Here is a 42,607-nt window from a genome sequence, read left to right as displayed (position 1 = left end):
ATTCTACAGCGTTACACGCTGCTGTCAACACCTCTTTTTAACCGCTTTCGACCGAGAGGATCGAATCGTTAATAAGGCGAAAACACACTGCCTTACCAACTGCTTCTGGCTTCGATGAACTGAAGCGTAACCGCTGCCGAAAACCGCGTAACTCATTGAATCTCAAGGAGTTTTCCGTTTCGACTGCGCCGGAAGTGGGGCGAATTATAGACCTGTAGAATCTGCCGTCAACACTTATTTTCATAAATCTGTCATATCGATCAGAAAAGCCCATAAACGCAAAAGCCGGCCCACCAGGGCCGGCCTTTGTTGTCTCGCTCCTTACACTTACAAGCTAGGGAAGGCGAACTGCGACGCTTCATGGCTGGCACGTTGCGGCCAACGCTGGGTAATAGCCTTGCGGCGGGTATAGAAACGCACGCCATCAGGACCATAAGCATGCAGGTCGCCGAACAGCGAACGCTTCCAGCCACCAAAGCTGTGATAAGCCACTGGCACTGGCAGCGGTACGTTGACGCCCACCATGCCCACTTCAATCTCGTCACAGAACAGACGCGCCGCTTCACCGTCACGGGTAAAGATGCAGGTACCGTTGCCATACTCATGATCGTTGATCAGTTGCATAGCCTCTTCCAGGCTATTGACCCGAACGATGCACAGCACCGGACCAAAGATCTCTTCTTTATAGATGCGCATCTCAGGTGTGACGCGATCGAACAGGCAGCCCCCCAGGAAGAAGCCCTCTTCATGACCGGCAACGCTCAGGCCACGGCCGTCCACCACCAGTTGCGCACCGGCAGCGACGCCCTCCTCTACATAACCACTGACCTTATCGCGAGCCTGGGCAGTCACCAGCGGCCCCATGTCCAGGCCACAGGAAGTGCCGGCACCAATCTTCAGCGCCTTGATCTGCGGAACCAACTTGGTCACAAGAGCATCCGCCACTTGATCACCCACACACACAGCTACCGAAATCGCCATGCAACGCTCACCACAGGAACCATAAGCTGCGCCCATCAAAGCACTGACGGCATTATCCAGATCGGCATCAGGCATCAGCACCGCATGGTTCTTCGCCCCGCCCAATGCCTGAACCCGCTTGCCGCGCTTGGTGCCTTCGGCATAGATGTACTCGGCAATGGGGGTCGACCCTACAAAACTCAGCGCCTTGACTTCCGGCGCCTCGATCAGCGCATCCACCGCAGCCTTGTCACCATGCACCACGTTCAGCACGCCCTTGGGCAGACCGGCCTCATGCAGCAGCTCGGCAATCAACAGGGTGGAGCTTGGATCGCGCTCGGACGGCTTGAGGATAAAGCAGTTACCGCAAACGATCGCCAGCGGGTACATCCACAGCGGAACCATGGCCGGGAAGTTGAACGGGGTGATACCGGCCACCACGCCCAACGGCTGGAAGTCGGACCAGGCATCGATGTTCGGGCCGACATTACGACTGTATTCGCCCTTGAGGATTTCCGGCGCGGCACAGGCATATTCGACGTTCTCGATACCGCGCTTCAATTCACCAGCCGCGTCCTCCAGCGTCTTGCCGTGTTCTTCACTGATCAGCTGGGCAATGCGTGCCTCGTTCTGCTCCAGCAGTTGTTTGAAGCGAAACATCACCTGGGCGCGCTTGGCCGGTGGCGTATTACGCCAGGCCGGGAACGCGGATTTGGCAGAGTCAATGGCTTGCTGGATGGTTTCACGGCTGGCCAACGGCACTTTATGAATCGCCTTGCCAGTGGAAGGGTTGAATACGTCGCTGCTACGACCGTTGTCGCTGACCAGTTCGCCGTGGATCAGGTGTTGAATCAAACTCATGCGGGGACTCCTGAAAAGGGGGAAGGCGCAGGCACGAAACGCTTCATGCCTGCCTCTATATAAGAAGGATCGAATCAGTCGAGCTTGTTCAGCACTTCGCCAACCGCATCGAACAGACGATCGAGGTCTTGCGGCTTGCTATTGAAGGTTGGGCCGAACTGCAGGGTGTCGCCGCCGAAGCGCACGTAGAAACCGGCTTTCCACAAGGCCATGCCGGCCTCGAACGGACGCACAATCGCATCACCATCACGGGCCGCGATCTGGATCGCACCGGCCAGGCCGAAGTTACGGATGTCGATCACGTTCTTCGCGCCCTTGATGCCGTGCAGCGCATTCTCAAAATGCGGAGCAACTTCAGCCACGCTCTGCACCAGGTTTTCCTTCTGCAGCAGATCCAGTGCCGCCAGGCCCGCAGCGCACGCCACCGGGTGCGCCGAATAGGTGTAGCCGTGGGGGAATTCCACGGCGTACTCGGGCGTCGCCTGGTTCATGAAGGTCTGATAGATCTCGGAGCTGGCAATCACCGCGCCCATGGGAATGGCGCCGTTGGTGACCTGCTTGGCCACACACATCAGATCCGGGGTTACGCCGAAGCTGTCGGCGCCGAACATCGCCCCCGTACGACCGAAGCCTGTGATCACTTCGTCGAACACCAGCAGGATGTTGTGCTGATCACAGATTTCCCGCAGACGCTTGAGATAACCCTGTGGCGGCACCAGTACGCCAGCCGAGCCAGCCATCGGCTCGACGAAGACCGCAGCGATATTGGAAGCATCGTGCAGTTCGATCAGCTTCAGCAGCTCATCGGCCAGGGCAATACCGCCCTGCTCCGGCATGCCACGGGAAAACGCGTTACTGGCCAGCAGAGTGTGCGGCAGGTGGTCCACATCCATCATTGCCTGGCCGAACAGTTTACGGTTGCCGTTGACCCCGCCCAGACTGGTGCCGGCGATGTTCACACCGTGATAGCCACGGGCACGGCCAATCATCTTGGTCTTGGTCGACTGGCCTTTCAGGCGCCAGTAGGCACGCACCATCTTCACTGCGGTATCAGCGCACTCGGAACCGGAGTCGGTGAAGAACACATGGTTCAGGTTGCCCGGAGTCAGGTCGGTGATTTTTTCCGCCAGTTGAAACGACAGCGGGTGACCGTATTGGAAGCCTGGGGAGTAATCCAGGGTGCCCAGTTGCTTGGATACCGCTTCCTGGATCTCTTTGCGCGAGTGACCGGCGCCGCAGGTCCACAGACCGGACAGCGAGTCATAGACCTTGCGGCCCTTGTCATCCACCAGCCAGCTGCCTTCGGCGCCGACGATCAGGCGCGGGTCGCGTTGGAAGTTGCGATTGGCGGTGTAGGGCATCCAGTGAGCGTCAAGCTTGAGCTGACTGGCCAAAGATGGAGTCGCGGTTTCCGGCATGTTCATGAGCAAAACCTCGCAAGGCAATGAAGCGGCGTAGGAATAAAAGCGTTGTTGCGACTAAGTTGCCACGGCTATAAAGTCGGTGAAATCCAACTTTAATAACCTTCAGTCTGGCATCCACTAAACTATGAGCAGCCGTCGCGCCGACCCGCTGGCGCAAGTCAGCGACTTTGATATCCGCCTGCTGCGGATCTTTCGCAGTGTTGTGGAATGCGGTGGTTTCTCCGCCGCAGAGACCGTGCTCGGCATTGGCCGCTCGGCCATCAGCCAACAGATGAGTGATCTGGAGCAACGGGTCGGCCTGCGCCTGTGCCAACGCGGACGCGCCGGCTTTTCCCTCACCGAAGAAGGCCGCGAGGTCTATCAGTCGAGCCTGCAACTGCTCAGCGCCCTGGAGAGTTTCCGCACCGAGGTCAACGGCCTGCACCGCCACCTGCGGGGCGAGTTGATCATCGGCCTCACCGACAACCTGGTGACCCTGCCCCACATGCGCATCACCCACGCCCTGGCGCAATTGAAGGAGCGCGGCCCGGACGTGCAGATCCAGATCCGCATGATCGCCCCCAACGAAGTCGAGCAAGGGGTACTCGACGGTCGCCTGCACGTCGGCGTGGTGCCCCAGGCCAGCGCCCTGTCTGGATTGGAGTATCAGCCGCTGTATGACGAACGTTCGTTGCTGTACTGCGCAGTGGGCCATCCCCTGTTCTACGTGGACGACAAGCAACTGGACGATCAGCGTCTCAATGACCAGGACGCCATTGCCCCGACCTTCCGCCTGCCCGCGGAAATCCAGGCCCACTATCAAGCATTGAACTGCACCGCCAGCGCATCCGACCGCGAAGGCATGGCCTTCCTGATCCTCACCGGACGCTATATCGGCTACCTCCCTGACCACTACGCCACCCTCTGGGTGCAGCAAGGCCGGTTGCGCGCGCTCAAGCCCAAGTCGCGCTTCTATGACCTGAGCCTGGCATCGGTCACACGCAAGGGCCGGCGCCCCCACCTGGTGCTGGAAAGCTTCCTGGAGAGCCTGGCGGCGACCCGCTGAAAACCGGCAAAGCCCCGTACTCGCAAGGCCGCATCGACAACCAGAGAAAATGGCCTGAGCACCTGGACAGCTTTTTTGCAAAGACCTCGGCACCTAGCACCTTCAGCCCGAGCTCCACGCCCTTCAGCCAGATGCTTCCCGCTGCAGTGAACTGATCCACGGACTCAACGACCGCCGCAACCCTTGGCAGCCCTGCTGATGCGCCTGCTGCCGGACGGTAAAAGCCTGCCAAACGACATAAATCCGGCGCCGGAAAATCACTGCCTGAAGGCTCGCTGAAGCTTTTGTCGCGCCAAGGCTTGTCTGATCAACCTGGGTGCGCTATCAACGCACAGGTTGCACCCACAGACTTGCTCGGAAACCTCCATGACCTTTGAAGTCCCCGCCCACAGCACTCCTCACCCAGGCAAACCCGCCAGCCGCATTCGGCAGAAGAATGAAGAGGCCATCATCCAGGCCGCCGAGGACGAGTTCGCCCGTCACGGCTTCAAAGGCACCAGCATGAACACCATCGCGCAGAAGGCCGGCCTGCCCAAAGCCAACCTGCACTACTACTTCACCAACAAACTGGGGCTGTACATCGCGGTGCTGAGCAACATCCTCGAACTCTGGGACAGCACCTTCAACACCCTCACCGCCGAGGATGACCCGGCCGAGGCCCTGACCCGCTACATCCGCGCCAAGATGGAATTTTCCCGTCGCCAGCCACAGGCCTCGCGGATCTTCGCCATGGAAATCATCAGTGGCGGCGAGTGCCTGAGCGAATACTTCAGCCAGGACTACCGCGCCTGGTTCCAAGGCCGGGCCAATGTGTTCCAGGCCTGGATCGACGCCGGCAAGATGGACCCGGTTGACCCAGTGCACCTGATCTTCCTGCTTTGGGGCAGCACCCAGCACTACGCCGACTTCGCCACCCAGATCTGCCGCGTCACCGGCCGCAGCCGCCTGACCAAGCAGGATTTCGAAGAGGCCGGCACCAACCTGATCCGTATCATCCTCAAAGGCTGTGGCCTGACTCCCGCCCAGAAAGACTGACGCTCATGCCCTTTACCCTGGCCGGCCTTTGCGAGTACCGCGAAGAGATTCGCAAAAGCCGCTTCATCACCTTTGCCGCGCCCATCACCAGCGCGGTCGAGGCCCAAGCCTTCATCCAGCAATACAGTGACCTCAACGCCTCCCACAATTGCTGGGCGTGGAAGCTGGCTGATCAGTACCGCAGCAACGACGACGGCGAACCCGGCGGCACCGCCGGACGGCCAATCCTCGCGGCCATCGAGGCCCAGGATTGCGATCAGGTAGCCGTGCTGGTGATCCGCTGGTACGGCGGCATCCAGCTGGGCACTGGTGGCCTGGCCCGGGCCTACGGCGGCGGTGCCAACAAATGCCTGCAAGGCGCCGAGCGCATCGCCCTGGTCAACCGCGTACCGCTGCGCTGCGCCTGCAGTTTCAGCGAGCTGGCCCTGGTCAAGTTGCGGATCGCCGAACTGGGCGGGTTGCTGGTAGAGGAAGACTTCACCGCCAATGGCGTGGAGTTGCAACTGGCCCTGGGCGAAGAGCAGATCGATACCCTGCAACAGCAGTTGGCCGACCTCAGCCGCGGACGCATCCTCTTGCAGCGCTGAGCGCACCAACCCGGCCCGAGTACCTTGTGCATAACCCGGCAGAGCCTCCCGCAGTTGCCCACATCTGCTGTGCACCCGACTGTGGATAACCTGAGCACATAACGCTGTAACCCTTCTGTAACGTGGCTTTGCGGGCTTTGTTCATTTTTTGCCCAAAGTTCCTCCAATGGACTTTTTTGCAACGTAAAACAGTAAGTTAGAGTGGTTTATCGCGGTTGGAAGGCAAGGCTGCCGGGCTTATGCCCAAGTTCCAGGCTTGCACACAAATACTGTGGAGCAAGCTGTGGATAACCCGTGCAAGGCTGCTCCAGCCGCTGACTGCACAGGGCCTGCAGGCCACTGGTCATTTTTTGCTCAGTTTGCCGCGGACAAAAACAGAGCCCTTTCAAACACTTTGCCCCGAAGTGGTGCCCGGTTTCCGCCTCCTCCAACAGTTCAAGGGGCACTCCAGGGCGGCGCCTGAGCTTTCCTGACCTACTGGCCAGGAAATTGCTTTATCCACAGCAACAACTCCAATCCCCCGAGCCCGTCATGCCAAATTCCGCTGTGCCCATCGCACAAACTCCGCGCCTGCAACTGCGCCAGATCAGCAAGCGCTATCCCGGTTGCCTGGCCAACGACGCCATCGACCTGAGCATCGCTCCAGGTGAAATCCAGGCCCTGCTCGGCGAGAACGGCGCCGGCAAAAGCACCTTGATGAAGATCATCTACGGGGTGATCCAGGCCGACTCGGGGGAGTTGATCTGGCAAGGCCGGCGTCAGCTCATCAGCAGCCCGGCCCAGGCTCGCGGCCTGGGAATCGGCATGGTGTTCCAGCATTTCTCATTGTTCGAAACCCTCAGCGTCGCGCAAAACATTGCCCTGGCCATGGGCGCGGCGGCCGGCACGCCGGGCCAGCTGGAAGGCAAGATCCGCGAAGTGTCCCAGCGTTATGGCATGCCCCTGGAACCCCAGCGCCTGGTGCACAGCCTGTCCATCGGCGAGCGTCAACGAGTGGAGATCGTGCGCTGCCTGATGCAGGACATCCGCCTGTTGATCCTCGACGAACCCACCTCAGTGCTGACCCCGCAAGAGGCCGAAGAACTGTTCGTCACCCTGCGCCGGCTGGCGGCCGAGGGCTGCAGCATCCTGTTCATCAGCCACAAGCTCGCCGAAGTCCGCGCGCTGTGCCACAGCGCCACAGTACTGCGGGGCGGCCGGGTGGCCGGTCACTGTCGGCCGGCCGAATGCTCGAACCAGGAACTGGCGCGACTGATGGTGGGTGACACGGCGGCCCTGCTCGCCGACTACCCCAAGGTCAGCGGCGCTACCGAATTCCTGCACATCCGCGAGTTGAGCTGGCACAACCCCGATCCCTTCGGCTGCTCCCTCAAGGCCATCGACCTGAGCCTGCGCAGTGGCGAAATCGTCGGTATCGCCGGGGTCGCCGGCAATGGCCAGGACGAACTGCTGGCCCTGCTCAGCGGCGAGCAACGCCTGGCTCCCGGTGAGGCCCAACGCATCTGCCTGGCCGGCCAGGCCGTCGGCCATCTCTACCCCGATGCAAGACGCCGAAAGGGGCTGGCCTTCGTCCCCGCCGAACGCCTGGGGCAAGGTGCAGTGCCGGAACTGAGCCTGGAAGACAACGCGCTGCTCAGCGCCTTTCAACAAGGACTGGTCCGCAATGGCCTGATTCAAAGAGCCAAGGTCCGCGCCCTGGCCGAGACAATCATCCAGCGCTTCGGGGTCAAGACCGGTGATGCCCAGAGCCCGGCCCGCAGCCTGTCCGGCGGCAATCTGCAGAAATTCATCCTCGGCCGCGAGATCCTCCAGCAACCGCGCTTGCTGATCGCCGCGCACCCGACCTGGGGCGTCGACGTGGGTGCCGCTGCCACCATTCACCGGGCACTGATCGCCCTGCGCGATGCCGGCGCGGCGATCCTGGTGATCTCCGAAGACCTGGATGAACTGCTGCAGATCAGCGATCGCATTGCCGCCCTGTGCGGTGGTCGTCTCTCGACGCCCAAAGCCTGCGTCGACACCTCATTGGTCGAAGTCGGCGCCTGGATGGCCGGCCACTTCGAAGCCGTCCCCTACACCCCCGCCCCGGCGGTTTAACGGAGTCGTCCATGCTGCTTTCACTCGAACCTCGCGGCCGCCAGTCGCGCCTGATGCTCTGGTGTTCCCCTCTTCTGGCCGCGCTGCTGACCCTGAGCTGTGGTGCCCTGCTGTTCATGGCCCTGGGGCATGACCCGCTGCTGACCCTGCACACCCTGCTGATCGCCCCGGTCAGCGACCTGTACGGCGTCTCGGAACTGCTGGTCAAGGCGCTGCCGATCCTGCTCTGCGCCCTGGGCCTGGCAGTGGCCTACCGGGCCCGCATCTGGAACATCGGCGCTGAAGGCCAATTGCTGCTCGGGGCCCTGGCCGGCAGCGCCCTGGCGGTCAACCTCATCGAATTGCAAAGTCGCTGGGCGCTGGTACTGATCCTGCTCACCGGCACCCTGGCCGGCGCCGCCTGGGCCGGGCTCACGGCCTGGTTGCGCACGCGCTTCAACGCCAACGAAATCCTCACCAGCATCATGCTCAACTACATCGCCCTGAACCTGTTGCTGTATTGCGTACACGGCCCATTGAAGGACCCCGCCGGGTTCAACTTCCCCGAGTCGGCGATGTTCGGCGACGCCAGCCGCCTGCCACAGTTGATGGAAGACGGTCGGGTCCACGCCGGGGTGTATTTCGCCCTGCTGGCCCTGGTGGCAGTCTGGGTACTGCTGCAGAAAAGCTTCGTCGGTTTCCAGATCAAGGTCCTCGGGCTGGACCGGCGCGCCGCGGGTTTCGTCGGCTTTCGCCAGCAGCGCCTGATCTGGCTGGCGCTATTGATCAGCGGCGCCCTGGCTGGGTTGGCCGGGGTCTGTGAAGTCACCGGGCCCATCGGCCAACTGGTGCCGCAGGTCTCCCCCGGCTACGGCTATGCGGCGATCACCGTGGCCTTTCTCGGGCGCCTGAACCCCATTGGCATCCTGTTCTCCAGCCTGCTCATGGCCCTGCTGTACATCGGTGGCGAAAGCGCGCAGATGAGCCTCAACCTGCCCCAGGCCATTACCCAGTTGTTCCAGGGCATGATGCTGTTCTTCCTCCTGGCCTGTGACGTACTGATTCTCTATCGGCCGCGCCTGAACCTGCGCTGGGCACGCCGCGACACGCCCCTCAGCGCAACCGCCGGAGCCCTGTAATGGATATCGATCTGCTGAGCAATATTCTCTACGCCATGGTGCGCTGCGGCACGCCCTTGCTGCTGGTGGCCCTGGGGGAACTGATCTGTGAAAAGAGCGGCGTCCTCAACCTCGGCCAGGAAGGCATGATGCTGTTCGGCGCGGTGATAGGTTTTATCGTCGCCCTCAACAGCGGCCATTTGTGGCTTGGCGTGCTGCTGGCAATGGCGGCGGGAATGCTGCTCTCGGCGCTGTTTGCCCTGGTGGCCCTGGCGTTCAATGCCAATCAGGTGGCTACCGGGCTGGCGTTGACTATCTTCGGGGTCGGCTTGTCGAGCTTTGTCGGCGCGGCCTGGGTCGGCAAGCCACTGGCCGGGTTCGAACCGCTGGCACTGCCATTGCTCAGCGACATCCCGCTGATCGGCCGCATGCTGTTTGCCCAGGATCTGCTGGTGTACTTGTCCTTCGCGCTGTTCGCCCTGGTGGCCTGGGTGCTCCTCAAGAGCCGGGTTGGCCTGATCATCCAGGCCGTCGGCGAAAACCCCGACGCCGCCAGCGCCATGGGCCTGCCGGTGCTGCGGGTGCGCACGCTCGCGGTGCTGTTCGGCGGTGCCATGGCCGGGTTGGCCGGGGCCTACCTGTCCCTGGCCTACACCCCGATGTGGGCCGAGAACATGAGCGCCGGCCGCGGCTGGATTGCCCTAGCCCTGGTGGTGTTCGCCAGTTGGCGCGTGTGGCGACTGTTGCTCGGCGCCTACCTGTTCGGCCTGGCGAGCATCCTGCATCTGGTGGCCCAGGGCCTGGGGCTGGCGATACCCTCCAACCTGCTGGCGATGCTGCCCTATGCCGCCACCATCCTGGTGCTGGTGCTGCTATCGCGCGACGCCTTGCGCACCCGTTTGTACGCACCGGTATCCCTGGGGCAGCCTTGGCAGGCGGGGCATTAAATGACCGGCGCACGCCCGGCTGGAGCCAGCTTGCCTACGTCGCCTTTGACCGGCAGCAACTGCGCCACGCACCAGGCCAGTTCGAAAACCAGGAACACCGCGATCAATGCGGTGGCGCCGTGCATCAGGGCGTACCCCTGCCAAGTGGCAAACAGGAGGCGCCCCACCGCGTCATAACGGCCAAACGCCTGCTGCGGATCACGAATCCGCAGCACCGACCATACGCAGACAATCGACCCCATGAGGTTGGCCATCAGCAGGTGCATCGGCTCGAACGGAGGCAGGCTACCGGGCAGATTGAAGGCCTGGGCCGCGCCCTGCAGCAACTCGTGCAAGGCCATGAAACTCCAGGGGGTGACAAAGGCCAGCGTCACCAGCAAGTCGTACCAGCCGCTGGCGCGGACCAATTTTCGGTAGTGTTCGGTCGTCCACATAGGAAGTGCTCCATCAACTCAAGGAGCGCGCAGGCTAAAGCCTGGAGTATGCTCCAGGGTCAAGCCCTTTCGAGCCCCATGCAAGTGCATCGGAGAACTGGGCCAGTTGCGCCACGAGCTGCAACTGCGGCTGGGACAAGCCTGTCCATTGAATCCGTGATCCTCATTTATCAAGGAACCTCATCATGTCCACGGCAAAAACCGCACTGATCATCGGCGCCTCCCGGGGCCTGGGCCTCGGCCTGGTACAACGCCTGCTGGAAGACGGCTGGCAAGTCACCGCCACCGTGCGCAACCCGCACAAGGCCGAAGCCCTGCAGGCACTGGGCAAGGTGCAGATCGAACAACTGGACATGGACGATCAGCAAGCGGTGATCGCCCTGAGCCAGAAACTCAAGGACCAGGTGTTCGACCTGCTGTTCGTCAATGCCGGGGTCAAGGGCCCGGACAACCAACTGCCGGGCCACGCGACCCTGGCCGAAGTCGGCCAGCTGTTCTTCACCAACGCGGTGGCGCCGATCAACCTGGCCCAGCGCTTTGTCGGGCAGATCCGCAAGGACAGCGGCGTGCTGGCGTTCATGAGTTCGGTGCTGGGCAGCGTGACCATGCCGGACGCTCCGGAGCTGGCGCTGTACAAGGCCAGCAAGGCGGCGCTGAACTCCATGACCAACAGCTTCGTCACCCAGCTGCAACAGAAGCTGACCGTGCTCTCGCTGCACCCGGGCTGGGTAAAGACCGACATGGGCGGTGAAGGCGCCGACATCGACGTGCAAACCAGCACCCGTGGGCTGATCGCCCAGATCAACGCCTACACCGGCAAGGGCGGCCATCACTTCGTCAACTACAAGGGCGAAACCATCCCCTGGTAAGCCCGCAATCTCTGTAACCGATGCCCCTGGCAGCGCTTGCACAGCGCTGCCAAGGCTCTGCAACGGGGGGCAAACCGCAAGTTTTGTCCCCCGGCACATCTTTCGCTAGACTGCGCACCTCGCCCCTTGCGGCGACCCTGGATCAGCAGACAGGGCAACACTGAGCTGGCTAACCTGAACCCACTTTCAGAGGAGCCGGCCACCATGCCTGCGACCCGTACCTGGTTAAAAAATCCCCTGGCCATCTTCACCGGCAATGCCCTCGACGCCCGTGGCGGCCTGGTCGTGCAAGACGGTCTGATCGTTGAAGTCCTGGGCCTGGGCCAACAGCCTGCGAGCCCTTGCCAACAGGTCTTCGATGCCCGCGAGCACGTGTTGCTGCCGGGCCTGATCAACACCCACCATCACTTCTACCAAACCCTGACCCGAGCCTGGGCGCCGGTGGTCAACCAGCCGCTGTTCCCCTGGCTCAAGACCCTGTATCCGGTCTGGGCCCGGCTGACCCCGGAAAAACTCGCCCTGGCCACCAAAGTGGCGCTGGCCGAGCTGCTGCTCTCCGGTTGCACCACCGCCGCCGACCATCACTACCTGTTTCCCGACGGCCTGGAAAACGCCATCGACGTGCAAGTCGAAAGCGTGCGTGAACTGGGCATGCGCGCCATGCTCACCCGCGGTTCCATGAGCCTGGGCGAAAAGGACGGCGGCCTGCCACCGCAACAGACCGTGCAGGAAGGCCAGGTGATTCTCGACGACAGTCAGCGCCTGATTCGCCAATACCACGAGCGTGGCGACGGCGCGCAGATCCAGATCGCCCTGGCGCCGTGCTCGCCGTTCTCGGTGACCCCGGAAATCATGTCGGCCAGCGCCGAACTGGCCAACGGACTCGATGTGCGCCTGCACACTCACCTCGCCGAAACCCTCGACGAAGAAGACTTCTGCCTGCAGCGCTTCGGCCTGCGCACCGTGGATTACCTGGACAGCGTCGGCTGGCTCGGTCCGCGTACCTGGCTGGCCCACGGCATCCACTTCAACCCGGATGAAATCGCCCGCCTGGGCGCTGCCGGCACCGGCATCTGCCATTGCCCGAGTTCGAACATGCGCCTGGCCTCCGGCATCTGCCCCAGTATCGAACTGACCGACGCCGGCGCGCCCCTGGGCTTGGGCGTGGACGGTTCGGCGTCCAACGATGCGTCGAACATGATTCTCGAAGCGCGGCAGGCGCTGTACATCCAGCGCCTGCGCTACGGCGCCGAGAAGATCACCCCGGAGCGCGTATTGGGCTGGGCGACCCGGGGTTCGGCGAGTCTGCTGGGCCGCACCGACATCGGCGAATTGGCGGTGGGCAAGCAGGCGGACCTGGCGTTGTTCAAGCTCGATGAGCTGCGTTTCTCGGGCAGCCATGATCCGGTTTCGGCGCTGCTGTTGTGCGGCGCGGATCGAGCGGACCGGGTCATGATTGGTGGCCAGTGGCGGGTAATTGATGGCCAGGTCGAAGGGCTGGACCTGAAAAACCTGATCGCCGATCACAGCCAGGCGGCCCGGCAACTGATCGCCGGTAGCTGATCGTTGAGTCCAACGGCGAGGGACCCGATCCCTCGCCTGCGCCTTAAGCGGAATCGGATTGAGGAAACATGTTAGTTTCCGCCCTCGAACGAACCGCTATAGGGACATTACGTGAAACAAAAGTACGGACTGGCGCTCTGCGTCGCGCTGCTGATTTCAGGCTGCGAGAAACAGGAGGTTGCTGGCCCGCCCAGCAAAGCGCTGTCAGCTGAAAAAGTGGCAGAAATTGCTTCGACCATCAGCCGCAAATACCCAGATCTGTCCCCACAAAACCGCGAGGCCGTACTCAACACAGTGATCCGCTCGCTGGACAACATGGTGTTGATTGAAGGGGGCGAATTCCAGATGGGCGATTTCGGTTGGCCCCATGGCTTCGACCCACTTGCCTTGTGCCAATGGCCCTGCGGCGTGGACCCGGCAAAAATGGAGCGGATCAGTCTCGACGTCGATGACGATTTCGTTCACCCGGTCAAATTGAGCAGCTATTACCTGTCCTCGCTGCAAACCACCCTGGGCGATTTTGATCTGTTCTTCCTGGCCCAAGGCAAGCCGCCATTCGACGCTGAACTTCGTAAACGCGAAGACATGAAGCACCTCTACCTTGAAAACCTGCCCGCCCCGGCCTCTCGATCATGGCAAGAGGCCAAGGATTACTGTGGCTGGCTGGCAGACCTCAGCGGCTATCGCGTCGATCTGCCGACCGAGGCGCAATGGGAATATGCGGCGCGCAACCGCGGCCAGCCGGTGATGTTCGCCACCGACAACGGCAATCTGGATTACGGCCGCAACTTCCCGGCCCCTGACGACAACGAAACCTTCGCCGTGGACAGGTTTGTGCCCAATCCGCTGGGCCTCTACAACCTCACCGGCAACGCCAGTGAATGGGTCAACGATTGGTACGATAAACACTACTATCGCGAGTCTCCCGTGGAGAACCCGCAAGGGCCTGAAACAGGCATCTATCGGGCGCAACGCGGCGCCAACAACAAGTTTGCCAACGACCCGACCTTTTCTCCTTCGGCCAGCACCGTGCGCCGTTGGCGTTGGGGGGCACTGGCGGCCTGGAATGCCCCCGGTGTCAGCTTTCGCTGCGCCATCCAGTCAGCCCAGCCGCTTTAAAGGCCCAGCAGCGACAGCATGATGAAGGTGGCAAACAGCACGAAGTGAGTCATGCCTTCTATGGCATTGGTTTCACCGTCGTTGAGGTTGATCGCGCTGACGATCAGGGTGATGAACACCATCACCGTTTGCACAGGAGTCATGGCCATCTGGAACGGCTGGCCGGTGTACAGGGCCATGGCCTCCATCACCGGCACCGTGAGGATCACCGTCGACAGGGAGGCGCCCAGGGCCACGTTGACCACCGACTGCATGCGGTTGGCCAGGGCCGCGCGCAGGGCGGTGAGAATCTCCGGCGCGGCAGAAATCGCCGCCACCAGGATCGCCGTGATCACCGGCGGCGCGCCCGTGCCTTCCAGGCCCAGGTCCAGGGTCTTGGACATCACCTCGGCCAGGGCGCCGATCACCACCACGCCGAACACCAGGATGCCGATGCTCCAGGCCAGGTTGACGGCATGGGGCTGTTCCTGGGCCTCTTTAGCACGGCGCTTTTCCGGGTAGCTATAGCTGAAGAAGTAACTGTGCGGCCCGACCTGCATGCGCAGGAACAGGGTATAGAGCACCACCATCGCGCCAATGGTGAAGGCCGAATACACCTTCCAGTCGGCCTCGGGGATGAACTCCGGCACCACCATCGACACGCCCATGGCGGTGAGGATCATCACGCTGTAGGTGCGCGCCGAATCGTCGTTATAAGGCTGCTCGCCGTGCTTGATGCCGCCCATCAGCGCGGCCAGGCCGAGGATGCCGTTGATGTCCAGCATCACCGCCGAATAGATGGTGTCGCGCACCAGGGTCGGCGAGGCTTCGTTGCTCATCATGATGGCCAGGATCACCACCTCCACCAGCACCGCGGCCAGGGTCAGGATCATGGTGCCGTAGGGGTCGCCGACCTTTTCCGCCAGCCGTTCGGCGTGGTGGGCAACACGCATCGAGGCGATGACGATAAAGCCGATCAGCACCAGCCCGGCCATCAGGGCAATGCCTTGGCCGCTATTGAGCAACAGGTGTTCCAGGGGATAGGCGGCCACGGCCGCCAGCAGCGCAAGCAGCAAAAACTGTTCTTGCTTGAGGGAAGTGAACATTGCAGTCCTTTGACGGAAATAAAAACGAGTACAGGAGATGAGTAAAAGACTGCTTCGGGTCACTAACGTTTCGTTACATGTTAGTGCACCAGCCTCAGGCACCGCGCACCGGGTTGGATCTTGAAAGCCCTTCGCCGGCAAGCCGGCTCCTAGATTCCAGCCCCGTAGGAGCTGGCTTGCCAGCGAAAAGCGCGCCCCAAAGCCCCCGTAGAAACCGCCTCGCCGGCGCAACCGCCATCTTTGTTGTCCTGTTGGTCAGCTATTTGCATTGGCCTGCAGCGTTTGCCGCCCGCCCCCCTCACAACAAGATGGAGCTTCCATTCATGCATACACGCCCGTTGCACAAGCTGCTCTGCGCCCTGGCCGCCGCCGTCGGCCTGAGTGCCAGCCTCACCGCCAGCGCCGCCGACCCGCTGAAGGTCGGCTTCGTCTACATCGGCCCCATCGGCGACCACGGCTGGACCTATCAGCATGAGCAGGGACGCAAGGCCCTGGCGGAAAAGTTCGGCGAGCAGATCAAGACCAACTACGTCGAGAACGTGGCCGAAGGCGCCGATGCCGAGCGGGTGATCCGCAACATGGCCAAGGACAACTACGACCTGATCTTCACCACCTCCTTCGGCTACATGAACCCCACCCTGAAAGTCGCCAAGCAGTTCCCCAAGGTGACCTTCGAACACGCCACCGGCTACAAGCAGGACAAGAACCTCGGCACCTACCTGGCACGCACCTACGAGGGACGTTACGTCGGCGGCTTCCTCGCAGCGAAAATGACCAAGAGCAAGAAGATCGGCTACGTCGCCTCCTTCCCGATCCCGGAAGTGATCCGCGACATCAACGCCATCCAGCTGGCCCTGAACAAGTACAACCCGGGCACCGAGATCAAGGTGGTGTGGGTCAACTCCTGGTTCGATCCGGGCAAGGAAGCCGACGCCGCCAACGCCCTGATCGACCAGGGCGCCGACGTGATCTTCCAGCACACCGACAGCCCGGCGCCGATCCAGGCCGCAGAACGCCGTGGCGTGTATGCGGTGGGCTACGCCTCGGACATGGCCCACTTCGGCCCCAAGGCGGTGCTGACCTCCATCGTCAACAACTGGGCCCCGCACTACATCCAGGCCACCCAAGGGGTGCTGGACCACAGCTGGACATCCCAGGACTACTGGGGCGGCCTGAAAGAGGGTACGGTTGAGCTGCCCCTCAGCGACCTGCTGCCGGCCCCGGTGAAAACCGAGGCCGAGCAGATCATCGCCAGCATCAAGAGTGGCCAGTTCCACCCGTTCACCGGCCCGATCAAGGACCAGGCCGGGGTCGAGAAAATCGCCGCGGGGGTCAGCGCCAGCAATGCCGAACTGGCCTCGATGAACTACTACGTCGAAGGCCTGAAGGCAGACATCCCCAAATAAGCTGGTCGTCGCTGCCGGAGCACCCGCCAGCGACGACGGACCGCCAACAGGATGGGAGCCTTTTCATGCATCAACTGCCGATCATCGATATCAGCCCGCTGTATCAGGAGGCCCAGCCAGGCTGGGACAGTGTCGCCAGACAGATCGACCGCGCCTGTCGCGAATGGGGCTTCTTCTATATCAAGGGCCACCCGATCAGTGCACAACGCATCGAGCAATTGCTGGCCATGGCCAAGCACTTCTTCGCCCTGCCCAGCGCCGAGAAACTCAAGATCGACATCACCCAGAGCCGCCACCATCGCGGCTACGGCGCCATCGCCACCGAGCAACTGGACCCGAGCAAGCCCAGCGACCTCAAGGAAACCTTCGACATGGGCCTGCACCTGCCGGATGACCATCCCGAGGTCGTGGCGGACAAGCCCCTGCGCGGCCCCAACCGCCACCCGGACCTGCCCGGCTGGAAAGACCTGATGGAGCAGCACTACCAGGACATGCAGGCCCTGGCCCAGACCCTGCTGCGGGCCATGACCCTGGCCCTGGGCATCGAGCGCGACTTCTTCGACCGCCGCTTCCAGGACCCGGTCAGCGTGCTGCGGCTGATCCACTACCCGCCGCGACACACCGCCAGCAGCACCGAGCAGCAAGGCGCGGGAGCCCATACCGACTATGGCTGCATCACCCTGCTCTACCAGGACTCCGCCGGTGGCTTGCAAGTGCGCAACGTCCAGGGGCAGTGGATCGATGCGCCGCCCATCGAAGGCAGCTTCGTGGTCAACCTCGGCGACATGATGGCGCGCTGGAGCAACGACCGTTACCTGTCGACCCCGCACCGGGTCATCAGCCCGCTGGGGGTGGACCGCTACTCGATGCCGTTCTTCGCCGAACCGCACCCGGACACCCGCATCGAATGCCTGCCCGGCTGCCAGGACGCGGAGCATCCGGCCAAGTACCCGGTGACCACCTGCGCCGAATTCCTGCTCTCGCGCTTTGCCGATACCTACGCCTATCGCCGGGAGCTGGAGCAGGCCTGATCGCCCATTCGGTCAGGTTTTACCGAACAATGGCGCCGCCAGATGTAGAATGGCGGCTTTTCGGGCCCGGTGAAAACCTGGCGATAGCCGCAACCGCCGCCAGTTCCCCAGAGAAGGGCACGGCCCCGGCAGCGCATCACTCTCGCAGCGCCCGCCTGCACCTGATGAGACAACACCATGTATGACTGGCTGAACGCCTTGCCCAAGGCCGAGTTGCACCTGCACCTGGAAGGTTCCCTGGAACCGGAACTGCTGTTCGCCCTGGCCGAACGCAACAAGATCGCCCTGCCCTGGAGCGACGTCGAAACCCTGCGCAAGGCCTACGCCTTCAACAACCTGCAGGAGTTCCTCGACCTGTATTACCAGGGCGCCGATGTGCTGCGCACCTCCCAGGATTTCTACGACCTGACCTGGGCCTACCTGCTGCGCTGCAAAGAGCAGAACGTGATTCACACCGAGCCGTTCTTCGATCCGCAGACCCACACCGACCGCGGTATCCCGTTCGAAGTGGTGCTCAACGGCATCGCCGCCGCCCTCAAGGACGGCGAGCAGCAACTGGGCATCACCAGCGGCCTGATCCTCAGCTTCCTGCGCCACTTGAGCGAAGAAGAAGCACAGAAAACCCTCGACCAGGCGCTGCCGTTCCGCGATGCCTTCGTTGCCGTGGGCCTGGACAGTTCGGAAATGGGTCACCCGCCAAGCAAGTTCCAGCGGGTCTTCGACCGCGCCCGCAGCGAAGGCTTCCTGACCGTCGCCCACGCCGGCGAGGAAGGCCCGCCCGAGTACATCTGGGAAGCCCTGGACCTGTTGAAGATCCAGCGCATCGACCACGGCGTGCGCGCTTTCGAGGACGAGCGACTGATGCAGCGCATCATCGACGAACAGATCCCGCTGACCGTGTGCCCGCTGTCCAACACCAAGCTCTGCGTGTTCGACCACATGTCCCAGCACAACATCCTGCAAATGCTCGAGCGCGGGGTGAAGGTCACGGTCAACTCCGATGACCCGGCCTACTTCGGCGGCTACGTCACCGAGAACTTCCACGCCTTGTACACCGACCTGGGCATGACCCAGGACCAGGCCCGGCGCCTGGCGCAGAACAGCCTGGATGCGCGGCTGGTCAAGCCGTAACGGTCTTTGCCAGCCAGCCGGCTCCTACAGGTTCGTGTAGGAGCCGGCTGGCCGGCGAAACTCAAGCGCCCGCCTCGCTCAACGCCTCCAGCGTCTTGCCCCGGGTCTCCATCCCGAACCGCCAGACCACTCCCGCCGCCACCACAAAGCACGCCGCCCCCAGGGCAAACACCCCGCCCTGCCCGGTGATGGGAAACACCAGCCCGGTCACCAAAGGCCCCAGCAGCGAACCGATCCGGCCAACGGCCGAAGCGAAGCCCGAACCCGTGGCCCGGGCAGACGTCGGGTACAGCTCCGGCGTGTAGGTGTAGAGCACCGCCCACATGCCGAACAGGAAGAACTGCATCAGCAGCCCGGTGCCGATCAACAGGCTGACGTTGCCGCCAAACACCGCGCTCTGGCCGTAGAAGAAGGCCATGATCCCGCCGCCGAGCAAGGTGACGATGCACACCGGCTTGCGCCCCCAGCGCTCCACCAGCCAGGCGGCCATGAGGAACCCGGGAATCCCGCCCAGGGAAATCAGCACCGTGTAGTACACCGACTGGGTCACGGCAAAACCGGACTGTTGCAGCAAGGCGCTGAGCCAGGACGTCAGCCCGTAGAACCCCAGCAATGCGAAGAACCACAGGCTCCAGATCATCATCGTGCGTTGCCGATACAGGGGCGACCAGATCTGTTTCAGCGCAGAAAAAAAGTGCCCCGGCGCCTGCTCGACTCGCGGCAGGCGCACCGGTTCCGGCAACGGGGCGCCACCCAGGGCAGCCCGCACCTTGTCCTCGATGCCCAGCAGCACCCGGTCGGCCTCGGCATGGCGCCCAGCCTGCTCCAGCCAGCGCGGCGACTCGGGAATGAAGAAGCGGATCACCAGCACGAACACTGCCGGAATCGCCAGCACCAGGAAGATGTCGCGCCAGCCGATCAGCGGCAGGAGGAAGTACGACAGCGCACCGGCCGCCACAAAACCCAAGGGCCAGAAGCCGTCCATCAAGGCGATGTAGCGCCCGCGTCGTTGCGCCGGAATCATCTCCGAGAGCATCGATTGGGCGATGGGAAACTCCATGCCCATGCCGATGCCCAGGAGCACCCGGAACAGGGTCAGGCTGTCCACGCTCTGGGCGGTGGAACACAGGTAACTGGCCACGCCCCAGAGCACGATGCTCCATTGGAACACCGGCTTGCGCCCGAAGCGGTCGGCGAGCATGCCCGACAGCGAGGCGCCGAGCACCATGCCGAAGAAGCTGGAGCTGGCCAGCAGGCCGGCCTGGGCCGAGCTCAGGCCGAACTCGGTTTTGATCGACCCCAGCAGGAAGGTCATCATCGCCAAATCCATGGAGTCGAAGAAAAACGCCAGGGCAATGATGATGAAGATCACCCGGTGATAACCGCTGATAGGTAAGCGCTCCAGGCGCTCTGCGGCGCTGTATCCCTGTATGCCCATGCCCTGTTCCCCCGATTGAATGCACGACCCGTCGAGTGTGCGGGATCGAAGCGGGGGGTGATGGCTGAGGGCGACCTGTTCGCGTCCGGCAGCGACGCCGAGGACGCGGCACCTGGGTTCGCCGGCACCCCGGCTCTTACGGGCGGCGGGCGCTGATCTGGGCGCAGCGCTCCTGGAGCATGTCCCGCAACAGCTTGACCGGTTTGCTCAAGTGCGCGCGATGGGTGCACAGCAGGTTCAGCGACGCGCCTTCGCAACGCAACTCCGGCAACAGCACTTGCAAGCGGCCGGCCAGCACGTCGGCGGCCACATCCAGCCAGGACTTGTAGGCAATCCCTTCGCCGGCCACCGCCCAGCGCCGCACTACATCGGCATCGTCACTCAGGCGGTCGCCGCTGACGGTCAGGCTCACCTCGCGCTTGCCGTCATAAAAACTCCAAAGGTCGTGGGCCCGGCTGTCGAGCATGTACAGCAGGCAGTTGTGCTGGGCCAGTTGCTCCAGCTGGCGCGGCTCGCCGTGCCGGGCCAGGTAGCTGGGGGCCGCACACAGGACCCGGAGATTGTCCGGGGCTATCGGCAGCGCCACCAGGCTGGAGTCTTCCGGCTCGCCGTAGCGCAGGGCAATGTCCACCGGCTGGCGGAACAGATCGGCAATCCGGTCCCCCAGCAGCAGGCGCACGCTGAGCTTGGGATGCTCGCGCTGGAACTCGTCGAGCCAGGGCAGCAGCAGGTTGCGACCAAAGTCAGAGGGCGCGGAAAGCTGCAACACGCCGCTGACCTGATCCTGTCCACTAGCCAGCAAGCGCCGCCCTTCATCCAGGTTGCTCAAGGCGGCGCGAGCGTATTCAAGAAAGCCCTCGCCCTCGGCCGTCAGACGCAGGCTGCGGGTGGAACGGGCCAGCAAACGCGCCCCCAAGTGTTCTTCGATGCGCTTGAGGGCGGCGCTGGCCACCGCCGGCGACAGGTCCATGACCCGGGCCGCCGCCGACAGGCTGCCCAGGTCCGCGGCCCGCACGAACAGTTGCAGGTCATCGAATCGCAGCATGGATCTACCCCTGGATTATCAAAGAAATATTGAAAGAGACTGCTCTTTTAGCCGGTTTTATCTTCGGGAGAAATAGCCAATTATCTGCCCATCACCTGACAGCCCAAAGGTAAACACCATGTCCCAAGCCTTTACCGCCATCGCGACCCTGATCGCCAAGCCTGACCAGCACAACGTCCTCAAGCACGAACTCAGTGCCCTGGTACACCCCAGCCGTGCCGAGACCGGCTGCCAGTACTACCAATTGCATCAGGACGCCGAACAGCCGGGCACCTTCTACGTTCTGGAACGCTGGGACGATGAGGCCGCCCTGGAGTTTCACAACAACACCCCGCACTTCCAGCATTTCCTCGACCAGACCCGCGAGGCGATCGAGCACTTCGAACTCAAGCGCCTGCAACTGATCGTCTGACCCTCACTCTGCACTCAACAGGAATTCACCATGAAAGCCATCGCCTACTACGCATCCCTACCAATCGACGACCCCAAGTCCCTGCAAGACATCGAACTGCCCGAGCCGGTCGCCGGCCCTCGCGACCTGCTGGTGGAGGTCAAGGCCATCTCGGTCAACCCGGTGGACACCAAGGTCCGCCAGAACGTCCAGCCCGAAGGCGGCGCCGCCAAGGTGCTGGGCTGGGACGTGGCCGGCGTGGTCAAGGCCGTGGGCAGCGAGGTCAGCCTGTTCAAGGTTGGCGACCGGGTGTTCTACGCCGGCTCCATCGCCCGGGCCGGAGGCAACAGCGAGCTGCACACCGTGGATGAACGGATCGTCGGCCATATGCCCAAGAGCCTGGGTTTTGCCGAAGCCGCGGCCCTGCCGCTGACCGCGATCACGGCCTGGGAACTGCTGTTCGAACGCCTGCAAATCAGCCAGGACCGCAGCGACCAGGGCCAGAGCCTGCTGATTGTCGGCGCCGCCGGCGGGGTCGGTTCGATCCTCACCCAACTGGCCCGGCAACTGACCGGCCTCAAGGTGATCGGCAGCGCCTCCCGGGAGCAGACCCAAGCCTGGGTCCGCGAGCTGGGCGCGCACGGCGTGGTGGATCACCGTCAGCCACTGAGCGCCGAGCTCAAGCGCATCGGCATCAATCAGGTGACCCACGTCGCCAGCCTGACCCAGACCGACACCCACCTTGATGAGTTGGTGGAAGCCCTGGTGCCCCAGGGCAAACTGGCCCTGATCGACGATCCGAAAAGCCTCGACGTGACCAAGCTCAAGCGCAAGAGCCTGTCCCTGCACTGGGAGTTCATGTACACCCGCTCGCTGTTCGAGACCACCGACATGCAGGAACAGCACGTGCTGCTCAACAAGGTCGCCGAGCTGATCGACGCCGGCACCTTGAAGACCACAGTGGGCGAGCATTTCGGCCAGATCAACGCGGCCAACCTGCGCCGCGCCCACGCCTTGCTGGAGAGCGGCACGGCCAAGGGCAAGATCGTCCTGGAAGGTTTCTAAGGGCTGAACGCACGGCGGCCATCGCGCACAAAAGCCCGATGGCCGCCGTCAGTCCGAGAGTTGATTTCGGTCATATTTGTGACCGTATTCGGGTCTACACTGGCAGCCCTTGCATCGCACTCTTTTACCGTTAGGAGGTCAGCAATGAAGATCCTGATAAAAGAATTGGCAAACCCTCAAGGCTCCCAATGGCAGGTCCGTCTCGACCAGCACGCGGTGACTTTCCGCAGTGAAGCCGAGGCCCGGGCTTTCACCCAGACCCTGCAAGCACGCCTGCAAGCCCCCCACCCGATTCCCCAGAGTCAGCGCGCCGTCGGCTGACTCAGAGCTCAGCGGCTTTCAAGGCCCGGGCATTCTGCAAACGCCGGGTCATGACCGCCATGCTCACCGCCAGAACACCACACAGGCTGATGACCATGGCCATCGGCATGGCGCTGCCATCGTGCAACACACCCACCAGATAGGCAGCGCCCGCAGCGACGCTGAACTGCAGGCAACCGAGCATGGCCGAGGCGCTGCCGGCCCGCGCGCCCTGGCCGTTCATGGCGCAGGCCGCCGCGTTGGGAATGATGCAGCCCAGGCTGGCGATGCACACGAACAAGGGCAGCAACAGCGGCCAGAGCTCACTCGTATGCAGGGCGCTGACTGCCAGCAAGGTCAACCCGGCCGCCAGGTAGATCCACACGGTACGGGCCAGCAGGAAAGCCGGACCGCGCTTGGCCAACAGCCGCGCATTGATCTGCGCCACCAGGATGAAACCGCCGGCATTGATCCCGAAGAACCAGCCGAAATGCTCCGCCGGCACGCCGTAGAGCTTGATAAAGACAAAGGGCGAGCCGGCGATATAGGAAAACATCCCGGCGATGGCGATGCCGCCGGTCAGGGCGTGACCGAGAAAGACCCGGTCCGCCAGCAACAGGCCGTACTGGCGCAACGCGCCGGACAACGGCAGGCGCGGGCGCGTGGCCGGCATGCTTTCCGGCAGGCCCAGGGCCACCGCCAATCCAGACAGGGCGCTGAACACCGTGAGCATGATGAAGATCGATTGCCAACCGTAGAGATTGACCAGCAGGCCGCCGAGCATCGGCGCCAGGATCGGCGCCAGGCCCATCACCAGCATCAACTGGGAGAACACCTTGGCCGAACCCACGGCATCGCACTTGTCGCTGACCACCGCGCGGGATATCACCATCCCGGCGCAACCGCCCAGGGCCTGGACGAAACGCGCGCCAATCAGCCACTCCAGGTTGGGCGCATAGGCGCAGGCCAGTGAGGCCAGGGTGAACAGCCCCACTCCCACCAGCAACGGCAGGCGCCGACCAAAACGGTCGGCCACAGGACCATAGGCCAGCTGCCCAATGGACAATCCAAGGAAATAGGCGGCCAGGGTCAGTTGGACGTGCTTTTCATCGGTGCCGAAAGCCAGGGCCATCGAGGGAAAGGCCGGCAGATAAAAGTCGATGGCCAAAGGGCCAAAAGCGCTCAAGGCGCCGAGAATCAGGATTGTGCGCAGGTTCATGGCATCCAAGCGAGCGTTGGTCAGCGGTCGCACAGTCTAGCTGCGCTTGGACGCCTTGAACATTCCGATAGGTCGCTAACGATTAAAAAGACTCAAGCAACCTGGACGGCGTAGCCTTCCTCGCTGATCAGATTGATCACCTCTTCGCTGGACAGGCGACTCTCGACCCCCACTTCCTTGGCCGCCAGATCCACCCGCACGGTGGCCGCCGGGTCCTTGCTCTGCAGCGCCTGAGTGATGGCCCGCACGCAGTGGCCGCAGGACATGCCTTGAACATTGAATACTTGCATCGCGCTTCTCCTGTATTGGGATGCACGCAGTCTTGTCCTTGCCACCGTGGCAAGGTCAAGTTCCGGATTGAACTGCCGGGCTGGAAATCGGCGCCGCGCTCCGCCAAGCTGCACGTCTTATGACATCACAGCAGGAGATTCAGCCATGCGCTGGTCAACTTTCAGCCTCGTCGGCCTCCTTGGTCTGTTGGCGGCAACGCCACCGGCACTGGCCGCCGGAGAAGACTACGGCGTACTGATCATTTCCCGGGAGCGGCTGGAAGTCGCCACCTCCTGCGAGATCGGCCTGTACATCCAGGACCAGCTCGCCGGTCGGCTGTTCCAGGAACAGAGCGCCTCCTTCAACCTGCCGCCGGGCAAAGTGTCCCTGCGCCTGAAACTGCTGCCGGGCCAGGCGCCGGGCTGCAACCCTGGCCTGCTCGCCCCGGGTTCCCAGGACATCAGCGTGCGGGCCGGCGACGTGCTGAAGTTCCGCATCGCCAGCAACGCCTCGGGCATGTACCTCAAGCCCACCGCCCTGGACTACTGACGCTCCGCTCTCCACACGCCTTGCGTCCTGCAGCGCAAGGCGTGCTCCTGCTCCCCCCTGGGACAAAATGAAGCACCCTGGCAATGCCCGCTTGACCTTGCCTGCATGGCAAGGTTGATCCTGTGGGCAACATTTACAGGGAGTGTCAGCCATGCCTGAATCAACCACCTTCGACCTGCCGATTGCCGGCATGACCTGCGCCAGTTGCGCCGGTCGTGTGGAGCGTGCCTTGGCCAAAGTCGCCGGTATACGCGCGGTCAGCGTCAACCTCGCCACGGAACAGGCCCGGATCGAAGCCCCCGGGGACAGTCTGCCGGCCCTGCTGGAAGCGGTGGAAAATGCCGGTTACAGCGTACCGGTGCAGTCCATTGAATTGACCATCGGCGGCATGACCTGCGCCACCTGTGCCGGACGTGTAGAACGCGCCTTGAACAAGGTTCAAGGCGTGCGCAGCGCCAGCGTCAACCTGGCCACGGAACGGGCTCACCTCGAGCTGCTGGGCCAGGTCGACCCGGCGCAACTGATCAACGCCGTGACCCAGGCCGGCTACTCAGCCAGCCTGTGGCAGGCCGAGCAGAAGCACGGCAACGACCAGCAGCAGAACCTGCGCCGCGAACGCTGGAGCCTGGTCCTGGCGATCCTCCTGGCCCTGCCCCTGGTGCTGCCGATGCTGGTGCAACCCTTTGGCCTGCACTGGATGCTCCCGGCCTGGGCCCAGTTCGCCCTGGCCACTCCGGTGCAGTTCATCTTCGGCGCACGCTTTTATGTCGCCGCCTGGAAAGCCGTGCGCGCCGGCAGCGGCAACATGGACCTGCTGGTGGCCCTGGGCACCAGCGCCGGCTATGGCCTGAGCCTGTATGAATGGGCCACGGCCGCCGCCGGCAGCATGCCGCACCTGTACTTCGAAGCCTCGGCGGTGGTGATCGCCCTGGTGCTGCTGGGCAAGTACCTGGAAAGTCGCGCCAAGCGCCAGACCGCCAGCGCCATCCGCGCCCTGGAAGCCCTGCGCCCCGAGCGGGCAATCCAGGTCATCGATGGGCGCGAGCAGGAAGTCGCCATCAGCGCCCTGCGCCTGAACGACCTGGTGCTGGTCAAACCCGGCGAGCGCTTTCCGGTGGACGGCGAAGTCATCGAAGGCCAGAGCCATGCCGACGAAGCGCTGATCAGCGGTGAAAGCCTGCCGGTGCCCAAGCAGCCTGGGGATAAAGTCACCGGCGGCGCCATCAACGGCGAAGGCCGCCTGCTGGTACGCACCCTGGCCCTCGGCGCGGAAACCGTGCTGGCACGGATCATTCGCCTGGTGGAAGACGCCCAGGCCGGCAAGGCACCGATCCAGAAGCTGGTGGACAAGGTCAGCCAGGTGTTCGTACCCACCGTGCTGGTGCTGGCGCTGATCACCCTGGTGGGCTGGTGGCTGTATGGCGTGCCCCTGGAAACCGCAGTGATCAACGCCGTCGCCGTGCTGGTGATCGCCTGCCCTTGCGCCCTGGGCCTGGCCACCCCCACCGCGATCATGGCCGGCACCGGCGTGGCCGCCCGCCACGGCATCCTGATCAAGGACGCCGAAGCCCTGGAACGAGCCCACGAAGTCAGCTCGGTGGTTTTCGACAAGACCGGCACCCTGACTTCCGGTACGCCACGCATCGCCCATATGCAGGCCCTGGAAGGCGACGACAATAGCGTGCTGCAACTGGCCGGTGCCCTGCAGCGCGGCAGTGAGCATCCCCTGGCCAAAGCGGTGCTGGACCTGTGCCAGGAACGCCAACTGCCGGTGGCCGATGTCAGCGCCAGCCAGTCCCTGACCGGGCGCGGCATCGCCGGCACCCTGGGCGGCCGCCAACTGGCCCTGGGCAACCGCCGCCTGCTGGAAGAAAGCGGCCTGACCCCGGGCAGCCTGGCCCAGGCAGCCAAAGACTGGGAACACGAGGGCCGGACCCTGTCCTGGCTGATCGAGCAGAGCCCGCAATCCCGGGTGCTGGGCCTGTTCGCCTTTGGCGACACCCTCAAGCCCGGCGCCTTGCAGGCGGTGCAGCAACTGCGCGCGCGGCATATCAGCAGCCACCTGCTGACCGGCGACAACCGTGGCAGCGCCAAGGTCGTGGCCGATGCCCTGGGCATCGACGATGTGCACGCCGAAGTACTGCCGGCGGACAAGGCCGCCACGGTGACGGCACTGAAAAAGACCGGCGTGGTGGCCATGGTCGGCGACGGCATCAACGACGCCCCGGCCCTGGCGGCGGCAGACATCGGCATTGCCATGGGCGGCGGCACCGACGTGGCCATGCACGCGGCGGGCATCACCCTGATGCGCGGCGATCCACGACTGATACCCGCGGCCCTGGAGATCAGCCGCAAGACCTACGCGAAAATCCGCCAGAACCTGTTCTGGGCCTTCGTCTACAACCTGATCGGCATCCCGCTGGCGGCCTTCGGCCTGCTCAACCCGGTGCTGGCCGGGGCGGCCATGGCCCTGTCCAGCGTCAGCGTGGTGAGCAATGCGCTACTGTTGAAAACCTGGAAACCCAAAGACCTGGAGAACGCCGAATGAACATCGGCCAAGCGGCGCGCAAGAGCGGCCTGAGCGCCAAGATGATCCGTTACTACGAGTCCATCGGCCTGCTCAAGCCGGCCCATCGCAGCGACAGCGGCTATCGCCTGTACGGCGACGAAGACCTGCACAGCCTGGCCTTCATCAAGCGCTCTCGCGATCTGGGCTTTTCCCTGGAAGAAGTGGGCAAGCTGCTGACCCTGTGGCAGGACCGGCAGCGAGCCAGCGCCGATGTAAAGGCCCTGGCGCGCCAGCACATCGATGAACTCAACCAGAAGATCCGCGAACTGGCCGGGCTGCGCGACACCCTGCAGGACCTGGTGGAGCACTGCCACGGCGACCATCGCCCGGACTGCCCGATCCTCAAGGAACTGGCTTCGGGCAGTTGTTGCGGGTCCTGAGCATTTGCAAGAGGCGCTCTCTGTAGCCGCTGCCGAGCCCTGGCGAGGCTGCGAAAAGGTCCGCAGGGCCTTGCTTGGCGATCCCTTGCAAAACCTCAGCGCCCTCAAGATCCTCGCGTCCCTTCGGGCCGTGCGCAGCCTGCGGCAGCGGCTACAAGGTGCCAAGGTGCCAAGGTGCCAAGGTGCCAAGGTGCCAAGGTGCCAGGTAGTTTGCAGGAATAGAAAAATCCGGCCAAGGCCGGATTTTTCTATTCCATCACTGCATCCAGGGCGGAGGCGGTGGTTCTTCGGATTTGCCTGGCGGCGCATCGTCCGCCGCCCGCACGGCCTGCCGGCGTTCCTCGTCGAGACGTGCCGCTTCGATCTCGCGGATCACGCTGCCAACATCCGCCAGTTCTTCGGGGTCGTCGAACTCGCCGGTCAGCACACTGCCCGGATGCAAGGTGCCAGCCTCGTACAAGGCCCACATTTCCTTGGCATAACGGGTGTGCTTGAGCTCCGGGGCAAAACGCCCGAAGTAGGACGCCATGTTGCCCACGTCCCGCTCCAGCATGCTGAACGCATGGTTGTTGCCTGCGGCATCCACCGCCTGGGGCAGGTCGATGATCACCGGACCGTCCGGCGTCAGCAGCACGTTGAACTCGGACAGGTCACCGTGCACCAGACCGGTACACAGCATCAGGACAATCTGGGAAATCAGGAAGGCGTGATACTCACGGGCCTGATCCGGTTCCAGCACCACATCGTTGAGACGCGGCGCCGCGTCGCCGTACTCGTCGGCCACCAGCTCCATCAGCAACACGCCTTCGAGAAAGTCGAATGGCTTGGGCACCCGCACCCCGGCATTGGCCAGACGGAACAAGGCCGCCACTTCGGCGTTCTGCCAGGCGTCCTCGGTTTCCTTGCGACCGAACTTGGAGCCCTTGGCCATGGCCCGCGCCTGTCGGCTGTTGCGAACCTTGCGCCCCTCCTGATATTCCGCCGCCTGACGGAAACTGCGTTTGTTCGCCTCCTTGTAGACCTTGGCGCAACGTAGCTCGTTGCCGCAGCGCACCACATACACAGCTGCCTCTTTACCACTCATGAGTGGGCGCAGCACCTCGTCTACCAGACCGTCTTCGATCAGGGGTTCAATGCGTTTTGGAGTCTTCATCAGCTTTTATTGTGGGTCCCTTGTTACCAAACACGCGAAAGTCACTCGTTATACGGCAATCCTCCCACCACGGGAAAGGGCTGCCGAGCGCCGGACGACAGCAATGCACTCAATGTGCCAGATCCCTGAAGCGCTGCCGCCGAGGATCATAGCCGAGTGGCCAGCGAACAACGTCCGCCATGGCGTGAGAGATTGCCGCCATCCGTCGCACGCCCTTGGCGTCTTCAAGGAGGTTTTTTCTCTGCGCGACTCAATTTTCCGCCGTCCCAGCCGAAGTCATCAGAGACAAAGGGATTTTGTCCGACAATCCAATAAAGACGTCAGCCGCCGGCCAAGGTTCGATCGCTGCCTGCTCGACTTCTGCCTCAGGGACTGCAATCAGCGCCATCTTTCAAGCTGCCAATAATCCGCGAGTCGCCTGCACTTCGTGGTCATACAAGAAAATCTGGAGCGCGGATGAATATCAAACAGAAACTCACCTGGGCCTTCGCCGCCATTGCCTGCCTGCCCGTGGTGCTGGTGGCCACGCTGGTGGTGATCAACCTGCGCAGCGAAGCGCAAAACACCTTTGTCGACGGCAGCGGCCGCGAGATCCGCCAAGTGGCCAATGCCATGCAGCTGTTCTTCGAAGGCATCAGCCAGAACATCGACTACCTGGCAGCCCAACCCTTGCTGACCCAGGCCGGCGGCGACCTCAAGACCTGGATGAGCGCCGATGCCGCCAAGGTTCCGGAAGGCGAGCAGGACAAACGCATCTTCGAACTGTTCGCCGCCATGGCCGCCAGCCACCCCGCCTATGCCTATGTGTCCTATGGCGTGAGCAACGGCGGTTACGTCTCCTGGCCCGCCGACCTGAAGCTGGCCAACTACGATCCCCGCGTGCGCCCCTGGTACAAGGCCGCGCTGGCCAGCCCGGGCAAGACCCTGCGCACCGATGCGTACTACTGGGCCCCGGACGATGCGGTGCTGGTCAGCACCGTGCGCTCCCTGGCCAACCAGTTGGGCCCCCAAGGCGGCGTGGTCGCGGTCGACGTGTCGCTCAAGCAGCTCACCGAAATCGTCAAGCAGATCAAGCTGGGCGAGTCCGGCTACCTGATGCTGATGGAAAACAACGGCACGGTGCTGGTGGACCCCAAGCAGCCGGAGCATAACTTCAAGGCCCTGGACAGCCTCGGCGAGGGTTACGCGCAACTGGCCAAGACCGGCAAGGGCCTGGTGCAAGTGGAACTGGGCGGCGAGCACTACATGGCCAACGTCTGGCCTTCCGAACAACTGGGCTGGACCTTCATCGGCCTGATCAAGCAGAACGAAGTCATGGGCTCGGCCACCCAGCTGACCTGGATCATCGCCGTGATCGCCGGGGTCCTGGCCGTGTTGTTCGCGGTATTCGGAGCCAGCTTCGCCAGCCTCATCGTGCGGCCGATCCGCAGTGTCGCCAGTGGCCTGGAAGGCATCGCCCAGGGTGAAGGCGACCTGACCCGCAACCTGAATATCCGCGGCAGCGATGAAACCGCGCAACTGGCCAACTGGTTCAACCAGTTCCTCGCGGCGATCCGCAGCCTGATCCAGCACATCGGCCAGGCGGCACAGAAGATTCTCGCCACCTCCCATTCCTCGACCCAGGTTTCCAACGACATGGCCGAAGCCGCCGGACGCCAGCGCGAAGCGGTGGACATGGTGTCCACGGCCTTCCACGAAATGGTGGCCACGGCCAACGAAGTGGCTCGCTCCTGCAGCCAGGCCGCCGAATCGGCAGACAGTGGCCAGCGTCAGGCCCAGGAAGGCCAGCAGCAGATCGACGACGCGGTGCACAGCGTCGACCGCCTGAGCCAGGAGATCGAGCAATCGGCGCAATCGATGCAGCAACTGGAACGCGACAGCAACGACATCCAGTCGATCCTCGGCACCATCCGCTCCATCGCCGAACAGACCAACCTGCTGGCCCTCAACGCCGCCATTGAGGCTGCCCGGGCCGGAGAGCAGGGACGCGGTTTTGCCGTGGTGGCCGACGAAGTCCGCGCCCTGGCCAAGCGCACCGCCGACTCCACCGCCGAGATCGACGGGCTACTGGGCAACCTGGCCAAGCGCACCAGCGCCGTGACCCAGCAGATGCACGCCAGCCTGGAAGTCTCCCAACAGTCGGTGAACCGCATCGGCCTGGCGCGCAACAGCTTCGGACAGATCCGCGAGTCGGTGGATGTGATCCGCGACATGAACACTCAGATCGCCACCGCCGCTGAGGAGCAGCATCAAGTGGCGGAAGACATCAACCGGCACATCAGCCAGATCCATGGCGATGCGCAACGGGTGGCGGAACTGGCCAACGCGGCACGCCTGGACTCCCAGAACTTGGCGGGGCTGTCCAATGAGCTGGACAGCCTGGTGCGGCGCTTCAAGACTTGAGGCCCTTTTCACCGGCAAGCCGGCTCCTACGGATTTGGAGGCACTTCTCTGTAGGAACCGGCTTGCCGGCGAACACCACGAACCTCAGCGTTCGATGATCGCCGTCACACCCTGTCCGCCCGCCGCACAGATCGAAATCAGCCCACGACCCTGCCCCGCCACACTCAGCAACTTCGCCAGGTTGGCGACAATGCGCCCGCCGGTGGCGGCAAACGGGTGGCCCGCCGCCAGGGAGCTGCCTTTGACGTTAAGCCGGGCGCGATCGATGCGGCCCAGAGGCGCGTCGAGGCCCAGGCGGGTCTTGCAGTAATCCGCGTCCTCCCAGGCCTTGAGGGTGCACAGCACCTGGGCGGCAAAGGCTTCGTGGATCTCGTAATAATCAAAGTCCTGCAGGCTCAGCCCGTTGCGCGCCAGCAAGCGCGGCACGGCATACACCGGGGCCATCAGCAGACCTTCGGCGCCTTTGACGAAGTCCACCGCGCCAGCCTCGCCATCGCGCAGGTAGGCGAGGATCGGCAGGCCGCGCTCCTGGGCCCATTGTTCACTGCCCAGCAACACCAGGGAGGCGCCATCGGTCAGCGGCGTGGAATTACCGGCGGTGAGGGTGCCCGCGGCACTGCGATCGAAGGCCGGCTTGAGGCTGGCGAGCTTTTCCAGAGTCAGGTCCGGGCGCAGGTTGTTGTCCCGGGTCAGGCCGAGGAAGGGGGTGAGCAGGTCGTCGTGCCAGCCTTCGGCATAGGCGGCGGCCATCTTCTGGTGGCTTTCCAGGGCCAGTTGGTCCTGTTCGCCACGAGCAATATTCCAGGTCTTGGCCATCTGTTCACAGTGTTCGCCCATGGACAGGCCGGTGCGCGGCTCGCCGTTGCGCGGCAGTTCCGGCTTGAGGTGATGGGGCCGCAACTGCAGCAGGATCTTCAGCTTGTCGCCGGTAGTCTTGGCCCGATTGGCCTGCAACAGGATCTGCCGCAGCCCCTCGTTGACCCCGATCGGCGCATCCGAGGTGGTGTCGACGCCACCGGCGATGCCGCAGTCGATCTGCCCCAGGGCAATCTTGTTGGCCACCAGCAAGGCCGCTTCCAGGCCGGTGCCACAGGCTTGCTGGATGTCGTAGGCCGGGGTGGTGGGCGATAGCCGCGAACCCAGTACGCACTCCCGGGTCAGGTTGAAGTCCCGCGAGTGCTTGAGCACCGCCCCCGCCGCCACTTCGCCAAGGCGCAGGCCGTGGAGCTGGTAACGCTCGATCAGGCCCTCCAGGGCGGCCGTGAGCATGGCCTGGTTGCTGGCCGTGGCATACGGGCCGTTGGAGCGGGCGAAGGGAATGCGGTTACCGCCGATAATCGCGACGCGACGCAGCTGTGTCATGGAAAGCTCCCTATTCTATGAGTGCGACTTCGGTGAGTACCTCTCCCACTAGCGTAGGAGGCTTCTCGCAGATCGAACGACTCGGGGCCATTCGTGGTCCACACTTTGAACCCCAGCCTGCGGAGTGCGTTCCATGTCCGACCGTTATATCGACTTCGCCAATTCGTCCATCGGCCAGCGCCTGGTCGGGGCCCTTGGCCTGCCGTCACCGGTACGTCTGGAGCGCTGGCAGGCCGGCCGCCTGCGGCCCATCGAAGGCGCTCTGTTGATCGGTGGCGGCGCCATGGCCCAACAGGTGAGCGCCCTGGCACCGCGCCTGACCGATTCGCTCTACAGCTACGGCACCGATCCGGCCTTGGCCACGCCCTGGATTCCCGGCCATGGGCCCAAGCTCAAGGCCGTGGTCTTCGATGCCAGCGAACTGCGGCATACCGATCAACTCAAGCAACTGCGGGAGTTCTTCCAGCCGCTGCTGCGCAGCCTTGAATCCAGCGCCCATCTGCTGATCCTCGGACGTGCTCCGCACACCCTGGCAGAGCCCTTTGCCGCCAGCGCCCAGCATGCCCTGGAAGGCTTTAGTCGCTCCCTGGCCAAGGAGCTGCGCAACGGCGCCACCCTGCAACTGCTGTACGTGGCCGAGGGCGCCGAAGAGCAGTTGGAAGGCGCCCTGCGATTCTTTCTCTCGCCCAAGAGCGCCTATGTTTCCGGGCAGGTGATCCACTTGCAGCCCTGCGCCAGTCAGGTCCAGGACTGGAGCCGCCCGCTGGCCGGGCGCAAGGCCCTGGTCACCGGCGCGGCCCGGGGCATTGGCGCGGCCATCGCCGAAACCCTGGCCCGGGACGGGGCCCAGGTGCTGTTGCTGGATGTGCCCCAGGCCAAGGCCGACCTGGACGCTCTGGCGGCCCGTCTCGGCGCACGCGCCATCGGCCTGGATATCTGCGCCGAGGACGCCCCGGCCCAGTTGCTCGAACAACTGCCCGAGGGCATCGACATTCTGGTGCACAACGCCGGGATCACCCGGGACAAGACCCTGGCCAACATGACCGCCGAGTTCTGGGACGCCGTGCTGGCGGTGAACCTCAACGCCCCGCAGGTACTGACCCAGGCCCTGCTCGACAGCGGCCGGCTGCACGATCACGGACGCGTGATCCTGTTGGCCTCCATCAGCGGCATTGCCGGCAACCGCGGACAGACCAACTACGCCGCCAGCAAGGCCGGGCTGATCGGCCTGGCCCAGGCCTGGGCACCGCTGCTCAAGGCCCGGGACATCAGCATCAACGCCGTGGCGCCAGGCTTCATCGAGACCCAGATGACCGCCAAGGTGCCCTTCGCCTTGCGCGAAGCCGGACGCCGCATGAGTTCCCTGGGCCAGGGCGGCCTGCCTCAGGACGTCGCCGAGGCCGTGGCCTGGCTCGGCCAGCCGGGCAGTGGCGCGGTCAGCGGGCAAGCCTTGCGGGTGTGTGGCCAAAGTGTCCTGGGAGCCTGAAGATGACAACGCACTGGCATGAACTGAACCTGCCTGCGCTCTTGCCGCCGCTGTTTCTCAAGGCGGCGCTGAGACGGCGGAGCAATGGCATCGAGTTGCCCGAAGATGGCCTACGCTGTTGGATCAGCCTGGAGCCCAAACAGCTGGCGGCCTATCGCAAGGTCTGCGGTTTTGCCGACAACGGCCTGCTTCCCGCTACCTATCCCCATGTGCTGGCCTTCGCCCTGCAGATGCAGCTGCTCACTGCCCAGAACTTCCCCTTCCCGTTGCTGGGGCTGGTTCATCTGGCCAACCGGATTCGAGTGTTACGCCCCATGGGCAACGTCAGCAGCGTGCGCATCGGTGTCCGGGTAGACAACCTGCAACCTCACGCCAAGGGGGCGGTGTTCGATCTGCTGACCACCGTGGACGATCTGCTGGGGCCACTCTGGGAAGCCGAAAGCCAGATGCTCTGTCGCACCGTCAAGGTGCCCGGAGAACCTGTCGCGCCGCTCCCACCATTGGGCGAAGGCCTGAACGAGGTGAGCCGCTGGCAGGCCGAAAGCAATATCGGCCGGCGCTACGCCAGGGTCTCTGGTGACTACAACCCTATCCACCTCAGCGCCTGGAGTGCCCGCCTGTTTGGCTTTCCCCAGGCCATAGCCCACGGTCTGTGGAACAAGGCCATGACCCTGGCGGCACTGAGCGAGCACCTGCCGGCCGCGAATATCGAAGTGTCGGTGCATTTCATCAAGCCCGTGCTGCTGCCCGGAACCGTCCGCCTGCTGGCCAGCGCAGCAGGGTCCAGTGGCGAACTCCAGCTACTGGGCAATGGCGATCTGCAACATATGCAGGGTCGCTGGCAGCCCATCGCCTGAGCCCTCATCACCCCCGGCGAATAAGCACTACACCGGCGACGATCAGCAGCAATCCGGCAATCTTGCCGAGGCTCACCGGCGCCTCGCGAAAGCCCACCCAACCAAAGTGGTCCAGGGCCAGGGCCATGCTCAACTGACCCGCCAGCACCAGAGCCATGAACAGCAAGGCGCCGATCCGTGGCCCGGCAAAAGCTGCGGTGGTGATGAAAAAGACCCCCAGCAGGCCGCCACACCAGTGCCACCAGGTCAGGCCCTTGAGGGCACTCAACGAGGGCATCTCACGCTGCATCAACACCAGGATCAACAGGGCTGCAGTACCGACAAAAAAGGAAATCAGTGCTGCGGCCAGCACACCGCCGACCTGCTTGGCCAACTGACCATTGATTCCGGCTTGCAGGGCCAGAAAGGCACCAGCGAAAAACGGCAGGCACAACAGCCACCAGATTGGACTAGGCATCACAGGCTCCAACAGCAATTCGGCCGCGCAGTATAGGCCAGCGCAGATTTGAAAGTCCTCGACAGCCACTAATAGAATCTTAGAAAACTGCCGTTCTCTCGAGCAGAAAACAAAATAAAACCCATTAATTGTATATATATAACTTTCGTTTATAGCTCACGAGCAGCCGCGCCACCCATAGATACAAGACATTGATTAATAACAACTTAAAATACACAAACCTCACAAACAATACTTTCAAACTAGTCACTTTTAAAGCAGTAAAAAACCAAGAATAAAACTCATTAATACCAAGTTCATAATTGTTCAAAAAGTCTCTCGCGCCTTTTATGTAGACAACGGACGACGGTATCTCCAGCAATAGAACTGGAGAGCTATCGAAAACAACGAACGTTGTAATAGGTGCAAGGGATACCTCTCATGAAAACTCAATTCGGATGGAAAGCGTGTACAGCACTGACGATGATCCTGACCCTCAGCCTGGCGGGCTGCAGCGGCGGCGGTGGTGGTCATAAGAGTGGCTCGAGCAGTTCTCCTGCCAGCTCAGGTGGTGGTGGCACCGATGGCGGAACCGGTGGCACGCCCAGCACCCTGGTGACCGCCGACGTGGCGTCCGGCGTGGGTACTACCGTGAGCGGTGTCGGCGACGGCATCAGCGCCCTGGGCGATTCTCTGGCAACGGTTCCAGTGGTCGGCGGCCTGGCCCGCAGTGCCGTCAACACTACCGGTAATGTGGTGGACAGCGTTGGTGAGGGCTTGACCAACGGCCTTGGCAAACTGGGCAGCGATCCCAAGGCCCTGAGCAAGACCACGGCCACCGTCGGCAACGTGGTCGGCGATGTGGGCACCGGAGTCAAGGATCTTGGCGGGCAACTGGCGACAACCACCCAAAGCGTTCCGGTCGTCGGTGGCGTGGTGACCAGGGTGGCCCCGGTACTCAGCGGTGTCGGCACCCGGGTGACCATGCTGGGCAACACCTTGAGTACCGTCACCAGTAGCGGCCCAGTAGGCACCCTGACCGATGGTGTGGGTGACAAGGTACTGGTACCGGTAGTGAGCATGGCAGAAGGCCTGACCGACAAGGTGGGCAGCACCACCGGCCTGGGCGCCCCCGTCAAGGGACTGATCAAAGGCGTGAGCGATGCTGTGGATGATACCGGCGAGAAGGTCAGCGATACCGGTGATGGCAACCCTGTGACCGATCTGTTGGGCAATGCCCTGAGCAACGCCAGCGGCGCGGTAAACAGCGCAGGAGGCTACGTCGGCAAGTCCGGGAGCGGCACCGGAAGCGGTGGCAGCAACGGTGGCGGTACTGGCCTGGGCGGCACCGGCATGCTGGAAGTCGTAGGCGGTGCAGTGGCCAATCTCGGCAACGGCATCAACACCGGCAACACCAATGGCGCTGTCAGCGCAGGGAGTGCCGCCGCCGGTGCGGTGGGCGGCCTGATCGCCTCGGTGGGCGGAGCCCTGGGCGGCCCAGGTACTCCCAACCTGGTGGTCACCGCGCCCCTGGCCAGTGTCGGCGTAAACCTGGGTTCGGCGTTGAATCCGGTCACCAGCTCCGTCACCGGCCTGACCCAGCAAGTGGGCGCAGCCAGCGGCCTGGGTGGCGCGGTCAGCGGTCTGCTGGGCCAAGCGGGCGGGGCTGTGAGCAATGTGGGTACCACTGTTGCCGGTGGCATAGGCGGCAATCAGGTCGGCGGCGCCCTGGGCGGCACCCTCGGCGCAGTGGGCAGCACCGTGGCCTCGGTCGGCGGTCTGGTCAACGGCGGCACTGCCCCCGGCGGCGGTCTGCTCGGTGGGGCCGGGCTCGGCGTCGGAGCCAGCGCCAACGGCAGCGCTTCTGCAGGAGCAGGTCTCAACGGTGGCCTGGGTGGTGCGCTGGGTGGTTTGACCGGCGCCCTGGGCGGCAGGAAATAATTTGCACCTGGCCGATTCGACGGCCTCACCTACAGCGCCTACGCTTGGTTGAGGGCGAGAGGTTCAGATGAATCTCTCGCCTTTTTGTTTATCCAGAGCATCACCCTCCAGCACCTGATCAGGGCTCAGACCTTGAACGATGCATGGAATGAGGACTTTTAGCATCGCTGCGGCTTGACCATGGAGTGTCCTATGCGCACGTTGGCCAGTTTGTTGTTGATTGGATGCTGTACCTCCGCTTACGCCGACTCCCTTCCCCGTTTTCTCAACAGTAACGACAGCATTACCAACCTGCCCCAACCCAACCTGCCGGTGGACGCCTACCGCCCGGCTACACCGCAGTTGCAGATGCCTGAGCAACCCGTCGCCCCCCAAGGGCAGCAGCCGCTGATGATGGGCACCAAGGTTACGGTGCGTCAGGTCCAGATCGAGGGTGGCACGGTCTACCCTCTTGAGCAGTTGGCGGCGATCTACCAGCCATTGATCGGCCATGAAACCAGCTTCGCTCAATTGATCGAAGCCACTCGTGAGATCACCCGACGCTACCAGAACGACGGCTACCTGCTGTCCTACGCCTTCATGCCGCAGCAGAACTTCAACCAGGGTGTCCTGCGGGTGGTGCTGGTGGAGGGCTACATCAGGGACTACCAGCTGCAGGGCGACATCGGTCCGGTGTCCGCCTATCTGGACAAGCTGGTGAGCAAGCTAAAGGCCGAACGCCCGCTGACCCGCAAGACCTTCGAGCGCTATACCACTCTGATGAGCCGGGTACCGGGCGTGACCCTGCAAGCGGTGGTGCCCCCACCGGGAACCACCGACGGTGCGACCCAATTGGTCGCCGTGGCCAGCCGCAAGTCCATCAGCACCACCCTCAACAGCACCGACGACAATCGCAACGGTCTGCAGGCCCTGGTGGGTATTACCAGCAGCTCGCAAACGGCCTGGGGCGAACAGCTGAGCCTCAGCGGACTGTTTCCCCCGGGCAAGGACAAGGAACACTACTACCGCCTGGACTACAGCCAGTTGCTGGGTTCCGAGGGCACGCAGTTGAGCCTCTACGGTGCGCGCTACCGCAGTGATCCGCGAAGCAACGTGCAATTGGGCAATGGCCTGGAGCTTGAGCCCCATCGCGCAAACGACCGTTTCTCCATCGGCGTCAGCCACCCCTTCATCGCCTCGCCCAATGAGATGCTCACCGCCGGTACACGCCTGTATGCAGTGAACGACAAGACCCGCTATCGGCTGAACAACGCCCCCCTGACCCTGGAAGAGAAAACCGATATCCGCGCCCTGGCGCTGGAGAGCGACTGGAGCAAATCCGATCCGCGCCAACTGCGAATCCTCAGCGCCGGTCTCTACCAGGGCCTGGACAGCATGGGAGCCAAGACCAACAACGCACTCTACGATCTGGATTTCTTCCGCCTGCGTGTGGCGGGGGTACAGAGCGACCGTTTCTTCGACAATTGGCAGGGGGTGCTTTCCGCAGCCCTGTACTGGAGCGACGACAATCTGCCAGACAGTGAACGGGCCAGTTTTGGCGGACAGAACTTCGCGCGGGGTTATCCCGATGACCAGGCCACCGGTGACAAGGGTTGGGGCGTGGCTTATGAGGTGAACTACAGCTTCCGTCGCGAGGGACCCTGGGTCCGGGTACTGCAACCCTATGTCGTGCTGGACCGCTCCAAGACCTGGTTCAACCAGTTGCCGGTCAAGGGCAGCAACCTGTCATCGGCGGCTGTGGGCCTGCGCTTCGGCGACACCAAGCACTACAACATCGCCCTGGAGGCCGCCAAGCCCATGTCCGATGAAGCCCTGGACACCTACAACCGCCGTCCTCGCTATACCTTGAGTTTCAGCTATCAACTCTGAACAGTTGGGTGATTTTGACCTGCTCCCCAGCAGGTCTTTTTTTGCCGATAAAAAAAGACCGAGCAAGCCTGAAGGTCAGGGACCGACGACATGCAGCCGGGGTTGGGGAAACAGATTATTGAGGGTTTCCAGCAGGCGCACGTAATAGATCGGCTTGCGGAACAGATCCAGGACCTGCAGGCGCAACAGGTCACTGACGTCATCCATGTCGGCGTGCCCCGACATGACGATCACCGGCAAGTGCTGGCGCGAGGTGTGCTCGCGCAGACGCTTGATCAGCGACAGGCCACTCTCTTCCGGCATGCGCAGGTCCGTGATCACCAAAGCAATATCTGGATGCTGGGTGAGGTGTTCCAGAGCACATTTCACCGAGGTGGCGGTAAAGCAGCAGAAACCCTCGCCTTCCAGCAGCTCGGCGAGTTCCATCAGCGCATCTTCTTCGTCGTCCACCAGCAGCAATTGCTGACGTGTGGGTTGAGGGAAGGTCATGGACAGTACCCTGGAGTGAGCGTCACGCCCGTGGTTGAACGCAGCCATCGAACATCAGGCCACCCGTGACGCAACCGCTAGCAGGCCTTCGGTTCTGGAAAACCGAAGGCCTGCACGGAACCGGGGGTAGCTTGAAGGTCTGTCGAAAGCGCTGCCCAGCGGCTGCTCACCTGGGCCACTCCGCTGATCAAGGGTCAGGCCGGGTGACGGCGTCGCCTCCAAGGCTGGTCAGGATGTTGTTGAAGATGGCCAGTACACGATCACCCAGAGGGGTCACGAACGCTACGACCACCACTGCCACCATCGCTACGACAATCGCGTACTCGATCGCGGATGCGCCTTCGGTGCGGTCAAAAAACAGGCGCGCCCTGAGCAACAAATATTGAAGAATCATCCTAGCTCTCCTTTGCGCCAGACGGCGCCACTGGAACAGCACTGGGCAAAATTCCCCGGTGCCACCTGAGCATTGTCAACAAAGCCCGGCCCAGCAACTGTAAGAACTGATTAATCACAAAGTATTAATCGGATGGTTGGCGCCAAAAAACTCGCCCCGTTGAATCAACTCATACTTTTGTTAGCTATTTTTCGACGACTTAATGGCATTTCGTCCTAGCTCTACTACCTTCACATAGCGAAATAGTTGCATGTTCATAGCTGCCTGATTGCGAAATTAACTCGTTTGGAATCACGGGCTGGTGGTGCAGCAGGATAGGGAGAGCCTTCATGAACAGTCGCGTCACCATGGGTCTGGCTGGACTTCTGCTGCTCGGAGCGGTGTTTTTCGGTTACTGGGGCCTGGTCCTCAGCCGTCAACCCGAACCGGCACCACCGGCTCAACCGGTGGCCCCCCGTGTCGTCGAACAAGTCACCAACAATGCCGAAGACCAGACCCGCCAACCCGTGGTGGTACTGGTGCGCGATGTGCCACCTTTCGTTCCACTCACCGCCGCGGATCTGGCGCTGGAAAAACTGCGCACCGCACCTGCCGGCAGCCTCAGTGCCATTGATCAGGCGGTGGGCCGTACGCCCTGGCGACAACTGAGTGCCGGCACCTGGCTCAACGCCCAGAGCTTCGAGACCGGTGGCACCCTGGCACGAATGATCCGCAGCGATGAGCGAGCCCTGGCGGTAGCGGTGGATGAAGTCATCGGCGCCGCCGGGCAACTGAGCCCCGGGGACTATGTCGACGTGCTGTTGTTCCTGCGTCAGGACACGACCAATCCACAGCAATCGGCACAGATCGCCGTGCCCGCCATGCGGGTACTGGCAGTGGGCGAGCAACTGGGACTGACCAATGACGGACAGCCCGCCGCCCCGGCGGTGACCCGCGAGGAGAAGCTCAAGCAGGACCAGCGCCGGATCGCCGCCCGCACGGTGGTTCTGGCCGTACCCGAGCAGCTCTTGAGCCGGTTGATGCTCGCCACCCAGGTCGGCGTGCTGCGACTGGCCGTGCGCAGCAGCGAGGAGCAGCGCCTGGCCCACTACTGGGCCGGCAACGAGGACGCCATTGGCCACCTCGATGCAGCCAACAGCAACCTGTTCCAGTTCACTCAACTGGCCCTCGGCAAAGCTCCCCGTAGCCCGCTCGCCCAAGGTGGCGGACCACGCTCGGCGGTGGAGGTCATCCGGGGCAACCAGGTCTCTCAACAAACCCCCTGATCGAGCAAGGATGCATGACATGCGCAGTCGTTCCATGCCGCTGTTCACCACACTGCTGACGCTGAGTCTGGGCCAATGGCTCTGGAACCCGGCCATGGCCGCGCCAATGTCGGGCTGCTCGAGCCTGGCGCCGTTGCCGGCCGTGCTGGAAGTCGGCGAAGGTTTGCAACAGGAGCTGCAGTCCCCGGTGGTCATCACTCGCTTGGCAGTAGGCGATCCAAAAGTTGCCGATGTCCACGCCAACGGCAACAAGGCCTTTCTGCTCACGGGCATGGCTCCCGGCGCCACCAGCCTGATGGTCTGGACCTCCTGCTCCAGCACTCCACGCCAGAGCATGGTGTTCGTCCGCGGCCGGGCCACTGCCGACATGACCGCCAGCGGCTTGCCAATCAGCGATGATCCGTTGCTGCCCAGCCAGGTACAGACCGATATCCGCTTCGTCGAGGTCAGCCGCACCAAGCTCAAGGAAGCCAGTGCCTCGATCTTCGGCCGCGGAAACAACTTCCTGTTCGGCTCCCCTGGCACCGCTCCCGTCACCACCGGCACCGCCGGCAGCGTCACCCCGACCTTCGGTGGTCGGCGGACCAACATCCCCCTGGACAACGGCACCTTCAATATCGGCTTCGGCAACGGCCGAGTGCTGACCCTGATCAACGCCCTGGAAGGCAGCGGCTTCGCCTACACCCTGGCCCGGCCATCCCTGGTGGCCCTCAGCGGCCAGAGCGCAAGCTTCCTGGCCGGTGGCGAAATCCCTATTCCGGTGCCCAGCACCGCTAGCAACAGCGTGACCATCGAATACAAGGAATTCGGTATCCGCCTGACCCTGACCCCCACCATTGTCGACAGCGGTCGCATTTCGCTGAAAGTGGCCCCGGAGGTCAGCGAGCTGGACTACAGCAACGGCGTGACCATCGCCGGGACCGTGGTACCGGCGCTGACCGTACGACGCACGGACACCAGCATCTCCCTGGCCGATGGCGAGAGCTTCGTCATCAGCGGCCTGATCAGCACCCGCAACAGTTCCCTGGTGAACAA

General features: G+C 63.1%; 38 protein-coding genes (1 of these 38 cut by a window edge). 25 read left to right on the top strand and 13 right to left on the bottom strand.

Going from position 1 to position 42,607, the window contains the following annotated elements; all coding sequences use genetic code 11:
* Nucleotides 1–327: 327 nt before the first annotated feature.
* Nucleotides 328–1,821, bottom strand: coding sequence for a CoA-acylating methylmalonate-semialdehyde dehydrogenase (locus J5M73_RS15540; RefSeq protein WP_102863050.1), 1,494 nt, complete (start codon nucleotides 1,819–1,821; stop codon nucleotides 328–330).
* 74 nt (nucleotides 1,822–1,895) lie between these two features.
* On the bottom strand, nucleotides 1,896–3,245 hold the full coding sequence (locus J5M73_RS15535) for an aspartate aminotransferase family protein (RefSeq protein ID WP_102863049.1): 1,350 nt from the start codon (nucleotides 3,243–3,245) through the stop codon (nucleotides 1,896–1,898).
* Nucleotides 3,246–3,369: 124 nt separating this feature from the next.
* Between J5M73_RS15535 and J5M73_RS15530 the strand changes: the two genes are divergently transcribed.
* From J5M73_RS15530 to J5M73_RS15505, 6 genes are all read left to right on the top strand, one after another.
* A complete protein-coding gene (locus J5M73_RS15530) occupies nucleotides 3,370–4,290 on the top strand; it encodes a LysR family transcriptional regulator (protein WP_102863048.1) in 921 nt (306 codons plus the stop codon).
* 366 nt (nucleotides 4,291–4,656) lie between these two features.
* Nucleotides 4,657–5,325, top strand: a complete 669-nt coding sequence (locus tag J5M73_RS15525) for a TetR/AcrR family transcriptional regulator (protein WP_102863047.1) — start codon at nucleotides 4,657–4,659, stop codon at nucleotides 5,323–5,325.
* Between the two features lie 5 nt (nucleotides 5,326–5,330).
* Nucleotides 5,331–5,912, top strand: coding sequence for a YigZ family protein (locus tag J5M73_RS15520; protein ID WP_102863046.1), 582 nt, complete (start codon nucleotides 5,331–5,333; stop codon nucleotides 5,910–5,912).
* A gap of 531 nt (nucleotides 5,913–6,443) precedes the next feature.
* On the top strand, nucleotides 6,444–8,009 hold the full coding sequence (locus J5M73_RS15515) for an ABC transporter ATP-binding protein (protein WP_102863045.1): 1,566 nt from the start codon (nucleotides 6,444–6,446) through the stop codon (nucleotides 8,007–8,009).
* Between the two features lie 11 nt (nucleotides 8,010–8,020).
* Nucleotides 8,021–9,127 (top strand): ABC transporter permease, encoded by a 1,107-nt coding sequence (locus J5M73_RS15510; protein ID WP_102863044.1) that lies wholly within the window; start codon nucleotides 8,021–8,023, stop codon nucleotides 9,125–9,127.
* The gene (locus J5M73_RS15505) at nucleotides 9,127–10,053 is read left to right on the top strand and encodes an ABC transporter permease (protein WP_207167023.1); all 927 of its coding nucleotides are present in this window, start codon (nucleotides 9,127–9,129) and stop codon (nucleotides 10,051–10,053) included. Before J5M73_RS15510 ends, J5M73_RS15505 begins: the two co-directional genes overlap by 1 nt.
* On the opposite strand, the gene J5M73_RS15500 is transcribed toward J5M73_RS15505, so the two are convergent.
* Nucleotides 10,050–10,487, bottom strand: a complete 438-nt coding sequence (locus tag J5M73_RS15500; RefSeq protein WP_102863042.1) for a hypothetical protein — start codon at nucleotides 10,485–10,487, stop codon at nucleotides 10,050–10,052. The genes J5M73_RS15505 and J5M73_RS15500 overlap by 4 nt on opposite strands.
* A gap of 185 nt (nucleotides 10,488–10,672) precedes the next feature.
* On the opposite strand from J5M73_RS15500, the gene J5M73_RS15495 reads away from it, so the two are divergent.
* The 3 genes from J5M73_RS15495 to J5M73_RS15485 all read left to right on the top strand — a co-directional run bounded on the left by J5M73_RS15495 (nucleotide 10,673) and on the right by J5M73_RS15485 (nucleotide 14,038).
* Nucleotides 10,673–11,356: an SDR family oxidoreductase gene (locus J5M73_RS15495; RefSeq protein ID WP_102863041.1), complete on the top strand. Its 684-nt coding sequence runs from the start codon at nucleotides 10,673–10,675 to the stop codon at nucleotides 11,354–11,356.
* A 204-nt stretch (nucleotides 11,357–11,560) separates the two neighbouring features.
* Nucleotides 11,561–12,919, top strand: coding sequence for an 8-oxoguanine deaminase (locus J5M73_RS15490; RefSeq protein ID WP_102863040.1), 1,359 nt, complete (start codon nucleotides 11,561–11,563; stop codon nucleotides 12,917–12,919).
* A gap of 111 nt (nucleotides 12,920–13,030) precedes the next feature.
* Nucleotides 13,031–14,038 carry an SUMF1/EgtB/PvdO family nonheme iron enzyme gene (locus J5M73_RS15485; protein WP_347709961.1) on the top strand — a complete coding sequence of 336 codons (1,008 nt, stop codon included), beginning with the start codon at nucleotides 13,031–13,033 and terminating at the stop codon, nucleotides 14,036–14,038.
* Here the strand turns inward: J5M73_RS15485 and J5M73_RS15480 are convergent.
* Entirely contained in the window at nucleotides 14,035–15,123 is a 1,089-nt protein-coding gene (locus tag J5M73_RS15480; RefSeq protein WP_102863038.1) for a calcium:proton antiporter, read from the bottom strand. The two genes, J5M73_RS15485 and J5M73_RS15480, sit on opposite strands and share 4 nt — an antisense overlap.
* Nucleotides 15,124–15,446: 323 nt before the next feature.
* Between J5M73_RS15480 and J5M73_RS15475 the strand changes: the two genes are divergently transcribed.
* From J5M73_RS15475 to J5M73_RS15465, 3 genes are all read left to right on the top strand, one after another.
* Complete coding sequence (locus tag J5M73_RS15475; RefSeq protein ID WP_102863037.1) at nucleotides 15,447–16,529, top strand: BMP family ABC transporter substrate-binding protein; 1,083 nt, start codon at nucleotides 15,447–15,449, stop codon at nucleotides 16,527–16,529.
* 65 nt (nucleotides 16,530–16,594) lie between these two features.
* Entirely contained in the window at nucleotides 16,595–17,560 is a 966-nt protein-coding gene (locus tag J5M73_RS15470; protein WP_102863036.1) for a 2-oxoglutarate and iron-dependent oxygenase domain-containing protein, read from the top strand.
* Between the two features lie 177 nt (nucleotides 17,561–17,737).
* Entirely contained in the window at nucleotides 17,738–18,691 is a 954-nt protein-coding gene (locus J5M73_RS15465; RefSeq protein WP_016966700.1) for an adenosine deaminase, read from the top strand.
* Nucleotides 18,692–18,752: 61 nt separating this feature from the next.
* On the opposite strand, the gene J5M73_RS15460 is transcribed toward J5M73_RS15465, so the two are convergent.
* Complete coding sequence (locus J5M73_RS15460; RefSeq protein WP_102863035.1) at nucleotides 18,753–20,129, bottom strand: MFS transporter; 1,377 nt, start codon at nucleotides 20,127–20,129, stop codon at nucleotides 18,753–18,755.
* A gap of 136 nt (nucleotides 20,130–20,265) precedes the next feature.
* On the bottom strand, nucleotides 20,266–21,174 hold the full coding sequence (locus tag J5M73_RS15455) for a LysR family transcriptional regulator (protein ID WP_102863034.1): 909 nt from the start codon (nucleotides 21,172–21,174) through the stop codon (nucleotides 20,266–20,268).
* A 118-nt stretch (nucleotides 21,175–21,292) separates the two neighbouring features.
* On the opposite strand from J5M73_RS15455, the gene J5M73_RS15450 reads away from it, so the two are divergent.
* The 3 genes from J5M73_RS15450 (at nucleotide 21,293) to J5M73_RS15440 (ending at nucleotide 22,951) form a co-directional block, all read left to right on the top strand.
* Nucleotides 21,293–21,586 carry a putative quinol monooxygenase gene (locus tag J5M73_RS15450; protein WP_102863033.1) on the top strand — a complete coding sequence of 98 codons (294 nt, stop codon included), beginning with the start codon at nucleotides 21,293–21,295 and terminating at the stop codon, nucleotides 21,584–21,586.
* Between the two features lie 30 nt (nucleotides 21,587–21,616).
* Entirely contained in the window at nucleotides 21,617–22,630 is a 1,014-nt protein-coding gene (locus J5M73_RS15445; RefSeq protein WP_102863032.1) for a zinc-binding alcohol dehydrogenase family protein, read from the top strand.
* A gap of 144 nt (nucleotides 22,631–22,774) precedes the next feature.
* Nucleotides 22,775–22,951 carry a hypothetical protein gene (locus J5M73_RS15440; RefSeq protein ID WP_162884107.1) on the top strand — a complete coding sequence of 59 codons (177 nt, stop codon included), beginning with the start codon at nucleotides 22,775–22,777 and terminating at the stop codon, nucleotides 22,949–22,951.
* Between the two features lies 1 nt (nucleotide 22,952).
* Here J5M73_RS15440 and J5M73_RS15435 read toward each other — a convergent pair whose 3' ends face one another.
* Together J5M73_RS15435 and J5M73_RS15430 are read right to left on the bottom strand one after the other, a co-directional pair.
* Nucleotides 22,953–24,149, bottom strand: a complete 1,197-nt coding sequence (locus tag J5M73_RS15435) for a multidrug effflux MFS transporter (RefSeq protein WP_102863031.1) — start codon at nucleotides 24,147–24,149, stop codon at nucleotides 22,953–22,955.
* Between the two features lie 92 nt (nucleotides 24,150–24,241).
* On the bottom strand, nucleotides 24,242–24,439 hold the full coding sequence (locus J5M73_RS15430) for a cation transporter (protein WP_102863030.1): 198 nt from the start codon (nucleotides 24,437–24,439) through the stop codon (nucleotides 24,242–24,244).
* A gap of 145 nt (nucleotides 24,440–24,584) precedes the next feature.
* Between J5M73_RS15430 and J5M73_RS15425 the strand changes: the two genes are divergently transcribed.
* The 3 genes from J5M73_RS15425 (at nucleotide 24,585) to cueR (ending at nucleotide 27,917) form a co-directional block, all read left to right on the top strand.
* The gene (locus tag J5M73_RS15425; protein ID WP_102863029.1) at nucleotides 24,585–24,968 is read left to right on the top strand and encodes a hypothetical protein; all 384 of its coding nucleotides are present in this window, start codon (nucleotides 24,585–24,587) and stop codon (nucleotides 24,966–24,968) included.
* A 151-nt stretch (nucleotides 24,969–25,119) separates the two neighbouring features.
* On the top strand, nucleotides 25,120–27,516 hold the full coding sequence (locus J5M73_RS15420; RefSeq protein WP_102863028.1) for a heavy metal translocating P-type ATPase: 2,397 nt from the start codon (nucleotides 25,120–25,122) through the stop codon (nucleotides 27,514–27,516).
* Nucleotides 27,513–27,917, top strand: a complete 405-nt coding sequence (cueR, locus tag J5M73_RS15415; RefSeq protein ID WP_060837378.1) for a Cu(I)-responsive transcriptional regulator — start codon at nucleotides 27,513–27,515, stop codon at nucleotides 27,915–27,917. Before J5M73_RS15420 ends, cueR begins: the two co-directional genes overlap by 4 nt.
* Before the next feature lie 256 nt (nucleotides 27,918–28,173).
* Here cueR and J5M73_RS15410 read toward each other — a convergent pair whose 3' ends face one another.
* Nucleotides 28,174–29,070, bottom strand: coding sequence for a PA4780 family RIO1-like protein kinase (locus J5M73_RS15410; protein ID WP_102863027.1), 897 nt, complete (start codon nucleotides 29,068–29,070; stop codon nucleotides 28,174–28,176).
* A gap of 456 nt (nucleotides 29,071–29,526) precedes the next feature.
* Here J5M73_RS15410 and J5M73_RS15405 point away from each other — a divergent pair, with 456 nt between their 5' ends.
* Nucleotides 29,527–31,473 (top strand): methyl-accepting chemotaxis protein, encoded by a 1,947-nt coding sequence (locus J5M73_RS15405; protein ID WP_102863026.1) that lies wholly within the window; start codon nucleotides 29,527–29,529, stop codon nucleotides 31,471–31,473.
* A gap of 84 nt (nucleotides 31,474–31,557) precedes the next feature.
* Here the strand turns inward: J5M73_RS15405 and J5M73_RS15400 are convergent, their stop codons facing one another.
* Nucleotides 31,558–32,835, bottom strand: a complete 1,278-nt coding sequence (locus J5M73_RS15400; protein WP_102863025.1) for an acetyl-CoA C-acetyltransferase — start codon at nucleotides 32,833–32,835, stop codon at nucleotides 31,558–31,560.
* 133 nt (nucleotides 32,836–32,968) lie between these two features.
* Between J5M73_RS15400 and J5M73_RS15395 the strand changes: the two genes are divergently transcribed.
* Together J5M73_RS15395 and J5M73_RS15390 are read left to right on the top strand one after the other, a co-directional pair.
* Nucleotides 32,969–34,321 carry a 3-oxoacyl-ACP reductase gene (locus tag J5M73_RS15395; protein WP_102863024.1) on the top strand — a complete coding sequence of 451 codons (1,353 nt, stop codon included), beginning with the start codon at nucleotides 32,969–32,971 and terminating at the stop codon, nucleotides 34,319–34,321.
* Nucleotides 34,322–34,323: 2 nt separating this feature from the next.
* Complete coding sequence (locus tag J5M73_RS15390; protein WP_102863023.1) at nucleotides 34,324–35,178, top strand: MaoC/PaaZ C-terminal domain-containing protein; 855 nt, start codon at nucleotides 34,324–34,326, stop codon at nucleotides 35,176–35,178.
* 7 nt (nucleotides 35,179–35,185) lie between these two features.
* On the opposite strand, the gene J5M73_RS15385 is transcribed toward J5M73_RS15390, so the two are convergent.
* Nucleotides 35,186–35,635, bottom strand: coding sequence for a DMT family transporter (locus tag J5M73_RS15385; protein ID WP_102863022.1), 450 nt, complete (start codon nucleotides 35,633–35,635; stop codon nucleotides 35,186–35,188).
* A 420-nt stretch (nucleotides 35,636–36,055) separates the two neighbouring features.
* Here J5M73_RS15385 and J5M73_RS15380 point away from each other — a divergent pair, with 420 nt between their 5' ends.
* Nucleotides 36,056–37,555 (top strand): collagen-like triple helix repeat-containing protein, encoded by a 1,500-nt coding sequence (locus tag J5M73_RS15380; RefSeq protein ID WP_102863021.1) that lies wholly within the window; start codon nucleotides 36,056–36,058, stop codon nucleotides 37,553–37,555.
* A 192-nt stretch (nucleotides 37,556–37,747) separates the two neighbouring features.
* Nucleotides 37,748–39,424 (top strand): POTRA domain-containing protein, encoded by a 1,677-nt coding sequence (locus J5M73_RS15375; RefSeq protein ID WP_102863020.1) that lies wholly within the window; start codon nucleotides 37,748–37,750, stop codon nucleotides 39,422–39,424.
* 75 nt (nucleotides 39,425–39,499) lie between these two features.
* On the opposite strand, the gene J5M73_RS15370 is transcribed toward J5M73_RS15375, so the two are convergent.
* Nucleotides 39,500–39,913: a response regulator gene (locus tag J5M73_RS15370; protein ID WP_102863019.1), complete on the bottom strand. Its 414-nt coding sequence runs from the start codon at nucleotides 39,911–39,913 to the stop codon at nucleotides 39,500–39,502.
* A 187-nt stretch (nucleotides 39,914–40,100) separates the two neighbouring features.
* A complete protein-coding gene (locus J5M73_RS15365; protein WP_102863018.1) occupies nucleotides 40,101–40,307 on the bottom strand; it encodes a Flp family type IVb pilin in 207 nt (68 codons plus the stop codon).
* Between the two features lie 329 nt (nucleotides 40,308–40,636).
* Here J5M73_RS15365 and cpaB point away from each other — a divergent pair, with 329 nt between their 5' ends.
* Nucleotides 40,637–41,572, top strand: coding sequence for a Flp pilus assembly protein CpaB (cpaB, locus tag J5M73_RS15360; RefSeq protein WP_102863017.1), 936 nt, complete (start codon nucleotides 40,637–40,639; stop codon nucleotides 41,570–41,572).
* Nucleotides 41,573–41,591: 19 nt separating this feature from the next.
* On the top strand, nucleotides 41,592–42,607 hold the 5' portion of the coding sequence (locus tag J5M73_RS15355) for a type II and III secretion system protein family protein (protein ID WP_102863016.1). 238 nt of this gene lie beyond the right edge of the window; only the first 1,016 of its 1,254 coding nucleotides appear in the window; its start codon is at nucleotides 41,592–41,594; its stop codon lies off the right edge, out of view.

The organism is Pseudomonas sp. 50_B, from assembly GCF_017491625.1.
Taxonomy (GTDB): Bacteria; Pseudomonadota; Gammaproteobacteria; order Pseudomonadales; family Pseudomonadaceae; genus Aquipseudomonas; species Aquipseudomonas danubii.
The sequence above is the reverse complement of the archived record's forward strand: the minus strand, read 5'-3'. Positions and strand labels throughout refer to the sequence as shown.

What these genes read in the sequence shown, in the direction of transcription:
- J5M73_RS15475 (WP_102863037.1), top strand. Translation starts at nt 15,447, where the DNA reads ATGCATACACGCCCGTTGCACAAGCTGCTCTGCGCCCTGGCCGCCGCC.
- J5M73_RS15460 (WP_102863035.1), bottom strand. Translation starts at nt 20,129, where the DNA reads ATGGGCATACAGGGATACAGCGCCGCAGAGCGCCTGGAGCGCTTACCT.
- J5M73_RS15455 (WP_102863034.1), bottom strand. Translation starts at nt 21,174, where the DNA reads ATGCTGCGATTCGATGACCTGCAACTGTTCGTGCGGGCCGCGGACCTG.
- J5M73_RS15435 (WP_102863031.1), bottom strand. Translation starts at nt 24,149, where the DNA reads ATGAACCTGCGCACAATCCTGATTCTCGGCGCCTTGAGCGCTTTTGGC.
- J5M73_RS15440 (WP_162884107.1), top strand. Translation starts at nt 22,775, where the DNA reads ATGAAGATCCTGATAAAAGAATTGGCAAACCCTCAAGGCTCCCAATGG.
- J5M73_RS15480 (WP_102863038.1), bottom strand. Translation starts at nt 15,123, where the DNA reads ATGTTCACTTCCCTCAAGCAAGAACAGTTTTTGCTGCTTGCGCTGCTG.
- J5M73_RS15385 (WP_102863022.1), bottom strand. Translation starts at nt 35,635, where the DNA reads ATGCCTAGTCCAATCTGGTGGCTGTTGTGCCTGCCGTTTTTCGCTGGT.
- J5M73_RS15445 (WP_102863032.1), top strand. Translation starts at nt 21,617, where the DNA reads ATGAAAGCCATCGCCTACTACGCATCCCTACCAATCGACGACCCCAAG.
- J5M73_RS15375 (WP_102863020.1), top strand. Translation starts at nt 37,748, where the DNA reads ATGCGCACGTTGGCCAGTTTGTTGTTGATTGGATGCTGTACCTCCGCT.
- J5M73_RS15515 (WP_102863045.1), top strand. Translation starts at nt 6,444, where the DNA reads ATGCCAAATTCCGCTGTGCCCATCGCACAAACTCCGCGCCTGCAACTG.
- J5M73_RS15450 (WP_102863033.1), top strand. Translation starts at nt 21,293, where the DNA reads ATGTCCCAAGCCTTTACCGCCATCGCGACCCTGATCGCCAAGCCTGAC.
- J5M73_RS15490 (WP_102863040.1), top strand. Translation starts at nt 11,561, where the DNA reads ATGCCTGCGACCCGTACCTGGTTAAAAAATCCCCTGGCCATCTTCACC.
- J5M73_RS15395 (WP_102863024.1), top strand. Translation starts at nt 32,969, where the DNA reads ATGTCCGACCGTTATATCGACTTCGCCAATTCGTCCATCGGCCAGCGC.
- J5M73_RS15530 (WP_102863048.1), top strand. Translation starts at nt 3,370, where the DNA reads ATGAGCAGCCGTCGCGCCGACCCGCTGGCGCAAGTCAGCGACTTTGAT.
- J5M73_RS15525 (WP_102863047.1), top strand. Translation starts at nt 4,657, where the DNA reads ATGACCTTTGAAGTCCCCGCCCACAGCACTCCTCACCCAGGCAAACCC.
- J5M73_RS15365 (WP_102863018.1), bottom strand. Translation starts at nt 40,307, where the DNA reads ATGATTCTTCAATATTTGTTGCTCAGGGCGCGCCTGTTTTTTGACCGC.
- J5M73_RS15425 (WP_102863029.1), top strand. Translation starts at nt 24,585, where the DNA reads ATGCGCTGGTCAACTTTCAGCCTCGTCGGCCTCCTTGGTCTGTTGGCG.
- J5M73_RS15465 (WP_016966700.1), top strand. Translation starts at nt 17,738, where the DNA reads ATGTATGACTGGCTGAACGCCTTGCCCAAGGCCGAGTTGCACCTGCAC.
- J5M73_RS15505 (WP_207167023.1), top strand. Translation starts at nt 9,127, where the DNA reads ATGGATATCGATCTGCTGAGCAATATTCTCTACGCCATGGTGCGCTGC.
- J5M73_RS15400 (WP_102863025.1), bottom strand. Translation starts at nt 32,835, where the DNA reads ATGACACAGCTGCGTCGCGTCGCGATTATCGGCGGTAACCGCATTCCC.
- J5M73_RS15510 (WP_102863044.1), top strand. Translation starts at nt 8,021, where the DNA reads ATGCTGCTTTCACTCGAACCTCGCGGCCGCCAGTCGCGCCTGATGCTC.
- J5M73_RS15470 (WP_102863036.1), top strand. Translation starts at nt 16,595, where the DNA reads ATGCATCAACTGCCGATCATCGATATCAGCCCGCTGTATCAGGAGGCC.
- J5M73_RS15405 (WP_102863026.1), top strand. Translation starts at nt 29,527, where the DNA reads ATGAATATCAAACAGAAACTCACCTGGGCCTTCGCCGCCATTGCCTGC.
- J5M73_RS15430 (WP_102863030.1), bottom strand. Translation starts at nt 24,439, where the DNA reads ATGCAAGTATTCAATGTTCAAGGCATGTCCTGCGGCCACTGCGTGCGG.
- cpaB (WP_102863017.1), top strand. Translation starts at nt 40,637, where the DNA reads ATGAACAGTCGCGTCACCATGGGTCTGGCTGGACTTCTGCTGCTCGGA.
- J5M73_RS15500 (WP_102863042.1), bottom strand. Translation starts at nt 10,487, where the DNA reads ATGTGGACGACCGAACACTACCGAAAATTGGTCCGCGCCAGCGGCTGG.
- J5M73_RS15540 (WP_102863050.1), bottom strand. Translation starts at nt 1,821, where the DNA reads ATGAGTTTGATTCAACACCTGATCCACGGCGAACTGGTCAGCGACAAC.
- J5M73_RS15520 (WP_102863046.1), top strand. Translation starts at nt 5,331, where the DNA reads ATGCCCTTTACCCTGGCCGGCCTTTGCGAGTACCGCGAAGAGATTCGC.
- J5M73_RS15535 (WP_102863049.1), bottom strand. Translation starts at nt 3,245, where the DNA reads ATGAACATGCCGGAAACCGCGACTCCATCTTTGGCCAGTCAGCTCAAG.
- cueR (WP_060837378.1), top strand. Translation starts at nt 27,513, where the DNA reads ATGAACATCGGCCAAGCGGCGCGCAAGAGCGGCCTGAGCGCCAAGATG.
- J5M73_RS15390 (WP_102863023.1), top strand. Translation starts at nt 34,324, where the DNA reads ATGACAACGCACTGGCATGAACTGAACCTGCCTGCGCTCTTGCCGCCG.
- J5M73_RS15420 (WP_102863028.1), top strand. Translation starts at nt 25,120, where the DNA reads ATGCCTGAATCAACCACCTTCGACCTGCCGATTGCCGGCATGACCTGC.
- J5M73_RS15370 (WP_102863019.1), bottom strand. Translation starts at nt 39,913, where the DNA reads ATGACCTTCCCTCAACCCACACGTCAGCAATTGCTGCTGGTGGACGAC.
- J5M73_RS15380 (WP_102863021.1), top strand. Translation starts at nt 36,056, where the DNA reads ATGAAAACTCAATTCGGATGGAAAGCGTGTACAGCACTGACGATGATC.
- J5M73_RS15410 (WP_102863027.1), bottom strand. Translation starts at nt 29,070, where the DNA reads ATGAAGACTCCAAAACGCATTGAACCCCTGATCGAAGACGGTCTGGTA.
- J5M73_RS15495 (WP_102863041.1), top strand. Translation starts at nt 10,673, where the DNA reads ATGTCCACGGCAAAAACCGCACTGATCATCGGCGCCTCCCGGGGCCTG.